The sequence below is a fragment of the Actinosynnema sp. NPDC023794 genome (assembly GCF_040639675.1).
In the GTDB taxonomy this organism is placed as follows: domain Bacteria; phylum Actinomycetota; class Actinomycetes; order Mycobacteriales; family Pseudonocardiaceae; genus Actinosynnema; species Actinosynnema luteola.
The window spans coordinates 279,936-336,471 of the sequence record NZ_JBFAFR010000003.1 but is presented as its reverse complement, the minus strand read 5'-3'; the positions used below and the strand labels follow the sequence as shown (position 1 = coordinate 336,471).

General features: G+C 72.3%; 53 protein-coding genes and 1 riboswitch (2 of these 54 only partly in view). Of the genes, 27 read left to right on the top strand and 26 right to left on the bottom strand.

What is annotated here, in order from left to right:
* A protein-coding gene (locus AB0H12_RS10160) for an ROK family transcriptional regulator (RefSeq protein WP_499622279.1) crosses the window boundary here: on the bottom strand, positions 1-1,034 show its 5' portion. The gene continues 190 nt to the left of window position 1, outside the view; the window shows 1,034 of its 1,224 coding nt (coding positions 1-1,034); it begins with the start codon at positions 1,032-1,034; its stop codon lies off the left edge, out of view.
* Positions 1,035-1,174: 140 nt separating this feature from the next.
* On the opposite strand from AB0H12_RS10160, the gene AB0H12_RS10155 reads away from it, so the two are divergent.
* Positions 1,175-1,816 (top strand): DUF3159 domain-containing protein, encoded by a 642-nt coding sequence (locus tag AB0H12_RS10155; protein WP_499622278.1) that lies wholly within the window; start codon positions 1,175-1,177, stop codon positions 1,814-1,816.
* 160 nt (positions 1,817-1,976) lie between these two features.
* On the opposite strand, the gene AB0H12_RS10150 is transcribed toward AB0H12_RS10155, so the two are convergent.
* Together AB0H12_RS10150 and AB0H12_RS10145 are read right to left on the bottom strand one after the other, a co-directional pair.
* Positions 1,977-2,909 (bottom strand): N-acetylglucosamine kinase, encoded by a 933-nt coding sequence (locus AB0H12_RS10150; RefSeq protein ID WP_499622276.1) that lies wholly within the window; start codon positions 2,907-2,909, stop codon positions 1,977-1,979.
* A gap of 88 nt (positions 2,910-2,997) precedes the next feature.
* Positions 2,998-6,201: a S8 family peptidase gene (locus AB0H12_RS10145; protein WP_499622274.1), complete on the bottom strand. Its 3,204-nt coding sequence runs from the start codon at positions 6,199-6,201 to the stop codon at positions 2,998-3,000.
* A gap of 114 nt (positions 6,202-6,315) precedes the next feature.
* Here AB0H12_RS10145 and AB0H12_RS10140 point away from each other — a divergent pair, with 114 nt between their 5' ends.
* From AB0H12_RS10140 to AB0H12_RS10120, 5 genes are all read left to right on the top strand, one after another.
* Positions 6,316-7,170 carry a fumarylacetoacetate hydrolase family protein gene (locus AB0H12_RS10140; RefSeq protein ID WP_499622273.1) on the top strand — a complete coding sequence of 285 codons (855 nt, stop codon included), beginning with the start codon at positions 6,316-6,318 and terminating at the stop codon, positions 7,168-7,170.
* Position 7,171: 1 nt separating this feature from the next.
* Positions 7,172-8,509 (top strand): enolase C-terminal domain-like protein, encoded by a 1,338-nt coding sequence (locus AB0H12_RS10135; RefSeq protein ID WP_499622272.1) that lies wholly within the window; start codon positions 7,172-7,174, stop codon positions 8,507-8,509.
* Positions 8,506-9,255 carry an SDR family NAD(P)-dependent oxidoreductase gene (locus AB0H12_RS10130; RefSeq protein ID WP_499622271.1) on the top strand — a complete coding sequence of 250 codons (750 nt, stop codon included), beginning with the start codon at positions 8,506-8,508 and terminating at the stop codon, positions 9,253-9,255. Before AB0H12_RS10135 ends, AB0H12_RS10130 begins: the two co-directional genes overlap by 4 nt.
* 242 nt (positions 9,256-9,497) lie before the next feature.
* Complete coding sequence (locus tag AB0H12_RS10125) at positions 9,498-10,424, top strand: aldo/keto reductase (RefSeq protein ID WP_499622270.1); 927 nt, start codon at positions 9,498-9,500, stop codon at positions 10,422-10,424.
* 135 nt (positions 10,425-10,559) lie between these two features.
* The gene (locus AB0H12_RS10120) at positions 10,560-11,126 is read left to right on the top strand and encodes an L-2-amino-thiazoline-4-carboxylic acid hydrolase (RefSeq protein ID WP_499622269.1); all 567 of its coding nucleotides are present in this window, start codon (positions 10,560-10,562) and stop codon (positions 11,124-11,126) included.
* A gap of 82 nt (positions 11,127-11,208) precedes the next feature.
* Here the strand turns inward: AB0H12_RS10120 and AB0H12_RS10115 are convergent, their stop codons facing one another.
* Complete coding sequence (locus AB0H12_RS10115; protein ID WP_499622267.1) at positions 11,209-11,883, bottom strand: FadR/GntR family transcriptional regulator; 675 nt, start codon at positions 11,881-11,883, stop codon at positions 11,209-11,211.
* 192 nt (positions 11,884-12,075) lie between these two features.
* Here AB0H12_RS10115 and nagA point away from each other — a divergent pair, with 192 nt between their 5' ends.
* On the top strand, positions 12,076-13,275 hold the full coding sequence (nagA, locus tag AB0H12_RS10110) for an N-acetylglucosamine-6-phosphate deacetylase (protein WP_499622265.1): 1,200 nt from the start codon (positions 12,076-12,078) through the stop codon (positions 13,273-13,275).
* Between the two features lie 140 nt (positions 13,276-13,415).
* On the opposite strand, the gene AB0H12_RS10105 is transcribed toward nagA, so the two are convergent.
* From AB0H12_RS10105 to AB0H12_RS10085, 5 genes are read right to left on the bottom strand one after another with little or no spacing between them, the layout of a single operon-like run.
* On the bottom strand, positions 13,416-14,459 hold the full coding sequence (locus AB0H12_RS10105; RefSeq protein ID WP_499622264.1) for an SIS domain-containing protein: 1,044 nt from the start codon (positions 14,457-14,459) through the stop codon (positions 13,416-13,418).
* Positions 14,456-15,913 (bottom strand): glycoside hydrolase family 3 protein, encoded by a 1,458-nt coding sequence (locus AB0H12_RS10100; RefSeq protein ID WP_499622262.1) that lies wholly within the window; start codon positions 15,911-15,913, stop codon positions 14,456-14,458. Before AB0H12_RS10100 ends, AB0H12_RS10105 begins: the two co-directional genes overlap by 4 nt.
* A 6-nt stretch (positions 15,914-15,919) precedes the next feature.
* Positions 15,920-16,759, bottom strand: a complete 840-nt coding sequence (locus AB0H12_RS10095) for a carbohydrate ABC transporter permease (protein WP_499622261.1) — start codon at positions 16,757-16,759, stop codon at positions 15,920-15,922.
* Positions 16,756-17,745, bottom strand: a complete 990-nt coding sequence (locus AB0H12_RS10090) for a carbohydrate ABC transporter permease (RefSeq protein WP_499622260.1) — start codon at positions 17,743-17,745, stop codon at positions 16,756-16,758. Before AB0H12_RS10090 ends, AB0H12_RS10095 begins: the two co-directional genes overlap by 4 nt.
* A gap of 7 nt (positions 17,746-17,752) precedes the next feature.
* The gene (locus AB0H12_RS10085; protein WP_499622259.1) at positions 17,753-19,036 is read right to left on the bottom strand and encodes a sugar ABC transporter substrate-binding protein; all 1,284 of its coding nucleotides are present in this window, start codon (positions 19,034-19,036) and stop codon (positions 17,753-17,755) included.
* A gap of 241 nt (positions 19,037-19,277) precedes the next feature.
* On the opposite strand from AB0H12_RS10085, the gene AB0H12_RS10080 reads away from it, so the two are divergent.
* Complete coding sequence (locus tag AB0H12_RS10080; protein WP_230569723.1) at positions 19,278-20,036, top strand: GntR family transcriptional regulator; 759 nt, start codon at positions 19,278-19,280, stop codon at positions 20,034-20,036.
* Between the two features lie 159 nt (positions 20,037-20,195).
* The gene (locus AB0H12_RS10075) at positions 20,196-21,671 is read left to right on the top strand and encodes an MFS transporter (protein WP_499622258.1); all 1,476 of its coding nucleotides are present in this window, start codon (positions 20,196-20,198) and stop codon (positions 21,669-21,671) included.
* A gap of 1 nt (position 21,672) precedes the next feature.
* Here AB0H12_RS10075 and AB0H12_RS10070 read toward each other — a convergent pair whose 3' ends face one another.
* The gene (locus AB0H12_RS10070) at positions 21,673-22,596 is read right to left on the bottom strand and encodes a threonine ammonia-lyase (protein WP_499622257.1); all 924 of its coding nucleotides are present in this window, start codon (positions 22,594-22,596) and stop codon (positions 21,673-21,675) included.
* A 535-nt stretch (positions 22,597-23,131) separates the two neighbouring features.
* On the opposite strand from AB0H12_RS10070, the gene AB0H12_RS10065 reads away from it, so the two are divergent.
* Positions 23,132-24,298: a S1 family peptidase gene (locus AB0H12_RS10065; protein ID WP_499622255.1), complete on the top strand. Its 1,167-nt coding sequence runs from the start codon at positions 23,132-23,134 to the stop codon at positions 24,296-24,298.
* 88 nt (positions 24,299-24,386) lie between these two features.
* On the opposite strand, the gene thiE is transcribed toward AB0H12_RS10065, so the two are convergent.
* Complete coding sequence (gene thiE, locus AB0H12_RS10060) at positions 24,387-25,028, bottom strand: thiamine phosphate synthase (protein WP_499622254.1); 642 nt, start codon at positions 25,026-25,028, stop codon at positions 24,387-24,389.
* Between the two features lie 44 nt (positions 25,029-25,072).
* A riboswitch (TPP riboswitch) is annotated at positions 25,073-25,184 on the top strand.
* On the opposite strand from thiE, the gene thiO reads away from it, so the two are divergent.
* Genes thiO through AB0H12_RS10040 form a run of 4 tightly spaced genes read left to right on the top strand, consistent with a single transcriptional unit; the run spans position 25,185 to position 27,620 of the window.
* Positions 25,185-26,177: a glycine oxidase ThiO gene (gene thiO / locus AB0H12_RS10055; protein WP_499622529.1), complete on the top strand. Its 993-nt coding sequence runs from the start codon at positions 25,185-25,187 to the stop codon at positions 26,175-26,177.
* Positions 26,174-26,374 carry a sulfur carrier protein ThiS gene (gene thiS / locus AB0H12_RS10050; RefSeq protein WP_499622253.1) on the top strand — a complete coding sequence of 67 codons (201 nt, stop codon included), beginning with the start codon at positions 26,174-26,176 and terminating at the stop codon, positions 26,372-26,374. Before thiO ends, thiS begins: the two co-directional genes overlap by 4 nt.
* A gap of 1 nt (position 26,375) precedes the next feature.
* Positions 26,376-27,131 carry a thiazole synthase gene (locus AB0H12_RS10045; protein WP_499622252.1) on the top strand — a complete coding sequence of 252 codons (756 nt, stop codon included), beginning with the start codon at positions 26,376-26,378 and terminating at the stop codon, positions 27,129-27,131.
* A gap of 57 nt (positions 27,132-27,188) precedes the next feature.
* The gene (locus AB0H12_RS10040; protein WP_230569728.1) at positions 27,189-27,620 is read left to right on the top strand and encodes a MarR family winged helix-turn-helix transcriptional regulator; all 432 of its coding nucleotides are present in this window, start codon (positions 27,189-27,191) and stop codon (positions 27,618-27,620) included.
* A gap of 194 nt (positions 27,621-27,814) precedes the next feature.
* Here the strand turns inward: AB0H12_RS10040 and AB0H12_RS10035 are convergent, their stop codons facing one another.
* The 6 genes from AB0H12_RS10035 to thiC all read right to left on the bottom strand — a co-directional run bounded on the left by AB0H12_RS10035 (position 27,815) and on the right by thiC (position 32,940).
* A complete protein-coding gene (locus AB0H12_RS10035; RefSeq protein WP_499622251.1) occupies positions 27,815-28,069 on the bottom strand; it encodes a hypothetical protein in 255 nt (84 codons plus the stop codon).
* Between the two features lie 247 nt (positions 28,070-28,316).
* Positions 28,317-28,571, bottom strand: a complete 255-nt coding sequence (locus tag AB0H12_RS10030) for a hypothetical protein (protein ID WP_499622249.1) — start codon at positions 28,569-28,571, stop codon at positions 28,317-28,319.
* A gap of 446 nt (positions 28,572-29,017) precedes the next feature.
* The gene (locus AB0H12_RS10025) at positions 29,018-29,578 is read right to left on the bottom strand and encodes a VanZ family protein (RefSeq protein WP_499622247.1); all 561 of its coding nucleotides are present in this window, start codon (positions 29,576-29,578) and stop codon (positions 29,018-29,020) included.
* 45 nt (positions 29,579-29,623) lie between these two features.
* The gene (locus tag AB0H12_RS10020) at positions 29,624-30,442 is read right to left on the bottom strand and encodes a class I SAM-dependent methyltransferase (RefSeq protein WP_499622246.1); all 819 of its coding nucleotides are present in this window, start codon (positions 30,440-30,442) and stop codon (positions 29,624-29,626) included.
* 10 nt (positions 30,443-30,452) lie between these two features.
* Positions 30,453-31,256 (bottom strand): bifunctional hydroxymethylpyrimidine kinase/phosphomethylpyrimidine kinase, encoded by an 804-nt coding sequence (gene thiD, locus AB0H12_RS10015; RefSeq protein ID WP_499622244.1) that lies wholly within the window; start codon positions 31,254-31,256, stop codon positions 30,453-30,455.
* A 34-nt stretch (positions 31,257-31,290) separates the two neighbouring features.
* Complete coding sequence (gene thiC, locus AB0H12_RS10010; protein WP_499622243.1) at positions 31,291-32,940, bottom strand: phosphomethylpyrimidine synthase ThiC; 1,650 nt, start codon at positions 32,938-32,940, stop codon at positions 31,291-31,293.
* A 218-nt stretch (positions 32,941-33,158) separates the two neighbouring features.
* Between thiC and AB0H12_RS10005 the strand changes: the two genes are divergently transcribed.
* Positions 33,159-33,920, top strand: a complete 762-nt coding sequence (locus AB0H12_RS10005; protein ID WP_499622242.1) for a hypothetical protein — start codon at positions 33,159-33,161, stop codon at positions 33,918-33,920.
* 593 nt (positions 33,921-34,513) lie between these two features.
* Positions 34,514-36,748, top strand: coding sequence for an AAA family ATPase (locus AB0H12_RS10000; RefSeq protein ID WP_499622240.1), 2,235 nt, complete (start codon positions 34,514-34,516; stop codon positions 36,746-36,748).
* A gap of 32 nt (positions 36,749-36,780) precedes the next feature.
* Here the strand turns inward: AB0H12_RS10000 and AB0H12_RS09995 are convergent, their stop codons facing one another.
* Positions 36,781-37,416, bottom strand: a complete 636-nt coding sequence (locus AB0H12_RS09995; protein WP_499622238.1) for a LytR C-terminal domain-containing protein — start codon at positions 37,414-37,416, stop codon at positions 36,781-36,783.
* Positions 37,413-37,709, bottom strand: coding sequence for a DUF3263 domain-containing protein (locus AB0H12_RS09990; RefSeq protein WP_053715184.1), 297 nt, complete (start codon positions 37,707-37,709; stop codon positions 37,413-37,415). Before AB0H12_RS09990 ends, AB0H12_RS09995 begins: the two co-directional genes overlap by 4 nt.
* 111 nt (positions 37,710-37,820) lie before the next feature.
* Between AB0H12_RS09990 and AB0H12_RS09985 the strand changes: the two genes are divergently transcribed.
* Complete coding sequence (locus tag AB0H12_RS09985; protein WP_499622237.1) at positions 37,821-38,402, top strand: peptide deformylase; 582 nt, start codon at positions 37,821-37,823, stop codon at positions 38,400-38,402.
* A gap of 455 nt (positions 38,403-38,857) precedes the next feature.
* Here AB0H12_RS09985 and pssA read toward each other — a convergent pair whose 3' ends face one another.
* The 3 genes from pssA to moeA all read right to left on the bottom strand — a co-directional run bounded on the left by pssA (position 38,858) and on the right by moeA (position 41,937).
* Positions 38,858-39,829, bottom strand: a complete 972-nt coding sequence (gene pssA, locus AB0H12_RS09980; protein ID WP_499622235.1) for a CDP-diacylglycerol--serine O-phosphatidyltransferase — start codon at positions 39,827-39,829, stop codon at positions 38,858-38,860.
* Between the two features lie 4 nt (positions 39,830-39,833).
* Complete coding sequence (locus AB0H12_RS09975) at positions 39,834-40,547, bottom strand: phosphatidylserine decarboxylase (RefSeq protein WP_499622234.1); 714 nt, start codon at positions 40,545-40,547, stop codon at positions 39,834-39,836.
* A 175-nt stretch (positions 40,548-40,722) separates the two neighbouring features.
* Complete coding sequence (moeA, locus tag AB0H12_RS09970) at positions 40,723-41,937, bottom strand: molybdopterin molybdotransferase MoeA (protein ID WP_499622232.1); 1,215 nt, start codon at positions 41,935-41,937, stop codon at positions 40,723-40,725.
* A 54-nt stretch (positions 41,938-41,991) separates the two neighbouring features.
* Here moeA and AB0H12_RS09965 point away from each other — a divergent pair, with 54 nt between their 5' ends.
* From AB0H12_RS09965 to AB0H12_RS09945, 5 genes are all read left to right on the top strand, one after another.
* Positions 41,992-42,636 (top strand): AIM24 family protein, encoded by a 645-nt coding sequence (locus tag AB0H12_RS09965; RefSeq protein ID WP_230569741.1) that lies wholly within the window; start codon positions 41,992-41,994, stop codon positions 42,634-42,636.
* 80 nt (positions 42,637-42,716) lie between these two features.
* Entirely contained in the window at positions 42,717-42,923 is a 207-nt protein-coding gene (locus AB0H12_RS09960; RefSeq protein WP_033432301.1) for a cold-shock protein, read from the top strand.
* Positions 42,924-43,046: 123 nt separating this feature from the next.
* Entirely contained in the window at positions 43,047-44,297 is a 1,251-nt protein-coding gene (locus AB0H12_RS09955) for a serine/threonine-protein kinase (protein WP_499622230.1), read from the top strand.
* A 216-nt stretch (positions 44,298-44,513) separates the two neighbouring features.
* Positions 44,514-46,136 carry a chaperonin GroEL gene (gene groL / locus AB0H12_RS09950; RefSeq protein WP_499622528.1) on the top strand — a complete coding sequence of 541 codons (1,623 nt, stop codon included), beginning with the start codon at positions 44,514-44,516 and terminating at the stop codon, positions 46,134-46,136.
* Between the two features lie 591 nt (positions 46,137-46,727).
* Positions 46,728-47,525, top strand: coding sequence for a phosphodiesterase (locus AB0H12_RS09945; RefSeq protein WP_499622229.1), 798 nt, complete (start codon positions 46,728-46,730; stop codon positions 47,523-47,525).
* Positions 47,526-47,571: 46 nt separating this feature from the next.
* On the opposite strand, the gene AB0H12_RS09940 is transcribed toward AB0H12_RS09945, so the two are convergent.
* From AB0H12_RS09940 to AB0H12_RS09925, 4 genes are all read right to left on the bottom strand, one after another.
* Positions 47,572-50,334: a CHAT domain-containing protein gene (locus tag AB0H12_RS09940; protein WP_499622228.1), complete on the bottom strand. Its 2,763-nt coding sequence runs from the start codon at positions 50,332-50,334 to the stop codon at positions 47,572-47,574.
* 298 nt (positions 50,335-50,632) lie between these two features.
* Positions 50,633-51,055 carry a carboxypeptidase regulatory-like domain-containing protein gene (locus AB0H12_RS09935; RefSeq protein ID WP_268997141.1) on the bottom strand — a complete coding sequence of 141 codons (423 nt, stop codon included), beginning with the start codon at positions 51,053-51,055 and terminating at the stop codon, positions 50,633-50,635.
* A gap of 59 nt (positions 51,056-51,114) precedes the next feature.
* A complete protein-coding gene (locus tag AB0H12_RS09930; RefSeq protein WP_230569746.1) occupies positions 51,115-51,720 on the bottom strand; it encodes an RNA polymerase sigma factor in 606 nt (201 codons plus the stop codon).
* 183 nt (positions 51,721-51,903) lie between these two features.
* Positions 51,904-52,101 (bottom strand): hypothetical protein, encoded by a 198-nt coding sequence (locus AB0H12_RS09925; protein ID WP_499622227.1) that lies wholly within the window; start codon positions 52,099-52,101, stop codon positions 51,904-51,906.
* A 132-nt stretch (positions 52,102-52,233) separates the two neighbouring features.
* Here AB0H12_RS09925 and AB0H12_RS09920 point away from each other — a divergent pair, with 132 nt between their 5' ends.
* The 5 genes from AB0H12_RS09920 to AB0H12_RS09900 form a co-directional block, all read left to right on the top strand.
* The gene (locus AB0H12_RS09920) at positions 52,234-52,887 is read left to right on the top strand and encodes a copper homeostasis protein CutC (RefSeq protein WP_499622225.1); all 654 of its coding nucleotides are present in this window, start codon (positions 52,234-52,236) and stop codon (positions 52,885-52,887) included.
* Positions 52,888-52,981: 94 nt separating this feature from the next.
* Entirely contained in the window at positions 52,982-54,256 is a 1,275-nt protein-coding gene (locus tag AB0H12_RS09915) for an extracellular solute-binding protein (RefSeq protein ID WP_499622223.1), read from the top strand.
* The gene (locus AB0H12_RS09910) at positions 54,256-55,143 is read left to right on the top strand and encodes a carbohydrate ABC transporter permease (protein WP_499622222.1); all 888 of its coding nucleotides are present in this window, start codon (positions 54,256-54,258) and stop codon (positions 55,141-55,143) included. The genes AB0H12_RS09915 and AB0H12_RS09910 overlap by 1 nt, the downstream gene beginning before the upstream one ends.
* Positions 55,140-55,985 carry a carbohydrate ABC transporter permease gene (locus tag AB0H12_RS09905; protein ID WP_230569751.1) on the top strand — a complete coding sequence of 282 codons (846 nt, stop codon included), beginning with the start codon at positions 55,140-55,142 and terminating at the stop codon, positions 55,983-55,985. The genes AB0H12_RS09910 and AB0H12_RS09905 overlap by 4 nt, the downstream gene beginning before the upstream one ends.
* Positions 55,982-56,536, top strand: the 5' end (the start) of a protein-coding gene (locus AB0H12_RS09900; protein ID WP_499622220.1) for a beta-N-acetylhexosaminidase. 795 nt of this gene lie beyond the right edge of the window; the window shows 555 of its 1,350 coding nt (coding positions 1-555); its start codon is at positions 55,982-55,984; its stop codon lies beyond the right edge, outside the window. The genes AB0H12_RS09905 and AB0H12_RS09900 overlap by 4 nt, the downstream gene beginning before the upstream one ends.

Genomic DNA, 56,536 nt, shown 5'->3' with positions numbered 1-56,536 from the left:
AGCTCGGCGGCGACGAGGTCGGCGAGCGTCGTGCCGCCCGCCTGCGCGATCTCGCCGGACAGCAGCACCAGTTCGGGGTCGAGCACGGCGATCACGTTCGCCACGCCGGTCGCGACGCGGCGGGCCAGGTCGACCAGGAACTCCCGGCCGGCCGGTCCCTCGCTCAACGCCTTCTCCACGGCCTCCTGACCGGTGCGCGCGGACACGCCGTGCGCGCGGGCCAGGCGGGCGATGCCGGGGCTGTCGAGCAGGTCGCCGTAACGGCTGCCGGTGCGCTCGGTGCCCGTGTCGGCGTGCGCGTGGTCCGGGACCTGCATCGCGTCGATCTCGCCCGCGCCGCCGGTCGCGCCGCGCAGCAGCACGCCGTTGACGACGACGGCCGCACCCACCGCGTCGGCGGGCCAGAGCAGGACGAAGTTCCGCACGCCGACGGCGCGGCCGGCGATCATCTCCTCCAGCGCGACGAGGTTGACGTCGTTCTCGACGGTGACGGAGGTGTCGAGGAGGGCTTCGAGCTCCTCGGGGATGTTCTTGTGCTCCCAGCCCGGCATGTGCGGCGCGTAGTTGAGGCGACCGGTGGCCGGGTCGACCGCGCCGGGGCTGCCCACGACCACGTGGTGCAGGGCGTCGGTGGTGAGGCCGGCCTGGGTCGCGGCCTTCGTGACCGCGCTGTGGAACGCCTCCAGCACGTCGGTCTTCGGCATGGGCGCGCGGTGTTCGGTGAGCGTGGCGCCGGAGATGTCGGCGATGGCGATGTCGATCGCGCCCGGGGTGAGGTCGACGGCGGCGACGTGGGCCAGCGCGCCGTTGACCGTCCAGAGCTGCGCCCGCGGGCCGCGTCCGCCGCCGCGCAGGCCGTCGCGCAGGACCGTGCCCTCGTCTTCGAGGCGCGTGAGGAGCTGCGCGGTGGCCGGTTTGGACAGGCCGATGATCCCTTCCAGCTCCGCCCTGGTCAGCGGGCCGTTGCGGAGCAGCGCCTCTATGGCGGCGCGGTCGTTGATCTCGCGCAGCAGCCTCGGGCTCCCGGCTCGCATCGGGTCTCCTGTCCGTGACGGTCCTGTCTGGTAACTTTCCAGACGATTTCGGGGAGACGCTAGTGACGGGGCTTGCGGGGGTCAATGCTCCGAGACGGGTCCGTTACCGGGGTTAGGCTCGCCTAAGGCACTCTGGAGGTATGACCGACACGCGTCAGGAGTCGCTGGCCGCACTGCTGGGCGGGCGGGGCGGTGCGCTGGACGCCTCGCTGCCGCCGTTGGCGTTCGTCGTGGGGTGGCTGCTGGGCGGGAGCTCGATCGCCGCCGGCGCTCTGGCGGCGGTCGTGTGCGGCGTGGTCGTCGGCTTGGTCCGGGTTGTCCGGGGAGGCCGCCCGCGTGCGCTCCTGGTGTCCGTTGCCTTGGTGGTCCTGGCCGCCTACATCGCCCTGCAAACGGGCCGGGCCGAGGACTTCTTCCTCGTGCAGATCTTCCTCAACGCCGCGTCGGCCCTGGTCTGGTCGGCGTCGATCGTCCTGCGCCGGCCCCTGCTCGGCGTGGTGGTGGGCCTGATCACGGGCCAGAAGTTCCGCTGGCGGCAGGACCCCGACCTGCTCCGCGCGTACCGCTACGCGTCCTGGCCGTGGGTGGGCCAGTACATCCTCCGCGTGCTCGTCTTCGGCGCCCTCTGGCTGGCCGGCGAGGTCGTCCTGCTGGGCATCATGCGTGCCGCCCTGACCTGGCCGCTGCAGGTGGCGTGCATCGCCGTGAGCTGGTGGGTCCTCCGCCGAACCCTCCCCGCCGACCACCCGGGCCTCCGCCACCCCCGCACCCCGACCCCTTGACCCCCGCGAGAGTCCTACGTTCGCGGCGCGCGAGTCCTACGCCCAGGACACCTGAATTCAACGCTCAGGACAGGCCGGGTCGGGTGCCGCTCGTCGTGAGCGTTGAATCCAGGTGCCGCGAACGCAGGACTCTCGCGCGTTGAACGTAGGACTCTCGCGGTCAGGTGGGGCGGGGGGCGGAGTCGCCCAGGACCTTCACGGCGGCGAGCCAGGCCGCGCCGGCGGCGCCCTCGGTGGCGACGGTGACGGGGGCCGAGGTGCGGGTGGTCAGTTCGAGCTTGAGGCGGGCACCCAGGGGTTGGGCGTGGACCAGGCTGCCCATGAGGACGATCGGCGAGCGGTCGTCGGCGGGGCGGGCGGACTCGGCCAGGTCGGCCAGGGTCTGCACGGCAGCGGTGATGATCCGGTCGGCTGACGGGGCCGTGGCATGCGCCGTCACGAGGGGCGCGTAGGTCGCCAGGGCGATCGGCGCGGCGTTGTTGGCCACCGTGATCAACCGCCGCCACTGGTCACGCCGGGGCACGTCGGGGATGTCCGCACGCGCCAGCACGGCGGTGGTCAGGTCGTCCGGCTCGTCCCGCTCCAACGCCACCAGCGCCGCCCGCACCGCCTCACGCCCCAGCCAGAACGCCGAACCCTCGTCACCCAGCAGCCAGCCGTACCCGCCGGCCGTCGACACCAGCTCGTGGTGCTCGATCCGGGCCGCGACCGACCCCGTCCCCGCCACCAGCACGGTCCCGTCGGGCGACGCCGACCCCGTCGCGAACGCCGCCTCGCAGTCCGTGATCACCCGCATGGGGCAGCGCAGCCCGGCCCCGGCCCACGCCGCCTCGAACAACGCCGCCACCGCCGGATCGCTGAGCAGCTTGCTCGACCCGGCCATGCCGAGCACTCCCGACTCGACCTTCGCCGGGTCCAACCCCTCCAACGCCGCCGTCAACGCCTGCCGGACGTGCGAGGCGGCCGTCTCCGGCGGGTGGGAGTTGGGGTTCGCGCCGCCGGCCACCCCGGCGCCCACCCGGGCGCCGTCCAGGTCGAGCACCAACGCCCGAGTGCTCGTGCCGCCCGCGTCCAGACCTACTACGAAACCCATTCGCCCGAGTATGCCCAGCACGAACGAGGTCCGGCACACCCAACCGGGTTGTGCCGGACCTGGCTCTCGGTCACAGCCGCAACAGCCGTCAGCGGACCACGAGCACCTGCGCACGGTCACCCGAGGCGTTGTGGTGGTGCAGGAGGAGCAGGCTGCCGTCGGACCCGCCCCGCCGCACCCGCAGCACCGCGCCCGGCTCCGCCACGAACGACACCCCGCCCTCGACCCCGAGCCCCGGCCGCAGCGGGTCGAACGCCATCGGCGTGTCGATCCGGTCCACGAACCCGTCCGCGTTGCCCGGCGCCGGGTAGTGCCCGGACATCACGACCGTGTAGGTCAACGGCGCGCTGCCGGCCGCCGGGTCGATGCCCAACGCGGTCAACGCCACCGGCAGCACCACCACGTCGCTGTCCATCAGGTTGGTGTCCACGTCGCCGTACTGGCCGTTGAGCGGCTGCTCGTCCACCACCTCGCCGTCCGCCTCGCGCACGGTCCGCGCCAGCCACACGTCCGCCGTCACGACCTCGCCGACGCTCGGCTTCACCGCGCTCACTGTGTAGTCGTGCGCACCGTCGCCGTTGGTGTCGATCCGGATCCCCGGGCTGGTGGCGATGCCGAGCGTGACCCAGTTGCGCCAGGTCACGACCCCGAACGCGAGCATCCCGTCACCGACACCCGCCCCGACGTACCGCAGGTCACCGCCCTTGGCCGACCCGTTGACCGCGCAGTCGGCCTGCGCCCCGTCCACGCAGTCGGGCAGCTCCGGGCTGGAGCCCTGCAACGCGAACGCGCTCACCAACGACCGGTAGGCCTCGTCGCCCTCGCCCTGGTCCAGCGCACGTCCGCCCAGCTCCACCGCGCCGTCACCGCGGTCGACCGCCTCCACGTCCGCGACCGGTTTCGGCGCCGCGTACACCGGCACCCTGAGCGTGCGGTCGCCGGACCGCACGAGCAGCCGGCCGGACGCCTCCGCCAGGAACTGCCGCGCCACGTCCGCCTGCACCTTCTCGATCGTCGGGTCGGCCACCTTCCGCAGCTCCTCGGGCGTCACGGTCAGCGTCACGTCGACCGACGCGGTCCCGCCCGGCGGCACGACGAGCACCGGCGGCCACACCTCGAACGTCGCGCCCGGCACGGTGGTCGCGGCCTGGTACGACACCCGAGCCGTGCGCACCGACGCCGACTTGTTCACCACCTCCACCGTCTTGCTCACCTCCACCGGCGACGCCGCCTCGACCGGCCCGAACGACACGCCCACCGTGCCCGGGTCGTCCGCGACCATGGCCAGCAGGTCGACGCCGACCGCGTCCAGCGCGTCCACCCGCCCCGCGCCGACCCGCATGGGCGCCTCGGGCGTGCCGGTGGTGTGGTCGTCGCCGTCGGTCACGTCACCGGTCGCGGTGTTCATGATCGCCGCCTTGACCTCCTCGACCGTCCACTCCGGACGGGCCTCGCGCACCAGCGCGGCGATGCCCGCCACGTGCGGCGCGGCCATCGACGTGCCGCCCATGCTCACCGCTTCGGCCCCCGTGCCGACCGACGCGGACAGGATCGTGTCACCCGGCGCGGCCACGTCCGGCTTGGCCGCCGTGGCGCCGCGCGACCCGCGCGAGGACGACGGCGTGATGGTGTCGGCCAGGGTCGGCGTCATCGTCGGCACGGCGTTGCGCAGGGAGCCGAGCATCCGCACCTGGAGCGTGCCGCCGGTCAACGCGGGCCGCACGGCGTCGGTCGCCGCACGGGTGAACTGGAACGCCGGGATGCCCGCGTTGCCCGCGATGGCCGCCTTGAAGTGCGCGCTGGTGGCGGTGAGCAGCACGCCCTCCGCGCCCGCCGCCTCGGCGTTGTCGGTCCGCGCGCCCGAGCCGCACTCGCGCGTCGCGTCGTCCTCGTCCCACTCCAACCACACGAACCTGCCGCTCAGGTCCTCGGCGATCGGCGCGCAACCGTCGAGGTTCTCCGGGTCGGACACCGGCACGACGGGCAGCGTCACGTCCAGCGCGCCGTACCCGGTGTAGCTCTTGCTGTACTGCCCGGACTGGCTGACGCCACCCACCTCGACCCCGTCGAGCAGCGCGAACGCGTCCCGCGTGTTGGCCACCGCCAACGCCTCGGGCGTGTTCGCGGGCGAGCCGCCGACGTCGTAGAGGTCGCCGCCGTTGCCCGCCGACGCGACCACCACCACGCCGTGCTCGACGACCTTGCGCACGAACAGGCTGTCCGGGTCGTCCTGGCCGGAGAAGTCGCCGCCCAGCGACAGGTTGACCACGTCGAGGTGGTCGCCGAAGTCGCCGTCGCCGTTCGGGTCGAGCGACCAGTCGAGGGCCTGCCCGACCAGCTCGGTCGCCCCCGTGCAGCCGAACACCTTCAACGCGTACAGCGACGCCTTCGGCGCGGTGCCGGGGCCGATCCTCATGGCGGCCAGGGCTTCGGGCGTCAACGTCGAGTAGTCGCCGGTGAACGGCGTGCCGTCGGCGTTCTCGCCGTACCCGGCGGCGGTGCCCGCGACGTGCGTGCCGTGGCTCTGGCAGTCCAGGGGGTTCGGGTCGGGCGCCGGCACCGCCTGCTCCGGCTTGGTCGAGTCGTAGGCGTCGCCCGCGAAGTCGTGGCCGCCGACGACCTTCGCGGTCGGCGTCCACGGCGCGGTGCGGTCGACGGCCTCGTAGGCGGCGGTGGTGCCGGGGCCGCCGAAGTCGGCGTGCGTGTAGTCGATGCCGGTGTCTATGACGCCGATGCGCAGGCCCTCGCCGTACCGGCCGGTGTCCCGCCACACCCGCACAGCTCGCGTCAGCTCGACCGCGCCCGCGTTGCGCACCGACTTCGGCACGGTCAGCCGCACGGACCTGACCTCGGGCAACGCGGTCAGCCCGCGCAGGCTCGCGGCGTCGGCGGAGACCACGACGCCCGGCACCGCGTTGCGCGTCTTGGCGATCTCCCGGGTGGCGGCGTCCTGGCCGCGCAACGCGGTGAGCACCCGGTCGGCCTGCACGTCGGCGTGCTGCCGGGCGGCCCGTGCGGCAGCCGCGGGGTCGTGCCCGCCGCGCGCCTTCTCGTCGCCGTACGCCCTGGCGGCCGGGGTCGTGGTCAGCTCGACGAACGCGGTGACCGGTCCGGTGGCGCGGCCGAGCGCCGTGCCGACCCGCTCGGACGACCCGCCGTCCGCGTGGTCGGCGCGGTTCGGCGGCAGCGGTCGGGCCGTCGGATCGGCTCCCGAGGCGCTGCCGACGAGGAGCGTGCCGAGCAGTGCCGCGGTCGTGGCGGCGGACGCCCACACCGCGCGGTGGAGTTTCATCGCGACCCTTCGTAACCGGGATTCATCGGACCACTAACTGGACAACCTCTAGACGAAGCCGCTAGAGAGCGCTATACATCCGATCTGTCGACCGGCTTTCGAGGAGGACCTGCCGTGCAGTTGCTGCGCCTGGGACCGTTGGGCTCCGAACGACCCGCCGTCCGTGCCGACGACGGCGTCACGTACGACTTGACGCCGGTGACCGACGACGTGACCGGTGCGTTCCTGGCCGACGACGGCATCGCCCGCACGCGGGCCGCGCTCGCCGCCGGGGAACTCCACCCGATCGTGGCCGACGGCGTGCGGATCGGGCCGCCGGTCGCGGGCGTCGGCAAGCTCGTCTGCATCGGCCTCAACTACCGCGACCACGCGGAGGAGACCGGCGCGCCGATCCCGGCCGAGCCGGTGATGTTCCTCAAGACGCCGGACACGATCGTCGGCCCCGACGACGAGGTGCTGGTGCCGCGCCGTTCGGTGAAGACCGACTGGGAGGTCGAGCTGGCCGTGGTCATCGGCCGCGAGGCCCGGTACCTCGAGTCCGCCGAAGAGGCCCTGACCTGCGTCGCCGGGTACGCGCTGTCCCACGACGTCAGCGAGCGCGAGTTCCAGCTCGAACGCGGCGGCCAGTGGGACAAGGGCAAGAACTGCGAGACGTTCAACCCGCTCGGCCCCTTCCTCGTGCCCGCGGACGAGGTCGGCGACCCGCAGGCGCTCGGCATGCGGCTGTGGGTCAACGGCGTGCCGCGGCAGGACTCGTCCACCAAGAACATGATCTTCCCGGTGGCCGAGCTGGTCCGCTACCTGAGCTGGTTCCTCGTCCTCCGACCAGGTGACGTCATCAACACCGGCACGCCCGCGGGCGTGGCGCTCGGCCACCCGGAGCCGAAGCCGTACCTGCGCGCGGGCGACGTGGTGGAGCTGGAGATCGACGGGCTGGGCCGGCAGCGGCAGACGTTCGGGCAGGCGTGAGATGGCCACGGGGGCGGACCTGACCGCGGTGGCGGACCGGATCATCGCGCTGGACGTGCTGGACATCCGGTTCCCGACCTCGCGGGAGCTGGACGGGTCGGACGCGATGAACCCCGACCCGGACTACTCCGCCGCGTACGTCGTGCTGCGCACGTCGGGCGGCCCGGAGGGCTACGGGCTGGCGTTCACCATCGGCCGGGGCAACGACGTGCAGGCCGCCGCGATCCGGTCGTTGGCGCACCACGTGGTCGGCCGGCCGGTGCCGGAGACCGCCGCCGACCTGGCCGCGTTGTCCGCGGAGCTGGTCGGCGACTCGCAGCTGCGGTGGCTCGGCCCGGAGAAGGGCGTCGCGCACATGGCGCTCGGGGCGGTGGTCAACGCCGCGTGGGACCTGGCGTCACGGCGCGCGGGACTGCCGCTGTGGCGGTTCCTGTCGGGCATGACGCCGGAGGAGATCGTCGGCCTGGTCGACTTCCGGTACCTGTCCGACGTGCTCACGCCCGACGAGGCGCTCGAGATCCTGCGGCGCGCGGAGCCGGGACGTGCCGAACGGGCTGAGGCGCTGGTCAGGGACGGCTACCCGGCCTACACGACGTCGCCGGGCTGGCTCGGTTACACCGACGAGAAGCTCGCGGGCCTGGCGCGGCAGGCGTTGGCCGACGGCTTCGACATGATCAAGCTGAAGGTCGGCGGCAGCCTGGACGACGACGTGCGGCGGATGAAGCTGGCCCGCGAGGTCGTCGGACCGGACGTGCGCATCGCGGTGGACGCCAACCAGCGGTGGGACGTCGGCACGGCCATCGCGTGGATGCGCGAGCTGGCGCCGTTCGACCCGTACTGGATCGAGGAGCCCACCTCCCCGGACGACGTGCTGGCGCACGGCGCGATCGCCAGGGCGTTGAGCCCGATCAGGGTCGCCACCGGCGAGCACGTGCAGAACCGGGTGGTGTTCAAGCAGCTGCTCCAGACCGACGCGATCGCCGTGCTGCAGCTGGACGCGTGCCGGGTGGGCGGCGTGAACGAGAACGTGGCGATCCTGCTGCTGGCGGCGAAGTTCGGCGTGCCGGTGTGCCCGCACGCGGGCGGCGTCGGCCTGTGCGAGCTGGTCCGGCACCTCGCGATGGTCGACTTCGTGGCGGTCTCCGGCACCGCCGACGGTCGCGTCCTCGAGTGGGTCGACCACCTGCACGAGCACTTCACCGACCCCGCCGTGGTGCGCGACGGCCGGTACGTCGCGCCCACCGAGCCCGGTTTCTCGGCCCGGCTGCGGGAGCGGACCCTGACCGACTACCGGTACCCCGACGGTCCGGTGTGGACCGAGTTGCAGGAGGAGCGGTGAGCGAGTTCGAAGGGCTGGTCGCGGTGGTGACCGGCGGCGCGTCGGGCATCGGCCTGGCCACCGCGCGGTTGTTGGCCGCCCGGGGCGCGACCGCGGTGGCGTTGGACCTGAACCCGCAGGTCGACCCCCCGCTGCACGGGATCAGGATGGACGTCGCCGACGACGCGTCGGTGCGCGCCGCGGTCGACGAGGTGGTCGAGCGGTTCGGCCGGCTCGACGTCGTGGTGAACAACGCGGGCGTCGGCGCGCAGGGTGACGTGACGGCGAACCCGGACGACGAGTGGCTCCGGGTGCTGGACGTGAACGTGGTCGGCATGGCCCGGGTCGCCCGCGCCGCGCTGCCGCACCTGCGGAAGTCGCCGGCCGCGGCGATCGTGAACACCGGCTCGATCGCGGCCTGGGCCGGTCTGCCGCAGCGCGCGCTGTACTCGGCGAGCAAGGGCGCGGTGCACGCGTTGACGCTGGCCATGGCCGCGGACTACGTGCGCGAGGGCATCCGCGTGAACGCGGTGGCCCCCGGCACGGCGGACACCCCGTGGGTGGGCCGCCTGCTCGACTCGGCGCCGGACCCGGCCGCCGAGCGGGCCGCGCTGGAGGCCAGGCAGCCGCACGGGCGGCTGGTCTCGGCGGACGAGGTCGCGGGTGCCATCGCCTACCTGGCCGGTCCGCTCTCCGGTTCCACCGCCGGCACCGTCCTCGCGGTCGACGGCGGCATGCACGGTCTGCGGTTGCGCCCGAAACCCTGAACGGATCGAGGGGACCATGAAGCGTCTCAGCATCCTCACCGCGCGTTGTCCCTCACGATGACCACCGCCTGCGGCTCGGCGGGCGCGGCACGCTGGTGGGTGCGTTGTCCGGGGTGCTGATTCGGGCTGGTGGAGGACACCCTGCGGCTGCTGAGCGTCAGCGGGTTCTACGTCAACGCGTCGTACGGCGCGGTGATCATCGTGGCGGTGGTGACCCGCTTCGCCACGGGGAAGGTGCAGGAGTGATTCCCCTGTCCCGGTTGGGGTTCGGCGGCGGACCGATCGGCAACCTGTACGCCGAGGTGTCCGATGTGGACGCTTTCGGCGCGTTGGAGGCCGCCTGGGACGCCGGCGTCCGGTACTTCGACACCGCGCCGCACTACGGGCTGGGCTTGTCGGAGCGGCGGATCGGCGCGTTCCTGGCGGGTCGGCCGCGTGACTCGTTCGTCGTCTCCACGAAGGTCGGCCGGGTGTTGGAGCCGGGGTTCGGCGACGGCGACGACATGGCGAACGGGTTCGCGGTGCCCGCGACGGCGTGGCGGCGGTGGGACTTCAGCGCGGACGGCGTGCGGCGGTCGTTGGAGTCCTCTTTGGACCGACTGGGGCTGGACCGGGTCGACGTGGTGTACGTGCACGACCCGGATTCGCATGGGGAGCAGGCGGTTTCCGAGGCCGTGCCCGCGTTGCTGGGGCTGCGGTCGGAAGGCGTCATCGGGGCGGTCGGCGTGGGGATGAACCAGTGGGAGATGCCCGCGCGGTTCGTCCGGGAGACCGAGTTGGACGTGGTGCTGCTGGCCGGGCGGTACACCGTGCTGGAGCAGGGCGGGGCGGCGCTGCTGGACCTGTGCGCGTCGCGTGGCGTGTCGGTGGTGGCGGCGGGGGTGTTCAACTCCGGGCTGCTGGCCCGGCCCGACGTCGGCTCGACGTACGACTACCGGGCCGCGCCGGAGTCGTTGGTGCGGCGTGCCCGTCGGATCGCCGCCGTCTGCGCGCGGCACGGCGTGACGTTGCCGCAGGCGGCGGTGTCGTTCCCGTTCCGGCACCCGGCGGTGGTGTCGGTGCTGTTGGGCGTCCGGACGGCGGCGGAGATGCGGGCCGCCGTCTTCCCCTCGCCGGCGCCGGACGCGTTGTGGGACGACCTGCGCGAGGAGGGCTTGCTGGCGTCGTGATCCTTCCCGGCGCGGTGGCCCGGGTGTACGGTGTGGCGCGGTAAGAGCAAACCCTGGTCAGCGCCAGGTTGGTGGTTGGAGCGTGCTGGCCGTCCCGCGCATGCGCGGGTACGGACACCGTGAGGACAACCACACATGAACGAAGAGCTCATTTCCCTGTTCCGCGAGCACGTCGCGGCTCTCGTCCCGTTGCCCGAGGTCGACGCGGCGGCGTCCCGGATCGCGGCGGCGGTGGGCGGCTCCAGCCCTCACCTGCCCGTGACCGCGCTGGTCGCCGGCGCCTACCAGTGCCTCCTCCGCCGCATGCCGCGGTCGGAGGCCTTGCGTTCGGTGGCACGTGCGTTCCACGAGCCGATCCGCCCTTATGTGCACGATGGCACCCAGGCTGCCCTGGACGCCGCCGACGACCCGTTCGCCGTGATCACCGACATGTCCAAGGACCGCGAGGAGAACTACTTCGGCGACGACTTCGCCTTCACCCGCTCCGAGTCCGCCTCCCACTACCACGTCGACGTCCACCGCTGCTTCTACGTGCGCGTCCTCGCGGTCGCCGGCGTTCCCGAGCTGGGAGAGGTGTTCTGCGACTTCGACGCCGCGTGGATCGACGCCATCGACCCCGACCGCCACCGCGTGGCCTTCCGACGACCGACCACCATCGCCCGCGGCGGCTCCACCTGCCCCTTCCACTTCGACCGCACCTAACCGCGAGAGTCCTACCTTCACGCCGCGAGAGTCCTACGTTCGGAACACCTGAGTTCAACGCCCAGAACACGGTCGGCGGGCGTCACGCCAGGTCGGACAGCCACTGCTCGACGCCCGCCACGTGCACCGTCGACCACGAACGGGCCAGTTCGGGCTGGTGCGCGGCCAGGGCGTCGACGATGGCGCGGTGCTCGGCGACGGTCCGGTCCACCGCGCCGCCCTGCGTGATGCCGCGCCAGATGCGGACCCGCACGGTCGGGCCGGCGAGGGTGTCCAGCAGTTGGGCCAGGTAGGCGTTGCCCGAGCCCTGCGCGACGGCGCGGTGGAACTCCAGGTCGTGCTCGACCAGTTCCTCCACCGACCGCGCGGACTCGGCGGCGTCGCACAGCGCCCGCAGCTCCGCGACCTCGTCCGGCCCGACCCGCTGCGCCGCCATCGCCGCGGCGGCCGGTTCGAGGATGCGGCGCACCTGCAGGACCTCCAGCACGGAGTCCTCACCGCGGTGCAGGTCGAGCACGAACGACAACGCGCCGAGCAGGTCGTCGGCACGCAGGCTGGACACGTACGTGCCGTCACCCTGTCGCACGTCCAGCACCCTGACCAGCGACAACGCCTTGACCGCCTCACGCAGCGAGTTCCGCGACAGCCCGAGTCGCTCGGCGAGGTCGGCCTCGCGCGGCAGTCGGTCGCCCGGCTTCAGCTCACCCGAGACGATCATCTCCTTGACGCGCAGGATGGCGTCGTCGGTAACTGCCACGGCGGTCCTCGACTCGTCAGCTAGACCTCGGATGTCTGGCGCCAAGTATGGGCCACGCCGAAGCGCCACGCGGCCAACCCGCCGTGCGGCGAAACATTCACCCATCTCTACTCTATTCGGTTATCTTATAACCATACGTGACGGCGTCCGCCACTTCCGGCCATAATGGTCTGGACCATTTGAGGAGGGACCTTGGACACGGTTGTCGCAGCTCCGCGAGCACTGCTCGGTCGGACCATCACCGGTCCCGTCAGCCTGAGGTTCAGGGCAGGCCGGATCGTCGAGGTCGTCGCGGGTTCACCACCCGACGGCGCCGAGGTGCTGACCGACGGCCTGCTCACCCCGGGCCTGGTGGACGTGCAGGTCAACGGGGCGGTCGGGGTCGACTTCGCCGAGGTGGACCCCGAAGGCATGGCCGAGGTGGCGAGAGCGCTCCCACGAACGGGGGTGACCCGGTTCCTGCCGACCTTGATCACCGCGCCGGTGCCGGTCGCGATACGTCAGGCGCACGCCGTGCTGGCCGCGTCGGCGACCCTGCCGCCGCACGCGGGCGCCAGGCCGCTCGGCGTGCACCTGGAAGGGCCGTTCCTGTCGCCGAAACGCGCGGGCGTGCACGACCCGGCGCTGATGGTGCCGCCGGGCCCGGCCGAGATCGACATGCTGCTGGACGACGGGGTGCTGCGCCGCGCGTTGCGCATGGTGACGCTGGCCCCCGAGCAGCCGGGTGGCCTGGACGCCGTGCGCAGGCTGGCGGCGGCGGGAGTGCTGGTCGCGGTCGGGCACAGCGACGCGACGGGTGAGCAGACCAGGGCCGCCGCCGAGGCGGGCGCCCGCATGGTGACGCACCTGTTCAACGCCCAGCGCCCGCTCGGCCACCGCGAGCCGGGCGTGCCGGGCGTGGCGCTGGTGGACGACCGGTTCACGTTGGGGCTGATCGCGGACCTGGCGCACGTCGGCCCGGACGTCTGCCGGCTGGTCTTCAACGCCGCCGGGCACCGGGTCGCGCTGGTCACGGACGCCGTGGCCGCTGCGGGCATGCCGCCGGGCCGCTACCAGCTCGGCGGCGCGGACGTGCTGCTGACCGAGGACGGCGTGCCTCGGTCGCCGGAGGGCACGATCGCGGGCAGCGCGCTGACGCTGGACCTGGCCGTGCGCAACATCGTGTCGGTGGGCGTGGACCCGGCGGACGCGCTGGCGTCGGCGACCGTCGTCCCGGCCGACGCGATCGGCGAGCCGACGTTGGGCCGGCTCGAGGTCGGCGCCGTGGCGGACCTGGTCTGGTGGGACGACGACCTCCGGCCGCGCAAGGTGTGGGTGGACGGCGAGGTGGTGTTCGACCGTGCGACGGCGTACGAGAACGCGGCGGTCGGCGTGGCCGCCGCGGGCCAGTAGCCGGACGAGGGGAGAGGCCCGAGGGATGCGTCCCTCGGGCCTCTCCGTGTGCTCAGCGTTGAATTCAGGTGTTCCGAACGTAGGACTCTCGCGACGCGAACGTAGGACACGCGCGACGCGAACGTAGGACTCTCGCGGGGTCAGCGGGTGCGGGTGACCTTGTTCAGGCCGCGCGGGTTGTCGGGGTCGCCGCCGCGGGCCAGGGCCAGGCCGTGGGCCAGGCGCTGGATCGGGAGGATCTCCAGGATCGGCGCCACCTCCTCCGCCGTCTCGGCGACCGGGACGCGCAGCGCCGCCGAGACCTTGTCGGACGCCGAACCGACCGCCAGCACGTCCGCCCCACGCCCGTGCACGGCGTCCAGGACGTCGTGCAGGGCGTCACCGCCCTTGCCCGAGCTGGTCACCGCCAGCACGGCCGTCTCCGCGTCCACCGCCGCCACCGGCCCGTGCAGCAGGTCCGCCCCGCTGTACGCCCGCGCCGCCAGGTACGACGTCTCGGCCAGCTTCAACGCCGACTCCAACGCCGTCGGCAGCGAGTAGCCGCGCCCGGTGGTCAGCACCCGGTCCACGAACCGGTACCGCTGCACCGCCTCGGCCACCGCGTCCGCCGAGGAGTCCAACGTCGCCCGCGCCAGGTCGCCGAGGCCCGAGGCGGCCGAACCGTCACCACCCCGGATCCCGTCCACCAGCAGGTACAGCGCCAGCAACGTCGCCGAGTACGTCTTCGTCGCCGCCACGGCCCGCTCCACGCCCGCGCCGACGTCCACCGCCAGCTCGGCCGCGCCGTTCAACGGCGACGACGAGGTGTTCGTCACCGCCACCGTCAGCGCACCGCGCGCGCGAGCCGACTCGGTCACCTCCAGCAGGTCCGGCGACCCGCCGGACTGCGACACCGCGACCAGCAGCACGTCGCGCAGGTCCGGCTGCGCCCCGTACAGCGTGGTCGTGGACGGCGACACCAGCCCGGCGGGCAGCTCCAGCAGCACCTCGGTCAGGTACTTCGCGTACAGCGCCGCGTGGTCGCTCGACCCGCGCGCCGCCAGCAGCACGAACCGCGGCCGGCGCTCGGCGATCACCGAGGCGACCGACGCGATGGCGTCCCGCCTCGCGAACAGGTCGGCGAAGATACCCGGCTGCTGGTCGATCTCGGCCGCCATGTGCCTGCCGGGCTGGTGGTCGGTCATCGGAGTTCCCCTGTCGGTTCAGGTTCGGCTGACGGCGTGGAGGTGGCGGCGGCGATGCGCTCGGCCGCGGCCCGCAGGCACACCCGTGAACCGCCGTGGGTGTCCACGCGGGCGGCGGCGCCCAGGTCAGGCCCCGGCACGCCCGTCTCGACGTGCACAAGGTCTAGACCAATAGTACCCAGCGACGACACCAGCTCGCGAGCCCACGCGTGGCGGTGTGCCTCACGCGTCACCACGACGACCGGACGTCCGGCGGCCAGCGACGCGATCTCGCGCGCGGACGTCGCCGCCACCACCGAGGTACCCGGAACGAGCTCCGCCAAGTACGGCCCGAGCCCCCACGGCACGTCGCCGACCGCGATCGACGGCTCCACCGCCAGGTCCACGACCACCGGCGGCCCGGACAGCGCCAACGTGCCGCGCACCTCCAGCGCCCGCCGTGCCGCGACGAGCCCCAGCTCCGGGTCGTGCGCCTCCGCGGACGTCGCCGGAGCACCCAGCGCGGCCGTCCGCCGTGCCGCCTCCTCCAGTCGCTCCAGCGGCAGCGCGCCCGACTCCACGGCCGCCACGATGCTGTCCACCAGCCACTGCAGCCCGTCGTCGTCCAACGGCTCGCCGCCCAGGCACAGCGCGTCCACCCCGGCCGCCAACGACCGCACCGACCCCTCCGCGAGGTCTCCGCCGACGGCCTTCATGTCCAGCCCGTCGGTGATGACCGCGCCGGTGAACCCCAGCTCCTCCCGCAGCACCCGCACCGCCACCGGGTTCAGCGTCGCCGGCGCCGGACCCCACTGCGGCACGACGAGGTGCCCGGTCATGATCGACCGCACCCCCGCAGCCACGGCCGCGCGGAACGGCACGAACTCGACCGACGCCAGCTCCGCCGGGGTCCGCGGCAGCACCGGCAGCGCCGCATGGGAGTCCACAGTGGACGCGCCGTGGCCGGGGAAGTGCTTGGCGCACGCCGCCACCCCGACCGCCTGCAGGCCCTCCACGAACGCCGCCACGTGCGCGCCCGCCGCCACCGGGTCCGACCCGAACGACCGCACGCCGATCACCGGGTCCTCCAACGTCAGCACGAGGTCCGCCGACGGCGCCAGGTTCAGGCTCACCCCGCACGCCGCCAGCCGCGCCCCGATCGACGCCGCCACCGCCCGCGTCAGCCCCACGTCGTCCGCCGCGCCCAACGCGTGGTTGCCCGGCACCTCCGACCCGTGGCCCGCGTCGAGGCGGGTGACGTCGCCGCCCTCCTCGTCGATCCCGATCACGACGTCCGCCCGCGCGCCCCTCAACTGGGCGTTCAGGGCTGTGACCTGGGCATCGTCCACTACGTTCCGCCCGAACAGCACGACACCGCCGAGCCCGTCGGCCACCCTCTTCAGCAGCCAGTCCGGCGCGGCGGTCCCGTGGAACCCCGGCAGCAGCACACCCGACGCGAGCCGGTGCAACGACATGCGGTCCTACCCCTTCACCGCACCGGCCGTGACACCGGTGACCATCTTGCGCTGCACGATCAGGAAGAACACCAGCACCGGCAGGGTGAACAGCGCCGACGCGGCCATGGCGCCACCCCAGTCCGTGCCGAACGCGGTCTGGAACCCCGACAGCCACACCGGCAGGGTCTCCTTGGTCTGGTCCTTGACCAGCGACAACGCGAACAGGAACTCGTTCCACGCGGTCACGAACGCGAACACCGACGTGGCCACCAGGCCCGGCCCGAGCAGCGGCAGCGTGACCCGGCGGAACGCGCCCCACCGGCCGCAGCCGTCCACCATCGCCGCCTCTTCGAGCTCCAGTGGGATGCCGTTGACGAACCCGCGCAGCGTCCACGCGCAGAACGGCAGCGTCACCGCGAAGTAGATCAGCGCCAACGCCGGCAGCCGGTCGAGCAGGTCGAGGTCGCGCATCATCAGGAACATCGGGATCAGCAGCGCCTCGAACGGCGCCATCTGCGCCACCAGCAGCATCATCACGAAACCCTTGCGGCCCCTGAACCGCATCCGCGACAACGCCAGCGCGGCCAGCAGGCCGATCACGATCGACGCCAGCACCGCGCTCAACGTCACCAGCAGGCTGTTGCCCAGCGAGTTCAGGAACCCGGGCTTGGCCCACGCGGTGGCGAAGTTCGAGCCCGTCACCGAGAACGGGACCAGGTCGTAACCGCTGGTCAGCAGGTCCTTGCGCGGCTTGAGCGCGGTCGCGACCATCCAGTACGTCGGGAACGCGAAGAACAGCGCCACTACCAGCGCGACGACGTTCCCCGTGACCTTCCTGGCGGAGGAACCCTTCTTCGTGATCACAGCTCGCCCTCCTGGGACCGGACCAGCCTGCGCAGGTACTGGAACGTGAGCAGCCCGAGCAGCGCGACCATCACCACGGACACCGCGGCGGCCACGCCGAAGTGGCTCTTCGAGATGCCCTCCAGGTACTGGTAGACGGGCAGCGTGGTGCTGCCGCCGTCCGGGCCGCCCTTGCGCATCGCCCAGATCTGCGCGAACACCTTGAAGTCCCACAGCAGCGACAGGAACGTCACCATCAGCAACAACGGCCGCAGCTCCGGCCACGTCACGGCGCGGAACGTCTGCCACGCCGACGCGCCGTCGATGCCCGCCGCCTCGTACTGGTCCTTCGGGATCCCGATGGCGCCGGCGTACAGCGAGAACGCCAGGAACGGCACCGCCTGCCACACGATCAGCAGCCCGATCACGGCCAGCGTCGACGTGCCGGTGGAGAACCACGAGAACCCGGCGAAGCCGTCGAAACCCAGCTTGACCAGGGTCTTGTTCAGGATGCCGTACTGCTGGTCGAAGATCCACTGGTAGACCGTGGTGGCCGCGAGCAGCGGCATCGCCCACGCCAGCAGCATCGCGACCTGCAGCACGATCCGCACGACCGGGCTGATCTGCCGCATCAGCAGCGCGATCAGCAGGCCCGCGAGGATCGACACGACGACGACGATCCCGGTGAACACCACGGAACGCACCGTGATGCCCCAGAACTCCGGGTCGCCCAGGATCTCGGTGTAGTTGTCCAGACCGGTCCACACGACCTCGCCGCGGGTCAGCTCGCGCAGGTTCAGCTTGCGGAAGCTGGTCACCAGGACGGAGAGGACGGGCCAACCGATCAGCCAGAGGATGGCCACCACGGCGGGGGCCAGCAGCAGGTAGGGCAGCGCCCGGTCGAAGGCGCCGCCCCGACGGCGCGGCGCGCCGTCCGGTGCGGCACGCCGCGGTGCCGACGAGGAGCTCGTCGGCACCGCGGCGTCGGTCGTGTGCACGGCCGTCATCCGATCGTCATCCGGCCAGGGTCTTCGACAAGGCCGTGTTGGCGTCGGACGCGGCCTGGTCCAGCGGCTTCGCGCCGGTCAGGTACGCCGTCAGCATGTCCTTCAGCGGGTTCTGGCCCGCCTCGACCGCGGCCCACGACGGCGTGGTCGGGGTGACCTTGCCGTTCGGGGCGGACTCGGCCAGCGCCTTGCCGATCGGGGTGGTGGCCAGCTTCGACGTGTCGGTCGAGGTGCCGGGCACCGCGCCGCCCTCGGCCAGCATGCCCTGGTACTTCGCCGAGCTGAGCAGCTTCAGGTACTCCTTGGCCAGGTCGGCGTTCGTGCTGCCGGCCGGGATGGCGAGGTTCGAACCGCCGAGGAACACCGGGGCGGTCTTGCCCGCGGTCTTCGACGGGATCGCGAACGCCGAGGTCTTCTCCTTCAGGTCGGCGTTGGCCTTGACCGCACCCGCGAGCTCCCACGGCAGGCCGATCATCATGCCGACCTTGCCCGTGGCGAACACCTCCATCTGCTGCGGGGTGGCCTCGTCCGCGTCCTTCGGCGCCTTGGTGCCGGAGGTGTCGACCAGCTTCTTGTAGAACTCCAGGCCGGCCTTGGCCTGCGGGGTGTCGAGCGCGCCCGCCCAGGCGGAGCCCTGGGGCTTCGCGACGTCGCCGCCCTCGTCCCAGATGAGGGACAGCAGCACGTACCAGGACTGGCCCGGCAGGTAGAGGGGCTGGAAGTCCGGGTCGGCCGCGTTGGCCGCCTTCAGCTTCTCGATCGCGGCGATCCACTCGTCACGCGACTTCGGCGCGGCGGTGATGCCCGCGGCCTCGAACAGGTCGGTCCGGTAGATGACCGTGCGGTTCGCGGCGTAGAACGGCACGCCGTACTTCTTGCCGTCCCAGGTCAGCGAGTCCTCGAGGCCGCCGAGCCACTGGTCGCCGTTGAGCCCCGAGGCGTCCGCGCTGAGGTCGGTCAGCGTCTCCTCGGCCGCGAACTTCGCCGTCTGGGTGTTGCCCAGCTCGATGACGTCCGGCGGGTTGTTGCTGGTCAGCGCGGTGGTCAGCTTCTCCTGGATGCCGTTCCACTTCTGGATCTCGTACTTGACGGTGACGCCGGGGTGCGAGTCCTGGAACTCCTTGTTCAGCGCGTCGGTCAGGGTGGTCGGCGCCGAGCCGTCCATCAACCAGACCGTCAGCGTCTTGGGTTCTCCGGAGTTTCCGCTGCCGCCGTCGGAGCTCGTGCCACATCCGGCCACGGCCACCGCGAGTGCGGCGGCACCTACGGCCAGTCCTCTCCAGCCCTTCACGTTGTGCGCCCTTTCCCCATGCCCCGATCCCGCGACCGGAACTCCAAAGTGGTGTAGACCAATGCGGCCTAGAGTGTGCCTCGCCACAGGGCATGTCAAGGCCGTTGCTGGACCGTTGCAAAGTCATCGGATCATTTTCTTGGCGCTTGTCGGGGGTTCGGGCGCACGATCCGACGAGGACAAGGCATCCTGTGTCTGGGAGCGCTGGCAAGGTCGGCTGGCAAGGGGCGAGGAGGAAGGCATGCTCGAGACGAGCCCTGCGACTGGCGTGGACGCCAGGACTCGCGCGCAGCGCGAGCCGAAGTACTGGGGACTCAAGCGGCATCTGCTCGACCTCCTGCGCGCGTTGCCGCCCGGATCGCCGATCCCGACGGAACGTTCGCTGGCGGCGGAGTTCGACGTGTCGCGCACGACGGTGCGGCAAGCGCTTGCCGAACTGACCGTGGAGGGTCGGTTGCTGCGCGTGCAGGGCAAGGGCACGTTCGCCGCGGAACCCAAGGTGGCGCAACGGCTCCAGCTGTCGTCGTACACAGAGGACATGAAGGCCCAGGGCAGGCAGCCGTCGTCGCGGTTGATCGAGGCGTCGGAGATGCCCGCCGAGGCCGAGCTGGCCAGGCTGCTCGGCGTGCGTGCGGGCGCGAAGGTGCTCCGGCTGCACCGGCTGCGGCTGGCCGACGGCGAGCCGATGGCGATCGAGACCACGCACCTGGCGCTGGGCCGGTTCCGCGGTCTGCGGCGCTACCTCGCGCCGGGCGCGTCGCTGTACCAGGTGCTGAGGGAGCGGTTCGGCGTCGAGATGGGGCACGCGGAGGAGACCATCGAGACGGCGCTGGCGTCGCCGGAGGAGGCGGAGCTGCTCGGGGCCGACATCGGCCTGCCGATGCTGCTGCTGTCGCGGCACTCGTTCGACACGGAGGGCAACCCGGTGGAGTGGGTGCGCTCGGTGTACCGGGGGGATCGCTACAAGTTCGTGGCGACCCTGAACCGGCCCGCCGGCTAGGCCCTGACGCCGCCCGGCCGGGACGCGGGACCGGGCGGCGTCATTCGCGCTTGCGGAAGTGCGAGCGCGATGCCCGAGCGGGCGGAACAAGATCCGCGTCACGACGGTCGGGGGTGCTCCGGCTCGGCCTGTGGACAACTGCGAGAGCAGAATGGTCCTGTGGCGGAAACTGTGGTGTGGGGCACGGGCCGGGCGAAGGCCGTGCTGGCGACGACCATCCTCGGGTCGGGCATGGCGATGCTCGACAGCACGATCGTCAACGTCGCGCTGCCCCGCATCGGCGCCGAGCTCGAAGCCTCCGTGGCCGGCCTCCAGTGGATCCTCGACGGCTACCTGCTGGCACTGGCCTCGCTGATCCTGATCGCGGGCTCGCTCGGCGACCGGTACGGCCGCCGCCGGGTCTTCACCTTCGGCGTGCTCTGGTTCGGCGCCGCGTCCCTGCTCTGCGGCCTCGCGCCGACCACCGAACTGCTCGTCGTCGCACGCGTGCTGCAGGGCATCGGCGGCGCACTGCTGACCCCCGGCTCGCTCGCCATCCTCCAATCGGTGTTCGCCCGCGCCGACCGCGGCCGGGCGATCGGCGCGTGGTCCGGCCTGTCCGGCGTCGCCACGGCGATCGGGCCGCTGCTCGGCGGCCTGCTGGTGCAGGCCTGGTCGTGGCGGCTCGCGTTCCTGATCAACCTGCCGATCGCGGCGCTGTGCGTGTGGCTGGCCCGCCGGCACGTGCCCGAATCCCGCGACGAAACCCTCACCGGCCGCCCGAACATCGGCGAGTCGGCCATCGGCGCGATCGGCCTCGCCGGCATCACCGGCGCGCTGGTCGAGGCCCCGGTTCGGGGCGCCGACGCGCTCGTGGTCACGGCCGGGGTGGTCGGCGTGGTCGGCCTGGTGGCGTTCGTCGTGCTGCAACGCCGGGGCAGCGACCCGCTGGTGCCGCCCCAGCTGTTCGCCAACCGGACGTTCGTGCTGTCCAACGCCCTGACGTTCCTCGTCTACGCGGCCCTGGGCGGGGTGATCGTGCTCATGGTGCTGCAGCTGCAGGTGTCGCTGCACTACTCGCCGACGGCGTCCGGCCTGGCCAGCGTGCCCATCACGCTGATCCTGCTCGCCCTGTCCGCGCGCTCCGGCGCGCTCGCCCAGCGGATCGGGCCGCGCGCCCAACTCGTCGGAGGACCGGTCCTGATCGGCGTCGGCATGCTGATGCTGCGCTGGGTCGAGCCGGGCGCGGGCTACTGGACCGGTGTGCTGCCCGGCCTGCTGGTGTTCGGCTTCGGCCTCGCGGCCGTGGTCGCGCCGGTGACGGCGACCGTGCTGGCCGCCGCGCCGGACCGGTACGCGGGGGTCGCCTCGGGCGTGAACAACGCCGTCGCCCGCACCGGCAGCCTGGTCGCGGTGGCCGTGCTGCCGGCCGTGGCGGGCCTGACCGGCGCCCAGTACGCCGACCCGACCGCGCTCACCGAGGGCTGGCAGACGGCCCTGCTGGTGTGCGCGGTCGCGTCGGTCGTCGGCGGGCTGATGGCCATCGGCGTGGACAACCGCGTCCTGGAACCGACCCCCGAAGTGCCCGAGTGCCACAGCTGCGGCATCGACGGCCCGCCCGCGCGGGTGCCCGAGCCACTCGGAGATCCCGAGTGACTCAGAGGTAGCGGGCGAACACCTCGGGGTCGACGTTCCCGCCGGACAGCACGGCCACTGTCGGGCCGGAGGACGGCCGCGCGAGGTGGGCGGCCACGGTCACCGCGCCGCTGGGCTCCACCACGAGCCGCGCCCGCCGGGCCAGCACGCCGACCGCCTCGCCGATCTGCTCCTCGGACACCGTCACGATGTCGTCCACGTAGGCGCGCAGGTGCTCGAACGTCAGCTCGGACGGCTCGGCGCGCAGCCCGTCGGCGATCGTCCGGGCCCGGTCGCCCGCCGGCCACCGGACCAGCGTGCCTGCCCGCAGCGACTCGGCCGCGTCACCGGCCAGCTCCGGCTCCACCCCGACCACCCGCGTGGACGGGCTCAGCGCCTTCACCGCCGTGGCCACGCCCGAGATCAGCCCGCCGCCGCTGACCGGCACCAGCACCGTGGCCACGTCCGGCTTGTCGGCGATCACCTCCAGCCCGACGGTGCCCTGACCTGCGATGACGTCCGGGTGGTCGAACGGCGGGATCAGCGTCGCGCCCCGTTGCGCCACCAGCTCGGCGGCCCGCGCCTCCCGCGCCGCCATCGGCACCTGGACGACCTCGGCGCCGTGCGAGAGGGTCGCTTCGACCTTGACCCGCGGCGTGTCGTCCGGCACGACGATCACCGCGGGCACGCCGAAGAGCTTCGCCGCGTAGGCGACGGCCTGGGCGTGGTTCCCGCTGGAGTAGGCGACGACGCCGCGCGCCCGCACGTCCTCGGTCAGCCGCGCCAGCGCGTTGTACGCGCCGCGGATCTTGAACGCGCCGACCGGTTGCAGGCTCTCCGGCTTGAGCCACAACCCGTCGTCGAACCGCAGCAGGGGAGTGCGGACCGCCGCGCCCTCGATGCGGTCGGCGGCGGCCCGGATGTCGGAGATCGTGACGAGTCCCATGCGTCGATCCTCACCCCTGCGGCGGTGTGATGAGTACACGGGTCGTTACCGGAACTCCTCCTGCCTCACCCACCTGGGCCAACAACATTCACACGTCCGTGGCTTCCTTGACCGAATCGCTTACTTCTGGCAAAACCGCCCGAATCGGTGATCGACTCACTACCTTGAGTGAGAGTTAACTGTCAAACGCTACACAGCGCAGTCATGTCGGCGTGTCCTGTGACACACTTCGCCCTCAGATGGCTCGGGCCGTAACAGGTCACGGAGTCATAACGTCGCTCGAACGGGTGAGTACTGGTCGGTAGAGATCGGGAGGAGTGCCATGCGGGACACGCGAGCGCTGTCCTTGCCGGGTGCTTCGCCGGGCTCCGCCACGGACTTGAGGACTCGGACCCGGGCGACGACACGGGCGAGAAGTAAAGGGGTGGGGCGACCCCTGCCGCCGCCCCACCACCCGTCCCCCTAGAGCCCCCGAGAGCGGTCCCTGCAACCAGGCTCTCGGGTTCCCTGCACCCGAAGATGAGGGAGACGCCTAATGAACCGCACGAGTGCGGTCCGCCTTGCCACGGCCGTCCTGCTGGCCACCGGCACGGCTACAGCTCTCAGCGTACCGGCCGTCGCGGCGCCTGCCGCCCCCCATGGCGCAAGCCCGGCCGACACGGAGAGCTACCCCGCCGAGTTGCTCCAAGCGGCGCAACGTGACCTGGGCCTGACCGCCGAACAGGTCACCGCCCGTTTGGCGAGTGACACCCGGGCGGGTGAGGTCGAGTCCGCGGCGCGGTCCGCGGTCGGCAGCGCCTACGCGGGCTCGTGGATCAACGCGGCGACCGGCAAGCTGGTGGTCGCGGTGACCGACTCGGCGAAGGCGGGCGCGGCCCGTGCCACGGGCGCCGACGCCAAGTACGTCGCCTTCTCCCACCAGCAGCTGACCGGCGCGAAGTCGACGATCGACACCCTCTCGGCGCCGTCGTCGATCACCGGCTGGCGGGTCGACGAGCAGACGAACTCGGTCGTCGTCGAGGTCAACCGCTTCCAGCGGGACGCGGCGGCGGAGGCGTTCCTGGCCTCGGCCAAGTCGGTCAGCCCGGCGGTCCGGGTGGTCGAGGTCGACCACAGCCCGACCACGCTGTACGACACCCGCGGTGGTGACGCCTACTACATGGGTGGCGGGCGTTGCTCGGTCGGCTTCTCGGTCACCGCGGGTGGCTACGTGACGGCGGGCCACTGCGGCCGCACCGGCACCGCGACCCAGGGCTACAACCGCGTCACCTCGGGCTCGTTCGCCGGCTCGTCCTTCCCCGGCAACGACTACGCCTGGGTGCGGACCAACTCCAGCTGGACCTCGCGCCCGTGGGTCAACCGCTACAACGGCACCAACGTCGTGGTGAAGGGCTCCTCGGAGGCCGCCATCGGCGCGGCGATCTGCCGTTCCGGCTCCACCACCGGCTGGCGCTGCGGCACGGTCCAGGCCAAGAACCAGACGGTCAACTACGCGCAGGGCGCGGTCTACGGCATGACGCGCACCAACGCGTGCGCCGAGCCCGGTGACTCCGGCGGCTCGTGGGTGGCGGGCAGCGGCTACGGCCAGGCCCAGGGCGTGACCTCCGGCGGTTCGGGCAACTGCTCCTCCGGCGGCACGACCTTCTTCCAGCCGGTCAACGAGATCCTCAGCGTCTACGGCCTGCGGCTCGCGATCGGCTGACCCCCGGGTCAGCGCGTGGCCGTCCCTGCCGGCCGCGCACCGCTTGAAGAACGCCCCCGGGCCGTCGGCCCGGGGGCGTTCGGCGGTGTCAGGTCAGCCGGAGCTTCAACCGGGCCGCGGCGGCGCGCGGGTCCTCGGCCTCGGTGACGGCCCGCACGACCACGACCCGCTCCGCGCCCGCCGCCAGCACCTCCGGCAGCCGGTCGGCGTCGATGCCGCCGATGGCGAACCACGGCCGGTCGGTCGTGCCCGCCGTGGCGCGCACGAGGTCGAGGCCCGGCGCGGCCCGGCCCGGCTTCGTCGGCGTCGGCCAGCACGGCCCGGTGCAGAAGTAGTCCACCCCGGGCTCGACGGCCGCCGCGCGCGCCTGCCCGACGTCGTGCGTGGAGCGGCCGACCACCACGTCGTCGCCGACGACCCGGCGCGCGAGCGGCACCGGCAGGTCGTCCTGCCCCAGGTGCAGCACGTCGGCGTCCACGGCGAGCGCCACGTCCGCCCGGTCGTTGACCGCGAGCAGCGCGCCGTGCCGCGCGCACGCCTCGGCGAGCACCTCCAGCGCCGCGATCTCCTGCTTGGCTTCGAGGACCTTGTCCCGCAACTGCACGATGTCGACGCCGCCCGCGAGCGCGGCGTCCGCGAACTCGGCGAGGTCTGGTCGCGCGGGCGTGCAGAGGTAGAGCCGCGCGTCGGCGAGCCGCCGCCTGATCTGCGTTCCGTCGAGTCCTGGCACGGGCGGCACGGTAACCGCCCGCGCGTTCCGTGCGCTACGGTGGACGTGGTCCGCACGGGAGCCTGGAACACACCGGGCTGAGAGGGAGCGTGGTTCGCTCCGACCGTCGAACCTGATCCGGGTCATGCCGGCGCAGGGAGCGTGAGTGCCTTGGCAATGCGAGTGACCGTCCTCGGCGGTGGCGTCATCGGGCTGTCCACGGCCTGGTACGCCGCGCGCGCCGGTCACGCGGTGGAACTCGTCGACCGCGGTTCGCCGCACGGCGGTTCGTGGGTCGCGGGCGGGATGCTCGCGCCGATCACCGAGGCGTGGCCCGGTGACGAGGACGTGCTGGCGCTCGGCGTCGAATCGCTGGCGCTGTGGCCCGAGTTCGCGCGTGCGCTCGGCGTCGGGCTGAGTCCCGCGGGCACGTTGGCGGTGGCGGTCGACCGGGCCGATGTCGAGGTGCTGGACCAGTTGTGCGCCTACCTGGGCCGGATGGGACGGTCGGCGTCCCGGTTGACCGGTCGTGAGCTGCGCGCGCTGGAGCCCGGTCTGGGCCAGGTCCGAAGTGGACTGTCGGTGCCCGGTGACGTCGCCGTGGACAACCGGGCGTTGCTGCGCGCGTTGCGGGAGGCGTGTGCCGGCAGCGGTGTCGTGTTCGCGGCGGAGCCCGGTGCGGAGTCGGACGTGACGGTGATCGCGGCCGGCGCGTGGAGCCGCGACCTGCACCCACTGCTGCGCGACGTGATCCGGCCGGTGAAGGGCGAGATCCTGCGGCTGTCGGCTCGGCCCGGCGCGCTGCCGCCGCCCCGGCACACGATCCGCGCCCACGTCTCCGGCCACCCCGTCTACCTGGTGCCGCGCGAGGGCGGGTTCGTGCTGGGCGCCACCCAGTACGAGGCCGGTTTCGACGGTGACCCGACCGTGGGCGGCGTGCGCGACCTGCTGCGCGACGCCGAGGTGGTGTGGCCGGGCATCGCCGAGTACGCGCTCGCCGAGGTCGCCGCCGGGTTCCGCGCGGGCAGCCCCGACAACGCGCCGGTGATCAAGTGGCTGGAACCCGGCGTGCTGGCCGCCACCGGCCACCACCGCAACGGTCTGCTGCTCGCGCCCGTCACGGCGCGGCGGGTGCTCTCCCTGCTCCGCGAAGGAGGAAACAGTCGGTGAAGGCGAAGGTCAACGGTCTGGAGCGGGAACTGGCCGACGGGTCGACCGTCGCCACCGTGCTGGCGCTGCTCGACGCGCCACCCCGCGGTGTCGCTGTCGCGCTGGACGGCGAGGTGGTGCCGCGCGCCGCGTGGGGGACGACGGTGCTGCCCGACGGGGCCGCGGTCGAGGTTCTGACCGCCGTGCAGGGAGGGTGACGTGGACGACCCGTTGGTGATCGCCGGACGCGAGTTCGGCTCGCGCCTGGTCATGGGCACCGGTGGCGCGGCGAACCTGTCGGTTTTGGAACGCGCGCTGGTGGCGTCCGGCACGGAGCTGACGACGGTCGCGATGCGGCGCCTGGACTCGTCCGGTGGCGGCGTGCTCGACCTGCTGGGCCGGCTGGGCATCCCGGCGCTGCCGAACACGGCCGGCTGCCGCACCGCCGCGGAGGCCGTGCTGACGGCTCGGCTGGCGCGGGAGGCGTTGGGGACGGACTGGGTGAAGCTGGAGGTCGTCGCCGACGACCAGACCCTGCTGCCCGACCCGGTGGAGCTGCTCGACGCGGCGGAGAAGCTGGTCGACGACGGGTTCGTGGTGCTGCCCTACACGTCCGACGACCCGGTGCTGGCGGTGCGCTTGGAGCAGATCGGCTGCGCCGCCGTCATGCCGCTGGGCTCGCCCATCGGGACGGGGCTCGGGATCCGCAACCCGCACAACATCGAGCTGATCGTGTCGCGCGCGTCCGTGCCGGTGATCCTGGACGCGGGCGTGGGCACGGCGTCGGACGCGGCGTTGGCGATGGAGTTGGGCTGTTCGGCCGTGCTGCTGGCGACCGCCGTGACCAGGGCGCAGGACCCCGAACGGATGGCGGCGGCGATGCGCGCGGGTGTGGAGGCCGGTCGGCTGGCCAAGCTGGCGGGGAGGATCCCGAAGCGGTTCTGGGCGCACGCGTCGAGTCCGGCAGTGGGGTGATTGCGGGGCACGGCATGATGGATGCTCATCGTGTCCGTCTGCCCGAGGAGGAGTGCCGTGACGGCCGACCAGGTCGAGGACGCCACCGCCCGGCTGTACCTCGCGATCGGCAGGCTATCCCGGCTGCTGCGGCGCACGGGGTCGCCCGGGCTCGGGCCGGGTGCGGTGTCGGCGCTGGCCACGTTGGCGCGGTGCGGTCCCATGCGGTTGGGCGACCTGGCCGCCAAGGAGGGCGTCGCGCCGCCGACGTTGTCGCGGATCGTGGCGGCGCTGGTGGAGGCCCGGTACGTGCGGCGCGAGCCCGACCCGCAGGACGGGCGGGCGTGGCTGGCGACGCCGACGCCGGAGGGCGTGACGATGGTGTCGGGCGTGCGGTCGGCGCGGGTGCGCGAGCTGCAGCGGCGGATCGAGGAGCTGGCGCCGGAACACCGTGACGCGCTCGTCAACGCCCTGCCGGCGCTGGAGGAACTGGTCGGCGAGGTCGGCTGACCGGAGGTCGTCCACAGCCGGCGCGCACGAGCTCGGAATCGTCGTACCCGTGTGGCAGGGTAAAAGCAGGGGGTCCCCTTGCCGGGGACGCCTGCGAAGCCTTCGCTTACCGGGATGCCGGCGAAGCGTCGGCTGGAGGGGACCCTGGCGAACCGCCGACTGGCGCGACCGCACGCGCAGCCTCGCACCGGTAGTCACACCTGCGCGGACCCTCCGGCCGGGGCGGCAGCCTGGTTCAGCTCCCCGGCGAACTCCGCCAGAACCGCGGGGGACGACAAGCGCACGAACGCCGAGTCCGGACCGAACCAGTGCTCCCAGACCTGCCGCACCACCTCGGGCGTGATGGTGACCCCCTGACCGAGCAACGCGGCGAACGATTTCGCTTCCGGCTCGTACTCGTCCTCGGGCGCCTCCATGGCGAGCAACCCTTCCGGGTCCCACCTGCTCACGACGTCGAGAACGCGGGCACGCAGCAGCGCATGGGTTCGGGCAGCACGTGGCACCGCCCCAGTCTCGGCGCGGACGGCCGCCGAGCCAACCGGAATACGACTCGTCCCCGGACGGTCGCCCGTCTCCCGCTTCCAAGGCCGCACCCGACCGTGCAGCGCCGTCCGGATTGAGCCGTCTCCGAGGCTCACAAGCTCGCCGCCGGCCGTACCCGTGCGCCCCGGTTCGCCCTCGTTGCCACACCGGTAGCTACACCTGTGTGGTGCGGTCCTGCCCGTCCTCGGCTGCTCGCTGCTCAACTGCCAAGGCGTGCTCCACCCAGTCAAGGAACGCAGGAAGCCGGCTGTCGACACGGAAACAGTCCCGCTCGGTGCCCACGACCTCGTGCTGAAGATGCGGCCACTCCAGCCGCAAGGCGTTGTAGTGGGCCTGCCCCACCCGCTCATCGGGGTGGCGGCGCATGTGCTCGTCCACCAGGTCGAGGTACCGGCTGACCAGATCCATGACACCCCCTCGCCCTGAACGCTAGCCGCTCCACCCTCGTCGACCGCCGTGCCCAGCCCACCCAACCGTGGGACCGCGATCGTCACGGCCCAGAGCGGCCGGAAGCAGCTCGAAGACCCAGCATGCCGCCACCAGCGCGCCGCCTCCCGACCACGTGCACCGAGCTCCGCGCTTGATCTCATGGAGCTGACAAGTGGTGCGAAAATGCGGCTGCAGCAGTGAGATGGTTCGCTGGCGCATCAACGCGAGTGGCGCAAGTCGGCTTCAAGCCGGCTGAAGCGGGCGGGTGTTCGTCGTGAGGACCACGACAACCAGCAGGCTGGAAGCGTTGCTACACCCGTTGCTACACGGAGGGGTGTGACCGACCTGCGAAGGACTGTCACGCCCCCTCTGACCTGCGGGAGTGGAGGGATCTGAACCCCCGGACGGTTGCCCGTCTCCCGCTTTCAAGGCAAACGGGCCGCCGCGGCTGAAGATCGACCGACTCGCGATGCCGGCCGCGAGCTGCCCGCGGCCACCGTGAGCAGCCACGCCACCAGCACGGCGAAGAACGCGCCCACGGTGTTGTTGATGAAGTCCTGCGCCTCGCACACCCCGATCGCGGTCAACGCCTGCACGAACTCCACCGCCCCGCTGAACGCCGCCGCCACGCCGAGCACCGCGAACGGCCGCCGCGTCGCGAGCGTGGCGAAGAACGCGAACGGCGCCAGCATCAGCAGGTTCAGCCGCGCCAACGACCCCGCCATCGAGAACTCGTTGGCGACGCACATCCCGATCGGGTCGGTCGTGGCGACCGAGAACGACCCGCCCGGCCGCGCCAAGGTCACCGCCAGCGCCAACGCCATCCCGCACCCGGCCAGCACGGCGGGCAACGCCGCCCACCCACGCCGCCGCGCCACCACGAAACCGACCGCGCCCAAGAACACCGACCCCGCGAACAACGCCGCCACCGCCTCCGGCTGGCTCAGCACCAGCTCGGCCACGTAAGCGTCCTGAAGTGCGCTCATGCCATACAAGACGCATGAGTTCCACTGCGGTGGCTTAGAGCAACCTTAGAACCGGTACCGCAGCACCCGACCCACGTCCCTGACCTTCGGCAACCGCGCCATGACCCACATCGGCACACGCCCCGACCACGGCTCCGCGGCGATCTGCGGCAACTCGACCGACCGCACCGCGTCCACGCACCTCACCCCGTCGTGCCAGCCCTCGACCACGGCGGGGTCGTCCAACCCCCAGTGCAGCGTCGCCCCCGCCCGCCGCACGGCCGGCACGAACCTCTGCAACCTGATCCCGAACGACCCGTACACGTCGAACAGCAGCTCACCCCCGAACCGCCCGCCGAACCGCCCCGCGACCCGCCGCACGAGCCCCCGCACCTCGTCCCCGGTCAGGTACATGGTCAGGCCCTCGAACACGGCGACCACGGGCCGGTCCGCCGGCACCTCGTCCCACCACCCGTCGTCCGTGACGGACGCGTGCACCAACCGGTAGTCCCCGGCCGGCACGTCCAGCAGCCGTTCCCGCAGCGCGGCGACCGCCGGCAAGTCGACGTCCACCCACCGCACGCCCGACCCGAAAGCCATCCGCTGCGCCCGGGTGTCCAGCCCGCACGCCAGGTGCAGCACGGTCGCGGACGGGTGCCGGGCCAGGAACTCGGCGGTCCAGTCGTCCAGCAGCTTCGCGCGCATGGCGACCCCCGCCGCCGTCGACGCGGTGACGCCGGTCCGGGGGAAGTCGTACTCGATGCGCGACACGGCGTCGAGCGCCGCCGTGTCGCCGAGGATCGGGCGCTGAGCGCGGGCGTCGAGCGCCCGCGCGTACAGCGTCGCCAGCATCGTCTCGGGGGCGCCGGTCAGGTCGACCTTCACCCCCTCGACGTTAGCCCTCCAACCGCCACAGCGGCGACACGGGACCGACCCCGCCGCCCAACGGGTACGCGGCGGCCACCGAGCGGACGATGAAATCCTTGCCGAACCGCACCGCCGTCGGCACGTCCGCGCCCCGCGCGAGTTGCGACGCGATCGCCGACGCGAGCGTGTCACCGCTGCCGTGCGTGTGCTTCACGTCGTAGCGCGGCCCGAGCAGCTCGACGAACTCCGCGCCGTCGTACAGCACGTCGAGGCACTCGGGGTCGTCCCACAGGTGCCCGCCCTTGACCAGCACCCACCGCGGGCCCATCGCGTGCAGCGCCTCGGCGGCTTTGCGCTGGTCCGCACGGCTGCGCACCTCGATGCCGGTGAGCAGCCGCACCTCGTCGAGGTTCGGCGTCACCAGCGTCGCCCTGGGGAACAGCAGCGTCCGCAACGCGTCCAGCGCGTCGTCGGCCAGCAACTGCTGCCCGTGCATCGACGCGGCCACCGGGTCGACCACGAACGGCCCGACGTCGACCCGGTCCACCGCCGCCGCGACCGCCTCGATGATCGCCGCCGACGCCAGCATCCCCGTCTTCGCCGCGTCCACCCCGATGTCCGTGGCCACCGCCTCGATCTGCGCGGCCACCACCTCCGGCGGCACCTCGGTGTACCCGGTGACGCCCAGCGAGTTCTGCACGGTCACCGCCGTGACCGCCGTCATCCCGTGCACGCCGCACGCGAACAACGTCCGCAGGTCGGCCTGCAGGCCCGCACCACCGCCGGAATCCGATCCGGCGATGGTGAGGACCCTCGGTGGCGTGGCGGCCATCAGCGCACCCCGGCCGGGATCAGGCATGACCCCATCAGTCGACCACCGGCAGGTACACCTTGGCCCCGTGGTCGGTGAACTCGTGGGACTTCTCCGACATGCCCGCCTCGATCGCCTCCACAGTGGACAGACCGCGCTCCTCCGCGTACCGCCGCACGTCCTGGGTGATCTTCATCGAGCAGAACTTCGGCCCGCACATCGAGCAGAAGTGCGCCGTCTTCGCGGGCGCCGCGGGCAGCGTCTCGTCGTGGAACGACCGCGCCGTGTCCGGGTCCAGCGACAGGTTGAACTGGTCCTCCCACCGGAACTCGAACCGCGCCTTCGACAGCGCGTCGTCCCAGTCCTGCACGCCCGGGTGGCCCTTGGCCAGGTCGGCCGAGTGCGCCGCGATCTTGTACGTGATCACGCCGGTCTTCACGTCGTCCCGGTTCGGCAGGCCGAGGTGCTCCTTCGGCGTGACGTAGCAGAGCATCGCCGTGCCCAGCCAGCCGATCTGCGCCGCCCCGATCGCGGAGGTGATGTGGTCGTACGCGGGCGCGATGTCCGTGGCCAGCGGCCCGAGGGTGTAGAACGGCGCCTCACCGCACCACTCCTCCTCCAGCCGCACGTTCTCCGCGATCTTGTGCATCGGCACGTGACCGGGGCCCTCGATCATCACCTGCACGTCGTGCGACCGGGCGATGTGCGTCAACTCGCCCAGCGTCCGCAGCTCGGCGAACTGCGCCTCGTCGTTGGCGTCCGCGATCGAACCCGGCCGCAGGCCGTCACCCAGCGAGAACGTGACGTCGTACGCGCGCAGGATCTCGCACAGCTCCTCGAAGTGCGTGTAGAGGAAGCTCTCCTTGTGGTGCGCCAGGCACCACGCGGCCATGATCGACCCGCCGCGCGACACGATGCCGGTCACGCGGCGAGCGGTCAGCGGCACGTACCGCAGCAGCACGCCCGCGTGCACCGTCATGTAGTCGACGCCCTGCTCGGCCTGCTCGATCACGGTGTCGCGGTAGACCTCCCACGACAGCTTCGCCGGATCGCCGTCCACCTTCTCCAACGCCTGGTAGATCGGCACCGTGCCGATCGGCACCGGCGAGTTGCGCATGATCCACTCGCGGGTCGCGTGGATCCGCTTGCCCGTGGACAGGTCCATGATGGTGTCGGCGCCCCACCGCGACGCCCACACCATCTTCTCCACCTCCTCCTCGATCGAGGAGGTCACGGCCGAGTTGCCGATGTTCGCGTTGACCTTCACCAGGAACTTCTTGCCGATGATCATCGGCTCGGCCTCGGGGTGGTTGCGGTTGAGCGGGATGACCGCCCGGCCGATCGCCACCTCGTCCCGGACGAACTCCGGGCTCATGCTCTCGCGCGCCGCCACGAACCGCATCTCCGGCGTGATGATCCCCGCCTTGGCGTACGCCAGCTGGGTCACCGCCCCGCCGACCGGCTCGCGCCGGGCGATCCAGTCCGCACGGAGCTTCGGAAGTCCACTGTGGACGTCGATGGTCGCGTTGTCGTCGGTATACGGACCGGAAGTGTCGTACAGGTCGACGTGATCGCCGTTGGTCAGCTCCACCCGGCGGAACGGGACCCGCACACCTTCGTCCACCTCGCGGTAGACCTTGTGCGAGCCCGAGATCGGCCCGGTGGTGACGCTCGGCTTGACCGAACGGTCGTCAAGTGCCGTCACGACAGTCCTCCCTACGCCGGCATTACCCGGTCAGGTTCAGGCGGTCGGCGGCGCCGGAGCCGTTGCGCTCCAGCCGCCCTCTCAGCCCGCTGTGGCGCGAGCTCCCGCGTGTTTTGAGTTGTTGTGTGTCGAGCTGTCGGCCTGACCATAGCCACGGCCCGGTGCGGATGCCAAGGTGCGGATGCCAAGCGCCACCGTTTGCGCGTACCTTTCTCCGCGTGGCTGATCACCAGCCGTTCCCGCCCGGCGCCCGGCGCGTGGCCCGCCCCGCCGCCGTCTCGCCGTGCCCGTCGTGCGGCGACCTCGCGGGCCGCGGCTACCCGGCGTGCCGGTTCTGCGCGGAGCTCGTCGACCAGTACTGGCTGCTGGACTGGCAGGAGCTGCTGGCCGCCGAACAGCTCGCCGAGGGCGGCGCGGGCGAGCGCGAGCTGGCCGAGCTCGTGCTGGCCGACGAGGTGGGCAGGCACCCGTGGACGTGCACCGACTGGGCGATGACCCTGCTCGCGTGCAGCCAGTGCGGCGAGGAGTTGGCCACCGGGCCCGCCGACTGCGTCCGCTGCGCCATGGCCGACGGCCTGCGCTGGTCGTGGGACCACGCCGGGTACCCGCGGGCCATCGACGCGGGCGAGCACGCGTTGCGCGTGGCCAGGGCGACGTTGCGCGCACCGCACCGCGCCCGTGCGGCGACCGTCGGCGCGTGGCGGCTGCTGGTGCCGTTCCTGCTGGTGGGGGAGTTGCCGACGGTGGGGCAGGTGCGGCGGATCAGGGCCGCGGTGCTCGCCGGCGCGTACGCCGACCTGGCCGGCTGCACCACCCACGTCGAGCTGGCGTCGTACCCGGAACTGCCCTGGCGCCGTCCCGAGCGCTCACCGCGCGTCGACCACCAGGCGAAGGCCCAGCGCGACCAGCACGCCACCGCAGACGCGGTCCAGGGTGCGCCGAACCCCGGCCCGGGCGAGCCGGCCGCCGACCCGGTCTAGGGCGCCGACCAGCACGAGGTGCCACGCGGTGTCCACGGCCGCCCAGGCCGGCGCGAACAGCAACGACGTGCCGCGGCCTGCGTTGGCGGGCGGGATTCGCGGCAGGAACGAGATCGGCCACCTCGGAGGCGGTCAACAGGACCGACAACCCGAACGCCGCCGCCACCGGCCACGCCCGTCACCCATCGGAGTGATCCTCGCAAAGCCATGAACAAAAACGCCGTTACCGCCACCCTGAAACGTCGGTTGAACAACGAGGCCGCAACCAACCCCCGCCCCACACCACCCAGCCGCCACCTCGGCCACCTGACCCGCATCGCACAGCCGCCACGGCACCGCGCCCCCTACCGCGAGCCCAGCACTCCCGCCGTCCGCCGTCCGGAGAATCGGCCGCGCACGGCCGTCCCGGCCCACCTCCCTGCTCGGAGCCGCCTCGCCCGGCCGCACCCGATCCCGCCCGTCACCCCGATCCCCCCGTCACCCCGATCCCCCCGTCACCCCGATCCGGTCCACCACCTGCGCGAAGCCCGGCACCTGAGCCGACCCTGCCCGACCCCGCGCCCCCGACCGCCCACCCCAACTACGCTCACCCCGTGATCACGCTGACCGCCCGCCTGTCCCCGTCGGCCCTGGACACCCGCCGCGGCGTGGTCCGCCTGCACCCGGAGGTGCTGGACGCGTTGGGCCTGCGCGCGTGGGACGCGGTGCGGCTGACCGGCGCCCGGGTGAGCGCCGCCCTGGCCGCCGCGACCGCCGGCGACGGCCCGCCCGGCGTGGTGCTGGTCGACGACGTGACCCTGTCGAACCTGGGCGTGGTGGAAGGCTCGGAGGTCGTGGTGGCCCCGGTGGACGTCGCCGCCGCACGTTCCGTCACGGTGGCCGGATCGCGGTTGGCCAGCACGTCGCTCACCCCCGAAACGCTGCGCATGGCGCTGACCGGCAAGGTGCTGACCGTCGGCGACGCCGTCTCCCTGCTCCCGCAGGACCTCGCCCCACCACCCGGCTCCGACGTGAGCGCCACGCGGCGCAAGCTGTCCAACGCCATCGGCATGACGTGGACCAACGAACTGCTCACCATCACCTCCGCCGACCCGGCCGGGCCGGTCGCCGTGCAGCCGTCGACGGTCGTCGGCTGGCGTGACGGCGCACGCACGGGTGACGCGCCCGCCGTCGTGTCGGGAGGCGGCGGCACGACGACCATGAGCGTGACCGCGGAAGCAACCGCAGGGGTGAGCGCGCTGTCGGAGGTCGAGGTCACGACTCCCGCGGTGCCGGTGGCGGACCTCGTCGGGCAGCAGGAGGCCGCGAAGCGGTTGGCGGAGTGGTTCGACCTGACGTTCAGCCACCCGGAGTTGCTGGCACGGCTCGGCGCCGCACCCCGGCTGGCGGCGCTGGTCAGCGGACCCGAGGGCGTCGGCAAGGCGACGTTCGTGCGGGCCGTCGCGCAGGGCGCCGAAGCCACGGTGGTCGAGGTCGCCGCGCCCAGCATCGCCGTGCTGGAGGCGAACGCGGCGGCGCAGCGGATCGCCGACGCCCTCGCCCGGGCCCAGTCGCAGGCGCCGTCCGTGCTGGTGCTGACCGACGTCGAGGCGTTGCTGCCCGCGGCCTCGGCGCCGCCGGTGGCGACCGTCGTGCTGGACTCGTTGCGCGCACGGCCCGACGGCGTCGCGTTGGTGGTCACCAGCGCGCACCCGGAGGCGATCGACCCCCGGCTGAGGGTGCCCGAGCTGGTCGACCGGGAACTCGTGCTGCCGCTGCCCGACGGCAAGGTGCGGACCGAGCTGCTGCGGGTCCTGCTGCGCGACGTGCCCGTCGAGTCCGATGTGGACCTCGGCGTGATCGCGGACCGGACGCCCGGTTTCGTCGCCGCGGACCTGGTGGCGTTGCGCCGCGAGGCGGCACTGCGGGCCGCGCTGCGGCAGCGCGACGCGGACGAGCCGCGCGTCGGGCAGGCGGATCTGGTGGAAGCGCTGGACATCGTCCGGCCGATCTCGATGTCCACTTCGGACACCTTGCGGACCGGCGGGCTGACGCTGGACGACGTCGGCGACATGACCGAGGTGAAGCAGGCCCTCACCGAGGCCGCGCTGTGGCCGTTGCAGTACCCGGATTCCTTCGCCCGACTCGGCGTCGCGCCGCCGCGCGGCCTCCTGCTCTACGGGCCTCCGGGGTGCGGCAAGACGTTCCTGGTGCGCGCGTTGGCGGGCACCGGTCGGCTCAACGTGCTGTCGGTCAAGGGCGCGGAGCTGATGGACAAGTTCGTCGGCGAGTCCGAACGCGCGGTCCGCGAGCTGTTCCGGCGCGCGGCCGAGGCGGCGCCCGCGATGGTGTTCCTGGACGAGGTCGACGCACTGGCGCCCCGGCGCGGCCAGTCGTCCGACTCCGGTGTGTCGGACCGGGTGGTCGCCGCGCTGCTCACCGAGCTGGACGGGGTCGAGCCGCTGCGCGACGTCATCGTGCTCGGCGCGACGAACCGGCCCGAGCTGGTCGACCCCGCGCTGCTGCGGCCGGGCCGGTTGGAGCGCCTCGTGTACGTGCCGCCGCCGGACGCCGAGGCGCGCGCCGAGATCCTGCGGGCGTCGTCGCGGAACACGCCGTTGGGGTCGGACGTGGACCTGGACGCGTTGGCCGAGGAGTTGGACGGGTACTCGGCGGCGGACTGCGCGGCGTTGATCCGCGAGGCCGCGTTGACCGCGATGCGCGAGTCGCTGTCGGCGGCGGAGGTGACGGGCGCGCACCTCGCGTCGGCGCGTGAAGCGGTCCGGCCGTCGTTGGACCCGGCCCAGCTCGCGACCCTCGCCGCCTACGCCAAGTCGCGCGAGCGCTAGCGGCTAGGGGTTGGGGCTGAGCGGCCAAGGGCTCAGGAGACCTTCTTGGACGGACCCTTGTAGTCGTTGGTGACGATCACGATGATGCCCGGCTGCGCGTTCTGGATGCCGTCGAACCGGGGCTCGACCCGGGCGTTGAGGAGGCGGGCCAGTTCGCGCGCCGAGGCTTCCTCGTCGGTGCCGGGCCGGAAGTAGACCGTGGTGGTCCAGATCGTGCCCTGGGAGTAGTTGCCCTTCTCGGCGACCTCCCAGCCGGCGCTCACGACGTCGTCCGACGCGCGGGCGGCCAGGCCCTGGGTGGTGCTGTTGTTGTAGATGCGCACCGGGACCTTGGGCGTCGTGGTCACGGGCGGCGGCGGGGTGTCCGTGGTGGTGGCGCCGGGGTCGGCGGACGTCGTGGGCGCGGTCGTGCCGGCAGGCGGCGACGTCTCCGACGACGGCGGCGGGGTGGTCGGCTCGGTGGGCGCGGACGACGTCTCGGAGCCGTCCGACGTGCCCGAAGTCGCCGACGGCGGCGTCGACTGGGCCGCGGGCGGGTTGTCGTCCGGGTCGCCGGTGAACAGGCTGACGAGGCCGACCACCAAGGCGATCACGGCCACGCCGAGCAGCGCGTAGCCCGCGGCTCGTGCCGGGTGCGCGGGCCCGGTCGGCTGTTCCGGGTTCGTCATCGGCGCTCGACGCCCAGCCGCTTCGCCGCGCGGGCGCGTTGCCTGCCGGAGCGGGACCTGCGCAGTCTCTTGATCAACATCGGATCGGCGGCCAACGCCTCTTCCTTCTCGATCAACGCGTTGAGCAGCTGGTAGTAGCGCGTCGCGGACATGTCGAACAGCTCCTTGACGGCCTGTTCCTTCGCACCCGCGTACTTCCACCACTGGCGTTCGAAGGCCAGGATCTCGCGTTCCCGGTCGTTCAAACCGTCGTCCGGCCCCTCCGCCGGCGCCAGTGCCTCTGCGGCGTCCATCTGGCTCCTCAGCCGTGTCCCGTGCGTGGGTGCCATTACATCACGTGATCTTCGCGGGGAGTGGCTCATCGGTCGGCGCGTCCGATCCGACGCGCCGTTAGGCTGCACGCCATGGCAGTTCACCCCATCCGGATCGCCGGAGAACCCGTGCTCCACAACCCGACCCGGCCGGTCGAGGTGTTCGACGAGTCGCTGCGCACGTTGATCGACGACATGTACGAGACGATGGCGGCGGCGCACGGTGTCGGCCTGGCGGCCAACCAGATCGGGGTCGACCTGCGGTTGTTCGTCTACGACTGCCCGGACGACGAGGGTGTGCGGCACCGGGGTGTGGTGGTGAACCCGACGTTGGTGACGTCGGACGTGCCGCTGGGGATGCCGGACCCGGACGACGATTTCGAGGGCTGCCTGTCGGCGCCGGGCGAGACGTACCCGACGGGGCGGGCGTCGTGGGCGAAGGTGACCGGGTTCGACGGTGACGGCAAGCCCGTCGAGGTCGAGGGCACCGGGTTCTTCGCGCGCTGCCTGCAGCACGAGACCGATCACCTCGACGGGATCATCTACCTGGACCGGCTGGTGGGGCGGCACAAGCGTGCGGCGAAGAAGATGCTCAAGGCCAACGGGTGGGGCGTGCCCGGGTTGTCGTGGGATCCGGCGACGTCGGAGGATCCGTTCGCGGACGACGAGGACTAGGGCGGGTCGGGTCTGAGGGGTTCGGCGCGGGGAGCGCGACGGGGCGGTGCGAGGGGTGCGCCGGGGCGGTACGAGGCGACGGGTTGGGTGGCGCGGGGCGGGTTGGGTCCGGCTCGATGTGACATGGGGCCCTTACGGGTGCCACAGGCAGGCCAAAGCCGGGCAGCCTGTGGCACCCGAACCCATGTCACATCGGGCCTCGGTGGGTCCGCTGCGGGTCCGTTGTGCGGGGGTTGGGTGGAGCGGCTCGGTGAGAGCGGCTCGGTGAGGTGGGCGGGTCGTTGTGGGGGTGTCGGGTTGGTGGGCGAGGGGCGGGGGTTGGTCGCGGTCCTCGTTGTTTCAACCGACGTTCCAGGGTGGCGATAACGGCGTTGTGGTTCACGGTCGGTCGGAAGATCACTCGATCGTGGACGCGGTGACGAGGTGAAACGCTAGGTCAGGCCTAGTGCGCCGGCCTAGGGTCGATCATGGCGGCGCAAGCCGATCTGTCGCCAGCCCCGTCGCTTGCCCGGCCTTGCCTGACCGTTGGCCTCCGCCGCCACCTGGGTCGGGTCGACCGTCCGCCGAGGCCGCCGCACGGCGCGCATCGCCGCACCCGCCACCCGACCGCCCAACGGCTGCCGCAACCCCAACCGCCGCGCCGCCACGCCGTGGGCCCGCTTGATCGCCCGCCGATCCGCCGCCGGCACCGACCACGCCTCCGGGTGCTTCGACAACCACCGGTACCGGCGCACCGAGTACGGCAGGTGCGCGAGGTACACCAGCATCGCCGCGATCAACGCCACCAACGGGAACGTGATCACCGCCGCCGCCAGCAGCCCGACCAGCACCAGCAACGGCGCGACGAAGCGCGGCGGCACCTTGATCGTCTTCACGGACAGCGTCGGGATCCGGCTCACCAGCAGCATCGCGATGCCCACGGTCCACACCGCGACGACCGCCGGGCTGGACCACCACCCGGGCCGGCCGAGCTGCTCGTCCAGGATCAACGGCAGCAGCAGCAACAAGCCGCCCGCCGGCGCGGGCACGCCGACGAAGAACTCCTTCGCGAACGGCGGCTGCTCGACCTCCAGCAGCGTGTTGAACCGCGCCAACCGCAGCACCATGCACACCGCGAAGATCAACGCGACGACCCAGCCCTCGCGACCCGGGTCGAACTTCCACACGTAGATCACCAACGCGGGCGCGACGCCGAACGAGATCGCGTCCGCCAGCGAGTCGAGCTCCGCGCCCATCTTGCTGGTCGCGTCGAGCAACCGGGCGATCCGCCCGTCCAACCCGTCGAACACGGCCGCCGCCGCGATCGAGCCGATCGCCGCCCCGTAGAACCCGCCGATCGCGAAGTGCACGGCCGACAGCCCCGCGCACATCGCGAGGACCGTGATGGCGTTCGGCAGCAGCCTGATCCCCGGCCCGCTGGGAGCCATCCGCTCAGCCCTCCGCGGGGAGCTCGGCCAGCACGGTCTCGCCGCCGATCGTGCGCTGCCCGGCCTCCACCAGCACGCGGCTGCCGGTCGGCACGTACAGGTCGACCCGCGAGCCGAACCGGATCAGGCCGTAGGTCTGCCCGACCGCCACCTTGTCGCCCTCGACGACCTCGCACACGATCCGCCGCGCCACCAGGCCCGCGATCTGCACGACCACCACGTCGTGCCCGGACGGCGTGGTCAGCCACACCGTGTTGCGCTCGTTGTCCTCGCTCGCCTTGTCCAGGTCGGCGGACAGGAACTTCCCGGGCCGGTACGACACCTGCCGCACCAGGCCGGGCACGGGCACCCGCTGCACGTGCACGTCGAACACCGACAGGAACACGCTGATCCGGGTCATCGGCGTGGAGCCGAGCCCGAGTTCGGCGGGCGGCACGGCCTCGACCACGTGCGACACGGTGCCGTCGGCCGGTGCGACCGCGACGCCGGGCCGGGTGGGCGTGGTCCGCTCGGGCTCGCGGAAGAACCACGCGACCCACGCGGTCAGCAGGCCGCCGACGACACCGGCGCGCTTGGAGTAGCGGCGCAGCAGCAGTGTCGCGAGGGCGGCGCCCGCCACGAAGGGACGGCCCGCGGGGTGCATCGGGGGGACGATCCCCCGGGCGAGCTCGAGGAAGTGGGAGACGGCACCACTGTGCTTGTCGCGATCGAGGGTCATGGCTCTTCCGTGTCAGGGCAGTGCTTCCGGCCCGCCACACGCTACGCGGCTCGGCCGGCCCGCGTCCGGCCCGCCCGTGCGTCCCCCGACGAACGCACGGACCGGCCGGAACCGCGATCACTCCCAGTGTAAGCCGCGTCACAGGGGTGATCAATGGCGCAGCGTCAGATCGACGTCACTCTCCGTGCAGGAGGCGCACCGTCACCTCGGTGCCCTCCGCGAGCTCCGTGACGTCCTCCGGCACCTCGATCAGGCAGTCGCTGACCGCCAAGGCCGACAGCAGGTGCGAGCCCGGCCCGCCGACGGGCGTCACCACGCGCCCCGACTCCGGGTCGTACGCGCCCCGCCGGAACTGCGTGCGCCCCGCCGGCGACGTGAGCGGCGCGCTCAACCTGGCCGCCGCCATCGGCCGCTCCACCCGGGCGAACCCCATCGCGGCACGCAGCGCCGGCCGGATGAACACCTCGAACGACACGTGCGCGCTCACCGGGTTCCCGGGCAGCGTCGCCACCGCCACCCCCTGGTAGCGCCCCGCGCCCTGCGGCCCGCCCGGCTGCATCGCGACCTTCGTGAACTCCACGCCGCGCCCGGTGAACGCGTCCTTCACCACCTCGTACGCCCCCGCGCTCACGCCACCGGACGTGAGCAGCAGGTCCACCGACGCCAGCCGCGGCGCGATCGCCGCGTGGAACTGCTCCACGTCGTCCGGCACGAACCGCAGCAGCTCGGCCTCGCCGCCCGCCTCGCGCACCGCCGCGGCCAGCATCACGCCGTTCGACTCGTAGATCTGCCCCGGCTCCAGCGCCACACCGGGCCCGACCAGCTCCGACCCCGTCGACAGCACCAGCACCCGAGGCCTGCGCCGCACCGGCAACGAGCCGAAGCCCAGCGCCGCCGCCAACCCCAGCTGCGCCGGACCGAGCGCCACGCCCGCGCGCAGCACCGTCGTGCCCACGGCCACGTCGTCCGCCATCCGCCGCACGTTCTGACCCACCGCCACCGGCCGGTCGACCCGCACCACCGACGTGCCGCCGTCGGTCCACTCCACCTGCACGACGGCGTCCGCACCCGCCGGCACCGGCGCGCCCGTCATGATCCGGTGCGCCGTGCCCGCCGCCAGCGGCGCCGACGCCGGCCGCCCCGCCGGGATGTCCTCCACCACCGGCAACTCCACCGGGACCGACGCCACGTCGGCCGAACGCACCGCGTAACCGTCCATCGCCGAGTTGTCGAACGGCGGCAACGGCACCGTCGCGACCAGGTCCTCGGCGAGCACCAGGCCCAGGCAGTCGGCCACGGGCGAGTGCACCACCGGCATCGCCCCGACCAGCCCGGCGACGCGGGCCTTGTGATCAGCGACTCGGGTCAGCGTGTTCGACACGCGCCCCATCCTGCCGGGCCCGTGGCAGACTGCTCCAACCGGCTGATCACGACAGGGGGAAAGTTGCAGGTCCGGACCCGCCACACCCCCACGTTCGGGGTGGCCCGACTCGTCCTGGCACCCGGTGAACCGGTGGTGGTCGAGCGCTCCTCGGTGCTCGCGACCAGCTACGGCATCACCGTCGACGGCCGCACCAAGTCGCCCGGCGTCAGCGCCGCGCTGTGCACCGCCGGCCCCGAAGGCGGCTGGGTGGACGTCGCGCCGCCCCTGCCCGGCGACCTCCACGTGCTCGAACTCGACGCCACGACCGGCTGGTGCGTCTCCCGCGACAGCTGGCTCGCCTGCGCCGCCACCGCCCGCCTCGACCCGTCCGCGCCGCCCGTACGCGCGCTGCACGGCGGCGACCACGGCTTCCTCACCTACGCGTTCGGCACCGGGCCCGTCGTGCTCAGCTGCTACGGCACGCTCGACGTCGTCACCCTCGAACCCGGCGAACTGGTCACCCTCGCCGGCGGCCACGTGGTCGCGTTCGCCGACACCGTGCAGTGCCGGCTGCGCGCCGTTTCCCCCGACGCGCCCCAATCCGTGCGGAATGGCGAAGGACTCGTCCTCGACTTCGCCGGACCCGGTCTGGTGCTCACCCGGACCCGCAGCCCGCGCGGACTCGTCAGTTGGTTGCGCGACAACGGATTCAGCGCACGCTCATGACTCCATAAGGAGGTATCGGCGAACCCCCTCGTGCCTCTAGCGTGGCGGTTTGCTCAAGGTATTTCTCGAAGGAGGACGTCTTGGCTGTCGGCACGGTCAAGTGGTTCAACTCGGAGAAGGGGTACGGATTCATCGCCGCCGACGGCGGGCCCGATGTGTTCGTGCACTACTCGGCGATCCAGATGGAAGGCTTCCGGACGCTGGCCGAGGGCGACCGCGTGGAGTTCGAGATCCAGGCAGGGCGCGACGGCCGCAGCCAGGCATCGGACGTGCGGAAGGCATCGTGACCTCCGCCCGACCCGTCACCCGGCGGGTCGGGCGTCCTTCCCCGGGCGCCTCCGGCGGCCCGTTTGCTCCGTTTGCCGGGAACCCCGTGTGAGTCCCTGTACGCGGACGTTAGGCTCCGTCGCGTGTCGGAGGACCTGAGCGGGCGACGGCTGGGCCACTACCGGATCGACGGGGTGCTCGGCCGCGGTGGCATGAGCGTGACCTACAAGGCCACGGACGTCAGGCTCGGTCGCAAGGTCGCCCTGAAGGTCATCGGCGAGCACCTCACCGCGGACGCCGAGTTCCGGGAGCGGTTCGTCGACGAGGCGCGCAACACCTCGGCGATCGACCACGCCAACATCGTGCCGCTCTACGACTTCGACGAGGTCGACGGGCTGCTCTACATCGCCATGCGGCTGGTCGACGGCCAGGACCTCGCCAGTCACATCAAGGACGGCCCGCTCTCGCCCGCGCGCACCCTGACGCTGCTCGGCCAGGTCGCCGAAGCGCTCGACATGCTGCACGGCAAGGGCCTGGTCCACCTCGACGTGAAACCGGCCAACGTGCTGGTCACGACCAAGGAAGCCGCGGGCGAGCACGTCTACCTCGCCGACTTCGGCCTCACCCGGCGCGGCGCCACCGGGCACCGCACCCGCACCGGCGACTTCCTCGGCTCACCCACCTACGCCGCGCCCGAGCACCTGCGCGGCGAACCGCTCGACGGCCGCACCGACCAGTACGCGCTCGCGTGCATGGTGTTCGCCTGCCTGTCCGGGCGTCCGCCGTTCCAGGGCGGTGTGCAGGACGTCATCCAGGGGCACCTCGGCGCGGAGATCCCGCCGTTGACTTCGATGGTGTCGCTGCCGCCCGCCATCGACGACGTGCTGCGCAAGGGCACCTCGAAGGACCCGAACCAGCGATACAGCTCGTGCGTGGAGCTGATCGCCGCGGCGCGCGTCGCGCTGCAGGGCGCGCCCCAGGGGGCTCCGCCGCCCCGTCGCACGGACTCCGGCGCGGTGCCGATGGGTCCGCAGACCGGCGGCGTGCCCGTGGCCCAGCAACCGGGCGGCCCGTACCGGCAGCAGCCCTACCAGCAGCAACAGCCCCCGGGGTTCCTGCACGAGCCCGTGCGGCTGCGTCCGCCCGCTCAGGTCGGCGCGAGCGCGTTCACCACGTCCGCCAAGTCGCGGCCGGCGTGGTTCGCGCCCGTGCTCGCCGGCGTGGTCGCGATCGTGCTCATCGTCATCCTCGTGGTGATCCTCACGCCGAAGGATGAACCTCCGCGACCCAGCGGCAACGGCGGCGACAGCGGCACGAGCCGATCCATCGAGGTCGGGGGCACGACGAGCAAGAAACCGCTGCCCACCAGCGTGCCCGTCCGCACGTCCCGCTGACCAGCTCTTCTTGCACTCTCCTCCGTCGAGTGCTAAACACGGTGTTGGCACTCGGAACACCTGAGTGCCAACACGCAGGCTGGGACGGTGAGGCCCGTCCCCTGTTGGGGGCTGGTCGTCCGTCGCGGGCACCGAGCCTGGCCGAAGCACCGTGTTCCGCTGCGGGCGCGCGTCCGCAGTGGCCCCATTCGTAATCAGGCGGAGGAACACACCGCAATGGCCAAGATGATCGCGTTCGACGAGGATGCCCGCCGCGGTCTCGAGCGTGGGATGAACATTCTCGCCGACGCCGTCAAGGTGACGCTCGGCCCCAAGGGCCGCAACGTCGTGCTCGAGAAGAAGTGGGGCGCGCCGACCATCACCAACGACGGCGTCTCCATCGCCAAGGAGATCGAGCTCGAGGACCCGTGGGAGAAGATCGGGGCCGAGCTCGTCAAGGAAGTGGCGAAGAAGACGGACGACGTCGCGGGTGACGGCACCACGACCGCCACCGTGCTCGCCCAGGCTCTGGTCCGCGAGGGCCTGCGCAACGTGGCCGCGGGCGCCAACCCGCTCGGCCTCAAGCGCGGCATCGAGAAGGCCGTCGAGGCCGTGACCGAGCAGCTGCTGAAGACCGCCAAGGAGGTCGAGACCAAGGAGCAGATCGCCGCCACGGCGTCCATCTCCGCGGGCGACTCGACCATCGGCGAGCTCATCGCCGAGGCGATGGACAAGGTCGGCAAGGAAGGTGTCATCACCGTCGAGGAGAGCAACGCTCTCGGGCTCGAGCTCGAGCTCACCGAGGGCATGCGCTTCGACAAGGGTTACATCTCCGGTTACTTCGTGACCGACCCCGAGCGCCAGGAAGCGGTCCTCGAGGACCCGTACATCCTGCTCTACGGCTCGAAGATCTCGTCGGTGAAGGACCTGCTCCCGCTGCTGGAGAAGGTCATGCAGGGCGGCAAGCCGCTGCTGATCATCTCCGAGGACGTCGAGGGCGAGGCCCTGGCCACGCTGGTCGTCAACAAGATCCGCGGCACGTTCAAGTCCGTCGCCGTCAAGGCGCCCGGCTTCGGCGACCGCCGCAAGGCGATCCTGCAGGACATCGCGATCCTCACCGGTGGCCAGGTCATCACCGAGGACGTCGGCCTCAAGCTGGAGAACGCCGACCTGTCGCTGCTGGGCAAGGCGCGCAAGGTCACCGTGACCAAGGACGAGACCACGGTCGTCGAGGGTGCGGGTGACCCCGAGCAGATCCAGGGTCGCGTGAACCAGATCCGCGCCGAGATCGAGAAGTCGGACTCCGACTACGACCGCGAGAAGCTGCAGGAGCGCCTGGCGAAGCTCGCCGGCGGTGTCGCGGTGATCAAGGCCGGCGCCGCCACCGAGGTGGAGCTCAAGGAGCGCAAGCACCGCATCGAGGACGCCGTCCGCAACGCGAAGGCCGCCGTCGAGGAGGGCATCGTCGCCGGTGGTGGCGTCGCGCTGCTGCAGGCCGCCGAGATCGCGTTCCAGGGCCTGAACCTCGAGGGTGACGAGGCGACCGGCGCGAACATCGTCAAGGTCGCCGTCGAGGCGCCGTTGAAGCAGATCGCCGTCAACGCCGGCCTCGAGGGTGGTGTCGTCGTGGAGAAGGTCAAGGGCCTGCCCGTCGGCCACGGCCTCAACGCCGCGACCGGTGTGTACGAGGACCTGCTGGCGGCCGGCGTGCCGGACCCGACGAAGGTCACGCGTTCGGCGCTGCAGAACGCCGCGTCGATCGCCGCGCTGTTCCTCACCACGGAGGCCGTGGTGGCGGACAAGCCCGAGAAGGCCGGCGCCGCGCCCGCCATGCCCGAGGGCGGCGGCATGGACTTCTGATCGACCGGGTCACCTGACCCAGGTTCGATCGGCTGAAGTCACGAAGGGCCCGGTTCGCCTCTGGCGAACCGGGCCCTTCGCCGTGCCGGGGTGCTGGTGGGATGGAGGCACGGATCACCAGGGCAACGGGGTCAATGGGTCACACGACCGGGTGAGATCAACCAAGAAGTGTACGGAAACACCGTTATCGTCCCTCGGTTAAACCAGACGGAACCCCGAACCACCCACCCACCCACCCACCCACCCACCCGCCTCCACCGCCCACCCCGCTTCCACGCCGTACTCATCCCCACCGCCCAACCTGCCCCCGGCCGACGCCGACTCGGCCACCGCCGAACTCGCTCCGCCCGCCTCACCGCTCACCAGCCCCCGACACCGCATCTCCTCCCCGAGCGCCCGCCCAGTCGAGCGCCCGCCAAGCCCAGCGCCCGCCAAGCCGCTCAGCCGCTCATCCCTGTCCCGGTCTCAGCCCGAACCCCAACCACCGAGGCCAGCCGGTCCGGAGCCAGACCCGCACACCGCTCGCCCGACACCGCTCGCCCGACACCGCTCGCCCGACACCGCTCGCCCGACACCGCTCGCCCGGACTCGATGACTGGAGCTGACCACGTGCTCATCGCGCACTTGAGCGACCCGCACCTGCGGACCGATGCGTTGGCTGCCGAACCGGCCGCGTCGTTGCACCGCGCGTTGGGGAGGGTGCTCGCCTTGGATCCCCGGCCGGACTGCGTGGTGATCACCGGCGACCTCACCGAGCACGGGCGGGTCGAGGCGTATTCGCAGTTGCGTGAGGTGATCGGGGCGTTCCCGTTGCCGCTGCACCTGACCACCGGCAACCACGACAACCCGGCGGCGCTGCTCGAGGTGTTCGGGGGATCGTCGTTCCTCGGCGGCGGGTCGTCGACGCACTACGCGGTCGCGCATCCGGGGTTCACGGTGGTCGCGCTCGACTCCTGGGTGGCGAGCAGTCCGGCCGGGCACGTCGGTGACGAGCAGTTGTCGTGGCTGGACGACGTGCTCGCCCAGCGGCCCGACGTGCCGGCCTTCGTCTGCCTGCACCACCCGCCGGTGGCGGTCGGCGTTCCGTTCCTCGACGGCATGCGGCTGGACGACGGGCCGGCGCTGGGTGCGGTCCTCGCCCGGCACGGCAACGTCGCCCGCGTCCTGGCCGGGCACGTGCACCGGGCGATCAGCGTGCCGTTCGCGGGCACGGCGGTGGCCGTCGCGCCCAGCACCTACCGCCAGACGTCGCTGACCCTCCGCGCCGACCGCCAGATCGGGTACCTCGCGGAGCCGACCGGGTTCCTGTTGCACGTCGCGACCGAGTCAGGGTTCGCCACGCACACGGTTGCGGTCAGTGATGCGGGGGCGGTGATCGGGGCGTTCTGAAGTGGAGGAATTCGCCTGCTCGGGTGGGGTGGTGGTGGCAGAAAGTTCAGGCTCCAAAACACACGAATGGGCGACGTAGAGGGTCCGCGGCGATGGCTTCGGCGAGGGCGTGGGACACCGGTTTGCCGTCCGCGAGGAGCTTGTGGAACGTGCCCATGGTCATCGCGGCGGCCCGGTCGCCGACCTGGTTGACCGCGGCGACGACGGTGCGCGAGCCGCTCGCCAGCAGCGCGCCCGCGAAACCCAACGCCTCGTCGCCCGGCCGGATGTGACTCAGCGCGAGCGAACACGCCGCCAGGATCACTTGTTCGGGTGTGGTTCGGAGGCGGGCGGTGTCGTGGGCGAACAGCGGGCCGTCGGCCAGCTCCAGGCGCGAGAACAGGGCGTTGTCGGCGACGTGCTCGCCGTGCGCCGCGATGTGCGCCAAGCGGGCGCCGTCCAACGCGGCCAGGACGTCACTCACCGCTTCCGCCATCACGGCATCGGGGTACGTGCCGCGCAGGTCGCTCACCTCCCCGACCACCTCGGGCAGGTTCGGCCCGGCGACCAGCACGACTCGCGTCGCCGACGTCCGGGCCGACATCGCGTTCAGCCACGCGGTCGCCGAAGGGGCGACCACGATCGGGCGACCGTGCAGCGACGGCAGGGTGTTCCACGGCACCGCGTACAGGTCGCCGGTCGGCACGACGACCAGCTCGCGCTCACCGATCAACCCGCCGAGCGGCCCGAACAGCGCCTCGTCCAACCGCTCCGCCCGCCGCGCCGCCGACGCCGCCACCGCCGCCGCGAGCAGCGGCGACAGGTGGTCCGGCCCGAGCACGTCGACATCGGCGTGCAACTGCCGCGCCGACTCGAACACCTGCGCCGTACGCCCCAGCCGCACGAGCTTCGCCTCACCCGCCACCAGCACCACGGCCGACAGCACGTCACCGTGAGTCACGAAGCTCACCAACGCGCGATCACCCAAGGCGGCACGCACCTCCGCCACCCCGCGCACCGGCCGCGGCCGGCCCCACACGCTCGTGTGCCACCCGAGCCGCGCCACCTCGCGCTGCAACGCGTCCAGCCGGGCCTCCAGCTCGGCCACCGGCCGACCGTCCAACCGCGCCTGCTGCACGGCCCGCGACAACGACCGCGACTGCGCCACCCGCCGCGCCAACACCGGGTCGTCGATCGCCGGCAACGGCTCGTACCGGTACACCTGCGCGCGCGTGCGCTCCAGCCAGTCGAACGTCGCCTCGGCGTCGCCGTCGTGCTCCAGCACCAGCCCGACGGCGAGTTCGCCCAGCTCACGGCCGTGCACGGCGGTGCCGCAGAGTAGGTCCAGACCACCCATCCGATCACGGACGCGGCCGAGCTCGGCCAGGCCCTCCTCCGCTTCGCGCAACGCGGGCCCCGGCTCGCCGACGGCCACGGCCAGCTCGGCACGGCACAGCCGCCGCAGCATCCGGTGGTCGATCGGGGTGATGGGCCCCGGCGCCGGCACCTGGTCCAGCAACGTGCGCGCGGCCTTGGTGTCGCCGCGCCGGATCGCCATCCGCACGGCGAGGAGCCTGGCGACGGAGGCCTCGTCGGTCAGCCCGACCGCGGTCAACCGCTCGGCCAGCCGCGTCGCGCGGGCCGGCGTGACCCGGGCGGAGGTTCGGGTGGGCAGTGCCGCGGATCGCTCCTGCGCGGGCACGAACGGGCCGGTGGGGGCGAGGGCGGGGATGCCGCTCGGAGAGGCCGGGACGGGGGTGGGGATGCCGCTCGGAGAGGCCGGGACGGGGGTGGGGATGCCGCTAGGAGAGGCCGGGACGGGGGTGGGGATGCCGCTAGGAGAGGCCGGGACGGGGGTGGGGATGCCGCTCGGGGAGGGCGGGGCAGGGGCGGCGGCGCTGATGGGCCAGGTGGGGGCCGAGCCGGTGCCGGACGTGGGCGCGGCGCCGGAGGCTGGTCCGGTGCTGGAGGTGTCGTGGCCGGCTGCGGCGTTGGGGGGTCGAGTGGCGGAGGCGAACTCGGCCCTCATGCGCATCAACGCCGCCAACTCGGCCCACGACTTGCTGCCACGTCGGCGGAACCGGCGTTGGGCCTGCTCCGCCAGTTGACGCGCGGTGGTCGGGTCGTTCTGCAGCAGGGCCGCCGCCGCGCGGGCCAGTTCGGCCTCCGCCAGGTCCTGGCCGACGCGCCGCCGGCGCAGCACGACCAGCGCCTCGTCCAGGTGCCCGGCCGCCTCGTCGGCCAACCCCGCCGCCAGCATCACGCGCGCCCGGTCGATCTGGGTCCGGGCCACCAAGTCCGGCGCCAGCAGCCGGAACACGCGTTCGGCCTGCTCGTGGTACGCCAACGCGCGGGGAACGTCACCCGTCAGGTGGGCGATGTCGCCGAGGTTCCCCAGCGCCTTCGCCTTCATCAGCGGCAGGTCCTCGGCCTCGGCCAGCTCGATCGCCCGGCGCACGTCCCGCTCCGCCGCCTCCGGCAGGCCGAACGCGATGGTGGTCAACCCGCGGTTCACCAGGGCCGTCGACAACGTCGCCGCGCCGACCGCGCCGGACGCCCACCCGGCCTCCAGCTCGCGCACCGACTCGTCGTACAGCGCGATGGCCTCGGCGGTCCGGCCGGCCCGGTGGAGGATCAGGGCCTCCTGGTCCTTCACGATCGCGCGCAGGCCGACCGCGTCCGGGCCCTCGGGCAGCGTGGCGATCAGCTCGCCCGCCGTGCGCAGGCGCGCCAAGCCGTCCTCGACCGAGTCCGTCTCCGCCTCGCCGTACGACAGCGTGATCAGGATCCGGATGCGGACCGTGGTCGCTTCGGCGTTCGGTGAAATCACGGGCAGTGCACGCAGCGCGCGGCGCAGGAGCGTCACCGCTTCGGCCGGCCGTCCCCCCGACGCCGCTCGGAACGCCTTTTTGTGCAGGTCAGCCGCTGCTTCGACATCGTTCGAAGTGCGAGAGGAGACCGGTGAGGCTGCACGAGACACGGACACGTCCTTAATGCCAGCACACAGAACGTGTCCGAGAAGCCGTCTTGTGGATGCTATCCGTGCGCCGATCGGGTCACTCTCCGTGAGAGCACCACCGGTCGACCCACCGTGACGCCGTCCCCGCAGCTGTCTGGCGGAACCGTTCCTACAACATGATCGTCGGTGTCACGACCGTCCGCCCCGGCTCGCCGCGCGAGTTCACCAGGTGGACCACGATCTGCGTGGTGCCGGCGGGCACGTCGGACAGCACGAACCGGCCACCGTCGTCGGCCTTGGTGGTGCTCGACTCGTGCTCGGCCACCCGCACCTCGACGGTGTGCTCACCCGCGGGCACGAGCCAGCCGTCGATGCGGTGCCGTGCGCCGATGGAGGTGAAGTTCACCATCAACGTCAGGTTGTCCACGGTGAACGTGATGGTGCCGGGGCTGCCGCCGCGCACGCCCGCGAACGAGCCCGCGCGTTCCCAGCGGGCCACCTCGACGTCCAGGTTCTCCAGTGCCACCGCGAACTGGATCCGTTCGACGAGCCCCGGTGGGGGTGCGTCCAACTCGTACACCAGGCGGTTCAGTTCAGTGAGGACAGCGGTGTCCTCTTGGCCTCTGCGGTCATCGCGCGGGTCGATGTCGTTCACCGCGATCCTCCTTCCGCGTCGAGATGTGTGCGCAACATGGTCAGGCACCGACCCCGGGTGGGGCCGATGCTGCCGCGCGGCATGGACAGTGCTTCGGCGACCGCGCGGTACTCCGCCCGGCCGGCCAGCACGGTGAGCCGCAGAAGTTCCTGGCACTTCTGCGACAGACGGCCGAACGCCCGCCACAGCCGGTGGTCCCGGTCGTCGACCAGGGCGGCGTCCTCGGGCAGGCCGTACTCGCTTTCCAGTTGGTCCGCCAGCTCGTCGCTCAGCGCCGCTTCACGGCGAGCCGGTGTCCAGGTCCGTTGGGCCTCGCGGCGCGTCGCGACGACGAGCCACCCGGCCAGCGCGCGCGGCTCGACCAGCCGGTCGAGGTGCCGCAGCAGCGCGAGCCAGACCGTCTGCACCACGTCCTCCGCGGTGCTGCGGTCCAGTCCGTGTCCTCGGGCGACGTGCCACACCAGTGGCGTCAGGTCGGCGACCAGCACGTCCAGGGCCCTGCGGTCCCCGTCGCGGGCGGCGACGACACAGGCCGCGTGCCGGTCCGTCCCGTCGAGCCCCTCCCACGGTGGGCGCTCACCGGCTGTGCGCAGTTCTCCCACGTCGTCACCTCCTTCTCGGCGTCCCCCAGCCGAAGCTGATCGTCACACACCCGTGCCGCCACCGGCGCGGCGGCGGTCCGCGATGCCCCCCTCGCACCGCGGACCGCCTCCCCCCAATTGCGGGCGACCTCCGATCGGCACCCCTCGAAGCCGACCGACTGCCACCCTTCCTCCCCCAGAGGTTCAGTTGCCTGCCACTGGCGCGCTGTCGGCGTCCACCGGTTCGCTGTGCGTCTGGTGGTGGCCGGCCGGCGTCACCGGTGGCACCTCGTTCAGGTCCTGCTTCGGGTCGAGCTCGTCGACCGGCTCCTCGTCACCCGCGAACTGCTTCTCCAGCTCCACGGGATCCAGTTCGTCGACGCCAGGCGGATTGGCGGTCATGCGGCCTCCTCAGTCGGGGTGAGGACCGGTCATCAGGTAAGGAGTGAGTAGTTCTACGCGAGATACATCGCGTCGTTTTAACAGTTCACTGATGTCGCCTGCGGCCCGGCGCGGAGAGCTATGGTCCAGACCATGCTTGAGGTCATCGCACTGGACGCCGCCGACGCCGAGGCCGCGCAGGCCGGCGGCGCGCACCGGCTGGAACTCACCGTCGACATGGCCGCGGACGGGCTGACGCCGCCGGTCACGGTGCTGCGGGACGTGCTCTCCGCGACCGACCTGCCGGTCCGGGTCATGCTGCGCGACGCGCCCGGTTTCGCGCCCGGCGACCTGGACGGGCTGCGGCGCGACGCGGCGGCGCTGCGCGAGGCGGGCGCGGCGGAGTTCGTGCTCGGCTTCCTCGACGCCGACGGGTGGGTGGACGAGGCGGCGTGCGCGGCGCTGGTCGCCGAGTTGGACGGTTGCGCGTGGACGTTCCACCGCGCGCTGGACAACTCGGCGGACCCCGAGGCGGCGTGGGCCGTCGTCGGCGGACTGGGCTGCGACACGGTGCTCGCGGCCGGCAGCGCGCGCGGGGTCGGCGACGGCCTGGCCGTGCTGGAGCGGTTGGCCGCGCGGCAGGGCGCGGTGCGCCTGCTGGTCGGCGGCGGGCTCGAGGTCGAGCACGTCGCGCCGCTGAAGGCCGTCGGCGTCACGGGGTTCCACGTCGGCAGCGCGGTGCGGCCAGGCGGGTGGGACGCCCCGGTCTCCGCCGGCGCCGTCCGGACCTGGGCGAGCTTGGTCTAGACCGCTTGCCGATGCGGACATTAGCATCGCCGTTGCGTCCCGTGGAATAGCCATTGCACATCACGCAACACGGGACACCTGAGAGGTGGGCGAGATGCGGTTCGCAGGAGCAGTCGTCGTGGCCGCCGTCGTGCTGGCCGGGTGTGCCCCGGTCCAGTCCGGCTCGGCGCCGGCCGGTGGTGACGAGCAGGCGGGTCAGCTGAGGGTCTGGCTGTTCGACGAGGTCAACCGGAGTCCGAAGGAAGCGGTCGTCAAGGAGGCGATCACCGAGTTCGAGCAGGCACACCAGGGCGTCACGGTCGATGTCCAGTACATCCAGGTGCAAACGCGCGCCGAGCGGTTCAAGGCCGCGTTCAGCGACGCGGAGAGCGCGCCCGACGTGGCCGAGTTCGGCAACACCGACCTGGCGGGCTACGTCGCGGGCGGCGGGTTCGCCGAACTCGACCTCGGCGGCTGGGACGAGGCGAAGGACCTGCTGCCCGCCGTCCTCGACACCGGCAAGGTGGACGGCAAGGTCTACGGCGTGCCCTGGTACGTCGGCGTGCGCGCGCTCTACTACCGCACCGACGTCTTCCAGGAGCTGGACCTCCAGCCACCGGCCACCCTGGACGAGATCGCACCGCTGGCCAGGAAGGTCCGCGCCGCCAAGCCGGACCTGCTCGGCATCTCCGCCGGCGGCAAGTACACCTACGGCGCGCTGCCGTTCGTGTGGGCCAACGGCGGCGACATCGCCCGCAAGGACGGCGACAAGCACGTCTCCGCCATCGACAGCCCCGAGTCGAAGGCGGGCCTGCGCCAGTACACCGAGCTGATCGCGGACGACATCTGCCCGCCCGCCCAGTGCGCGGGCAACGGCGGCGACGCCAGCGTCGAGGCGTTCCGCGCGGGCAAGGCGGCGATGGTCGTGGGCGGCGACTTCAACCGCAAGTCGGTCGACGCGTCCACCGCCGCGGGCAAGTACGCGGTCGTGCCGCTGCCGGGGAAGAAGGCCGGTGAGATCGCGCCGGCGTTCGCGGGCGGCAACCTGCTCGGCGTGATGAAGGGCAGCGAGCGCCGGACGCTGGCCACCGAGTTCGTGCGCCTGCTGGGCGGCAAGGAGTACCAGCGCAAGATGTTCGACGCGATGGGGAACCTGCCGACGTTCGGCGACGTGCAGGCCGAGGTGGCGAAGGCCAACCCGGTGCTGGAGCCGTTCATCCGGACCCTGGAGGCGGGCACGCGGTTCGTGCCGGTCACGCCCGACTGGGCCAAGATCGACGCCCAGGCCGTGCTGCCGACGTTGGTGCAGCAGGTCGCCGCCGGCGGGGAGGACCTGGACAGGGCGGCCAAGGACGCGGCCGACCGGATGAACGCCGCTTTCGGCTCGTGATGCGGGCGACCAGGGGCGACGGGCGGATCGCGTTCGCCTACCTCGCCCCCGCGCTGCTGGTGCTGGTCGGGCTGATGGGTTACCCGATCTACCAGCTCGTGCTGATCTCCCTGTTCGACTACGGCCAGGAGCAGGTCAGCGGTGGCGCGCCGCTGACCTTCCTCGGCCTGGGCAACTACACGACCCTGCTGTCGGACGAGCGGTTCTGGTCCGTGCTCGGGCAGACGGTCGGGTTCGCCGCGGTCTGCGTGGCGGGCACCCTGCTGGTCGGCGCCGCGCTGGCGGTGCTGGCCACCAGGGTCCGCACGTGGGCGCGGACGGTGCTGTTCCTGGCCGCGCTCGGCGCGTGGGCGACGCCGGCGGTGGCCGGGTCGACGATCTGGCTGTTCCTGTTCGACGCCAACTTCGGGTTCGTCAACGAGGTCCTGGGCGCCACCGGGCTCTCCTGGACCTACGACAAGTGGACGGCGTTCGGGCTGGTCGCGGCGCAGGTGATCTGGTGCTCGTTCCCGTTCGTCATGGTCACCCTGTACGCGGGGATCAAGGCCGTCCCCGGCGAGGTGCTGGAGGCCGCCGCGCTGGACGGCGCGAGCACGACCAGGACGGCCACCAAGGTGATCCTGCCGCTGCTGCGGCCACTGCTGGTCGTGGTGACGATCCAGTCGGTCATCTGGGACTTCAAGGTGTTCACCCAGATCTACGTCATGACCAACGGCGGCGGCATCGCGGGCCGCAACCTGGTGCTCAACGTCTACGCCTACCAGCAGGCGTTCGCCGCGTCGGAGTACGGGCTCGGCGCGGGCATCGGCGTGGTGATGACGGCGTTGCTGCTGCTCGTCACCCTCGGCTACCTGCGCGCGCTGCGGCGGAGCGGGGAGGCGCTGTGAACCGGCGGGTGTCGCGGGGCTTGGCGGAAGCGGTCACGGTCGTCGTCGCGGCCGTGGTGGCGTTCCCGCTGTACTGGATGGCGCTGACGGCGCTGAAGCCGGAGGCGGAGGTGATCTCGGCCGACCCGCGGCCGTGGACGCTCGCGCCGACGCTCGACAGCTTCGTGCGCGCGTTGACCGTGCAGAGCTTCGGCCGCTACCTGCTCAACAGCGTCGTGGTCGCGGTCGCGGTGGTGCTGCTGAGCCTGCTGATCTCGTTCCTGGCGGCCACCGCGCTGACCCGGTTCCGGTTCCGCAGCCGCACCACGCTGCTGGTGATGCTGCTGGTGGTGCAGATGGTGCCGGTCGAGGCGCTGACCATCCCGCTGTTCTTCCTCATGCGGTCGGTGCGGGACGTGGCGCCGGTGTTCGGGCTGAACCACCTCGGCTCGCTGGTGCTGGTGCACCTCGCGTTCAGCCTGCCGTTCGCGATCTGGATGCTGCGCGGGTTCGTCGCGGCCGTGCCGGTGGAGTTGGAGGAGGCGGCGACGCTGGACGGCGCGTCCCGCTTCCGGTTCCTGTGGCAGGTGCTGTTCCCGCTGGTGGCGCCCGGCCTGGTGGCGACCAGCGTGCTGTCGTTCATCCACGCGTGGAATGATTTCCTCTTCGCGAAGACGTTCATCATCTCGGCGGCGGAGAACCAGACGCTGCCGTTGGCGCTGCAGGTGTTCGTGAAACCCGATCAGAACGACTGGGGGGCGATCATGGCCGGTTCGACGTTGATGACCATCCCGGTGCTGCTGTTCTTCATCCTGGTGCAGCGCCGGCTGGTCGCGGGCCTGGCCGGGGCGGTGAAGTCGTGATCCTGCCGCGTCCCGTCTCGTTCACCCGCGGTGGGGGTGAGGTGCCGTTCGACGGCACGTTCCAGGTCACGCGGGAGGCCGGTCCCGCCGAGGGGTACCGGCTGTCCGTGTCGGCGGACGGCGTGCGGGTGCGGGCGTCCGACGACGCCGGGGAGTTCTACGCGCGGCAGACGTTGCGGCAGTTGAGCGGGCCGGCGGCGTTCCGCGCGGTGGCTCCGGGCGCGGTGACGTTGCCGGTGTGCGAGATCGAGGACCACCCGCGGTTCGCGTGGCGCGGCGTGATGCTGGACGTGGCGCGGCACTTCCTGCCCAAGCACGACCTGCTGCGGTACGTCGACCTGCTGGCCGTGCACAAGCTGAACGTGCTGCACCTGCACCTGACCGACGACCAGGGCTGGCGGTTCGAGTCCCGCAGGTTCCCCCGGCTGCACGAGGTCGGCGGGTGGCGACCGGACTCGCGGTTCGGCGACCGGCGTTCCGGCGGCATGGCCGGACGGCCCCACGGCGGCTACTACACCCAGGACGACCTGCGGGAAGTCGTCGCGTACGCG

What these genes read in the sequence shown, in the direction of transcription:
- AB0H12_RS10155 (WP_499622278.1), top strand. Translation starts at nt 1,175, where the DNA reads ATGACCGACACGCGTCAGGAGTCGCTGGCCGCACTGCTGGGCGGGCGG.
- AB0H12_RS10150 (WP_499622276.1), bottom strand. Translation starts at nt 2,909, where the DNA reads ATGGGTTTCGTAGTAGGTCTGGACGCGGGCGGCACGAGCACTCGGGCG.
- AB0H12_RS10145 (WP_499622274.1), bottom strand. Translation starts at nt 6,201, where the DNA reads ATGAAACTCCACCGCGCGGTGTGGGCGTCCGCCGCCACGACCGCGGCA.
- AB0H12_RS10135 (WP_499622272.1), top strand. Translation starts at nt 7,172, where the DNA reads ATGGCCACGGGGGCGGACCTGACCGCGGTGGCGGACCGGATCATCGCG.
- AB0H12_RS10120 (WP_499622269.1), top strand. Translation starts at nt 10,560, where the DNA reads ATGAACGAAGAGCTCATTTCCCTGTTCCGCGAGCACGTCGCGGCTCTC.
- AB0H12_RS10105 (WP_499622264.1), bottom strand. Translation starts at nt 14,459, where the DNA reads ATGACCGACCACCAGCCCGGCAGGCACATGGCGGCCGAGATCGACCAG.
- AB0H12_RS10100 (WP_499622262.1), bottom strand. Translation starts at nt 15,913, where the DNA reads ATGTCGTTGCACCGGCTCGCGTCGGGTGTGCTGCTGCCGGGGTTCCAC.
- AB0H12_RS10090 (WP_499622260.1), bottom strand. Translation starts at nt 17,745, where the DNA reads ATGACGGCCGTGCACACGACCGACGCCGCGGTGCCGACGAGCTCCTCG.
- AB0H12_RS10080 (WP_230569723.1), top strand. Translation starts at nt 19,278, where the DNA reads ATGCTCGAGACGAGCCCTGCGACTGGCGTGGACGCCAGGACTCGCGCG.
- AB0H12_RS10070 (WP_499622257.1), bottom strand. Translation starts at nt 22,596, where the DNA reads ATGGGACTCGTCACGATCTCCGACATCCGGGCCGCCGCCGACCGCATC.
- AB0H12_RS10065 (WP_499622255.1), top strand. Translation starts at nt 23,132, where the DNA reads ATGAACCGCACGAGTGCGGTCCGCCTTGCCACGGCCGTCCTGCTGGCC.
- thiO (WP_499622529.1), top strand. Translation starts at nt 25,185, where the DNA reads ATGCGAGTGACCGTCCTCGGCGGTGGCGTCATCGGGCTGTCCACGGCC.
- AB0H12_RS10030 (WP_499622249.1), bottom strand. Translation starts at nt 28,571, where the DNA reads ATGGATCTGGTCAGCCGGTACCTCGACCTGGTGGACGAGCACATGCGC.
- AB0H12_RS10025 (WP_499622247.1), bottom strand. Translation starts at nt 29,578, where the DNA reads ATGAGCGCACTTCAGGACGCTTACGTGGCCGAGCTGGTGCTGAGCCAG.
- thiD (WP_499622244.1), bottom strand. Translation starts at nt 31,256, where the DNA reads ATGGCCGCCACGCCACCGAGGGTCCTCACCATCGCCGGATCGGATTCC.
- AB0H12_RS09995 (WP_499622238.1), bottom strand. Translation starts at nt 37,416, where the DNA reads ATGACGAACCCGGAACAGCCGACCGGGCCCGCGCACCCGGCACGAGCC.
- AB0H12_RS09990 (WP_053715184.1), bottom strand. Translation starts at nt 37,709, where the DNA reads ATGGACGCCGCAGAGGCACTGGCGCCGGCGGAGGGGCCGGACGACGGT.
- AB0H12_RS09985 (WP_499622237.1), top strand. Translation starts at nt 37,821, where the DNA reads ATGGCAGTTCACCCCATCCGGATCGCCGGAGAACCCGTGCTCCACAAC.
- pssA (WP_499622235.1), bottom strand. Translation starts at nt 39,829, where the DNA reads ATGGCTCCCAGCGGGCCGGGGATCAGGCTGCTGCCGAACGCCATCACG.
- AB0H12_RS09975 (WP_499622234.1), bottom strand. Translation starts at nt 40,547, where the DNA reads ATGACCCTCGATCGCGACAAGCACAGTGGTGCCGTCTCCCACTTCCTC.
- moeA (WP_499622232.1), bottom strand. Translation starts at nt 41,937, where the DNA reads ATGGGGCGCGTGTCGAACACGCTGACCCGAGTCGCTGATCACAAGGCC.
- groL (WP_499622528.1), top strand. Translation starts at nt 44,514, where the DNA reads ATGGCCAAGATGATCGCGTTCGACGAGGATGCCCGCCGCGGTCTCGAG.
- AB0H12_RS09945 (WP_499622229.1), top strand. Translation starts at nt 46,728, where the DNA reads ATGACTGGAGCTGACCACGTGCTCATCGCGCACTTGAGCGACCCGCAC.
- AB0H12_RS09925 (WP_499622227.1), bottom strand. Translation starts at nt 52,101, where the DNA reads ATGACCGCCAATCCGCCTGGCGTCGACGAACTGGATCCCGTGGAGCTG.
- AB0H12_RS09920 (WP_499622225.1), top strand. Translation starts at nt 52,234, where the DNA reads ATGCTTGAGGTCATCGCACTGGACGCCGCCGACGCCGAGGCCGCGCAG.
- AB0H12_RS09915 (WP_499622223.1), top strand. Translation starts at nt 52,982, where the DNA reads ATGCGGTTCGCAGGAGCAGTCGTCGTGGCCGCCGTCGTGCTGGCCGGG.
- AB0H12_RS09910 (WP_499622222.1), top strand. Translation starts at nt 54,256, where the DNA reads ATGCGGGCGACCAGGGGCGACGGGCGGATCGCGTTCGCCTACCTCGCC.